At 70.2% G+C, this 57428-nt stretch carries 50 protein-coding genes, 1 tRNA gene and 1 riboswitch; of the genes, 28 read left to right on the plus strand and 23 right to left on the minus strand.

The window, feature by feature from the left end; genetic code table 11:
* Nucleotides 1–38 precede the first annotated feature (38 nt).
* The 3 genes from E2651_RS06860 to hutU are packed head-to-tail and all read right to left on the minus strand — an operon-like array spanning nucleotide 39 to nucleotide 4296.
* Nucleotides 39–1400, minus strand: coding sequence for a formimidoylglutamate deiminase (locus tag E2651_RS06860; RefSeq protein ID WP_135330110.1), 1362 nt, complete (start codon nucleotides 1398–1400; stop codon nucleotides 39–41).
* Nucleotides 1397–2599 (minus strand): allantoate amidohydrolase, encoded by a 1203-nt coding sequence (locus E2651_RS06865; protein ID WP_135330149.1) that lies wholly within the window; start codon nucleotides 2597–2599, stop codon nucleotides 1397–1399. Before E2651_RS06865 ends, E2651_RS06860 begins: the two co-directional genes overlap by 4 nt.
* Before the next feature lie 17 nt (nucleotides 2600–2616).
* Entirely contained in the window at nucleotides 2617–4296 is a 1680-nt protein-coding gene (hutU, locus tag E2651_RS06870) for a urocanate hydratase (RefSeq protein ID WP_135330111.1), read from the minus strand.
* 139 nt (nucleotides 4297–4435) lie between these two features.
* On the opposite strand from hutU, the gene E2651_RS06875 reads away from it, so the two are divergent.
* Nucleotides 4436–5878, plus strand: a complete 1443-nt coding sequence (locus tag E2651_RS06875) for a diaminopimelate decarboxylase (protein WP_135330112.1) — start codon at nucleotides 4436–4438, stop codon at nucleotides 5876–5878.
* Between the two features lie 79 nt (nucleotides 5879–5957).
* On the opposite strand, the gene E2651_RS06880 is transcribed toward E2651_RS06875, so the two are convergent.
* The gene (locus E2651_RS06880) at nucleotides 5958–6791 is read right to left on the minus strand and encodes a MurR/RpiR family transcriptional regulator (RefSeq protein ID WP_135330113.1); all 834 of its coding nucleotides are present in this window, start codon (nucleotides 6789–6791) and stop codon (nucleotides 5958–5960) included.
* A complete protein-coding gene (locus tag E2651_RS06885) occupies nucleotides 6788–8359 on the minus strand; it encodes an aromatic amino acid ammonia-lyase (protein ID WP_135330114.1) in 1572 nt (523 codons plus the stop codon). Before E2651_RS06885 ends, E2651_RS06880 begins: the two co-directional genes overlap by 4 nt.
* Nucleotides 8360–8511: 152 nt before the next feature.
* On the opposite strand from E2651_RS06885, the gene E2651_RS06890 reads away from it, so the two are divergent.
* The 7 genes from E2651_RS06890 (at nucleotide 8512) to E2651_RS06920 (ending at nucleotide 14498) form a co-directional block, all read left to right on the plus strand.
* The gene (locus tag E2651_RS06890; protein ID WP_135330115.1) at nucleotides 8512–9558 is read left to right on the plus strand and encodes an ABC transporter ATP-binding protein; all 1047 of its coding nucleotides are present in this window, start codon (nucleotides 8512–8514) and stop codon (nucleotides 9556–9558) included.
* Complete coding sequence (locus tag E2651_RS06895; RefSeq protein WP_135330116.1) at nucleotides 9555–10202, plus strand: ABC transporter permease; 648 nt, start codon at nucleotides 9555–9557, stop codon at nucleotides 10200–10202. Before E2651_RS06890 ends, E2651_RS06895 begins: the two co-directional genes overlap by 4 nt.
* A 1-nt stretch (nucleotide 10203) precedes the next feature.
* Nucleotides 10204–10875, plus strand: coding sequence for an ABC transporter permease (locus E2651_RS06900; protein ID WP_135330117.1), 672 nt, complete (start codon nucleotides 10204–10206; stop codon nucleotides 10873–10875).
* A 20-nt stretch (nucleotides 10876–10895) separates the two neighbouring features.
* Nucleotides 10896–11831, plus strand: a complete 936-nt coding sequence (locus tag E2651_RS06905) for an ABC transporter substrate-binding protein (RefSeq protein WP_135330150.1) — start codon at nucleotides 10896–10898, stop codon at nucleotides 11829–11831.
* A 71-nt stretch (nucleotides 11832–11902) separates the two neighbouring features.
* Nucleotides 11903–13348, plus strand: a complete 1446-nt coding sequence (locus E2651_RS06910; RefSeq protein WP_245238618.1) for a cytosine permease — start codon at nucleotides 11903–11905, stop codon at nucleotides 13346–13348.
* Complete coding sequence (locus E2651_RS06915) at nucleotides 13335–13757, plus strand: hypothetical protein (RefSeq protein ID WP_135330118.1); 423 nt, start codon at nucleotides 13335–13337, stop codon at nucleotides 13755–13757. Before E2651_RS06910 ends, E2651_RS06915 begins: the two co-directional genes overlap by 14 nt.
* Nucleotides 13758–13898: 141 nt before the next feature.
* Nucleotides 13899–14498, plus strand: coding sequence for a short chain dehydrogenase (locus E2651_RS06920; RefSeq protein WP_135330119.1), 600 nt, complete (start codon nucleotides 13899–13901; stop codon nucleotides 14496–14498).
* A 281-nt stretch (nucleotides 14499–14779) separates the two neighbouring features.
* Here the strand turns inward: E2651_RS06920 and E2651_RS06925 are convergent, their stop codons facing one another.
* On the minus strand, nucleotides 14780–16171 hold the full coding sequence (locus tag E2651_RS06925) for a cystathionine beta-synthase (RefSeq protein ID WP_135330120.1): 1392 nt from the start codon (nucleotides 16169–16171) through the stop codon (nucleotides 14780–14782).
* A gap of 155 nt (nucleotides 16172–16326) precedes the next feature.
* Here E2651_RS06925 and E2651_RS06930 point away from each other — a divergent pair, with 155 nt between their 5' ends.
* The 3 genes from E2651_RS06930 (at nucleotide 16327) to E2651_RS06940 (ending at nucleotide 19943) form a co-directional block, all read left to right on the plus strand.
* Nucleotides 16327–17346, plus strand: coding sequence for an SGNH/GDSL hydrolase family protein (locus tag E2651_RS06930; RefSeq protein WP_135330121.1), 1020 nt, complete (start codon nucleotides 16327–16329; stop codon nucleotides 17344–17346).
* Between the two features lie 296 nt (nucleotides 17347–17642).
* Nucleotides 17643–18863, plus strand: a complete 1221-nt coding sequence (locus E2651_RS06935) for an acetyl-CoA C-acetyltransferase (protein WP_135330122.1) — start codon at nucleotides 17643–17645, stop codon at nucleotides 18861–18863.
* A gap of 261 nt (nucleotides 18864–19124) precedes the next feature.
* Complete coding sequence (locus E2651_RS06940; RefSeq protein ID WP_135330151.1) at nucleotides 19125–19943, plus strand: hypothetical protein; 819 nt, start codon at nucleotides 19125–19127, stop codon at nucleotides 19941–19943.
* Nucleotides 19944–20042: 99 nt separating this feature from the next.
* Here the strand turns inward: E2651_RS06940 and E2651_RS06945 are convergent, their stop codons facing one another.
* Complete coding sequence (locus E2651_RS06945; protein WP_167828721.1) at nucleotides 20043–20324, minus strand: hypothetical protein; 282 nt, start codon at nucleotides 20322–20324, stop codon at nucleotides 20043–20045.
* 132 nt (nucleotides 20325–20456) lie between these two features.
* Here E2651_RS06945 and E2651_RS06950 point away from each other — a divergent pair, with 132 nt between their 5' ends.
* The gene (locus E2651_RS06950; protein ID WP_055545457.1) at nucleotides 20457–20687 is read left to right on the plus strand and encodes a DUF4287 domain-containing protein; all 231 of its coding nucleotides are present in this window, start codon (nucleotides 20457–20459) and stop codon (nucleotides 20685–20687) included.
* Nucleotides 20688–20774: 87 nt separating this feature from the next.
* Here the strand turns inward: E2651_RS06950 and E2651_RS06955 are convergent, their stop codons facing one another.
* The 3 genes from E2651_RS06955 to E2651_RS06965 form a co-directional block, all read right to left on the minus strand.
* Nucleotides 20775–21695 carry a Bax inhibitor-1/YccA family protein gene (locus E2651_RS06955; protein ID WP_135330123.1) on the minus strand — a complete coding sequence of 307 codons (921 nt, stop codon included), beginning with the start codon at nucleotides 21693–21695 and terminating at the stop codon, nucleotides 20775–20777.
* 66 nt (nucleotides 21696–21761) lie between these two features.
* Nucleotides 21762–23150: an aromatic acid/H+ symport family MFS transporter gene (locus tag E2651_RS06960; RefSeq protein WP_245238620.1), complete on the minus strand. Its 1389-nt coding sequence runs from the start codon at nucleotides 23148–23150 to the stop codon at nucleotides 21762–21764.
* A gap of 61 nt (nucleotides 23151–23211) precedes the next feature.
* A complete protein-coding gene (locus E2651_RS06965) occupies nucleotides 23212–24390 on the minus strand; it encodes a 4-hydroxybenzoate 3-monooxygenase (RefSeq protein ID WP_135330124.1) in 1179 nt (392 codons plus the stop codon).
* Nucleotides 24391–24577: 187 nt separating this feature from the next.
* Between E2651_RS06965 and E2651_RS06970 the strand changes: the two genes are divergently transcribed.
* The 13 genes from E2651_RS06970 (at nucleotide 24578) to E2651_RS07030 (ending at nucleotide 38726) form a co-directional block, all read left to right on the plus strand.
* A complete protein-coding gene (locus E2651_RS06970; RefSeq protein ID WP_135330125.1) occupies nucleotides 24578–26206 on the plus strand; it encodes an IclR family transcriptional regulator C-terminal domain-containing protein in 1629 nt (542 codons plus the stop codon).
* A 178-nt stretch (nucleotides 26207–26384) separates the two neighbouring features.
* The gene (locus E2651_RS06975; protein WP_245238622.1) at nucleotides 26385–27434 is read left to right on the plus strand and encodes a sigma-70 family RNA polymerase sigma factor; all 1050 of its coding nucleotides are present in this window, start codon (nucleotides 26385–26387) and stop codon (nucleotides 27432–27434) included.
* Nucleotides 27435–27520: 86 nt separating this feature from the next.
* Nucleotides 27521–28510 carry an ABC transporter ATP-binding protein gene (locus E2651_RS06980; protein ID WP_135330126.1) on the plus strand — a complete coding sequence of 330 codons (990 nt, stop codon included), beginning with the start codon at nucleotides 27521–27523 and terminating at the stop codon, nucleotides 28508–28510.
* The gene (locus tag E2651_RS06985; RefSeq protein ID WP_135330127.1) at nucleotides 28507–29277 is read left to right on the plus strand and encodes an ABC transporter permease; all 771 of its coding nucleotides are present in this window, start codon (nucleotides 28507–28509) and stop codon (nucleotides 29275–29277) included. The genes E2651_RS06980 and E2651_RS06985 overlap by 4 nt, the downstream gene beginning before the upstream one ends.
* Before the next feature lie 3 nt (nucleotides 29278–29280).
* Entirely contained in the window at nucleotides 29281–30096 is an 816-nt protein-coding gene (locus E2651_RS06990) for an ABC transporter permease (protein ID WP_135330128.1), read from the plus strand.
* A 5-nt stretch (nucleotides 30097–30101) separates the two neighbouring features.
* Complete coding sequence (locus E2651_RS06995; protein ID WP_209446086.1) at nucleotides 30102–31370, plus strand: MCE family protein; 1269 nt, start codon at nucleotides 30102–30104, stop codon at nucleotides 31368–31370.
* Nucleotides 31367–32404, plus strand: a complete 1038-nt coding sequence (locus E2651_RS07000; RefSeq protein WP_135330129.1) for an MlaD family protein — start codon at nucleotides 31367–31369, stop codon at nucleotides 32402–32404. Before E2651_RS06995 ends, E2651_RS07000 begins: the two co-directional genes overlap by 4 nt.
* Nucleotides 32405–32436: 32 nt before the next feature.
* Nucleotides 32437–33417, plus strand: a complete 981-nt coding sequence (locus E2651_RS07005; protein ID WP_135330156.1) for an MCE family protein — start codon at nucleotides 32437–32439, stop codon at nucleotides 33415–33417.
* Nucleotides 33414–34547, plus strand: a complete 1134-nt coding sequence (locus E2651_RS07010) for an MCE family protein (RefSeq protein ID WP_135330130.1) — start codon at nucleotides 33414–33416, stop codon at nucleotides 34545–34547. The genes E2651_RS07005 and E2651_RS07010 overlap by 4 nt, the downstream gene beginning before the upstream one ends.
* Nucleotides 34544–35884, plus strand: a complete 1341-nt coding sequence (locus tag E2651_RS07015) for an MCE family protein (protein WP_135330131.1) — start codon at nucleotides 34544–34546, stop codon at nucleotides 35882–35884. Before E2651_RS07010 ends, E2651_RS07015 begins: the two co-directional genes overlap by 4 nt.
* Nucleotides 35884–37158 (plus strand): MlaD family protein, encoded by a 1275-nt coding sequence (locus E2651_RS07020; protein WP_135330132.1) that lies wholly within the window; start codon nucleotides 35884–35886, stop codon nucleotides 37156–37158. Before E2651_RS07015 ends, E2651_RS07020 begins: the two co-directional genes overlap by 1 nt.
* On the plus strand, nucleotides 37155–37748 hold the full coding sequence (locus E2651_RS07025; protein ID WP_245238624.1) for a hypothetical protein: 594 nt from the start codon (nucleotides 37155–37157) through the stop codon (nucleotides 37746–37748). Before E2651_RS07020 ends, E2651_RS07025 begins: the two co-directional genes overlap by 4 nt.
* 102 nt (nucleotides 37749–37850) lie before the next feature.
* Nucleotides 37851–38726 (plus strand): hypothetical protein, encoded by an 876-nt coding sequence (locus E2651_RS07030; protein ID WP_135330133.1) that lies wholly within the window; start codon nucleotides 37851–37853, stop codon nucleotides 38724–38726.
* A 21-nt stretch (nucleotides 38727–38747) separates the two neighbouring features.
* Here E2651_RS07030 and E2651_RS07035 read toward each other — a convergent pair.
* Nucleotides 38748–38830 (minus strand) — tRNA-Leu (locus tag E2651_RS07035).
* 421 nt (nucleotides 38831–39251) lie between these two features.
* Here E2651_RS07035 and E2651_RS07040 point away from each other — a divergent pair.
* Both E2651_RS07040 and E2651_RS07045 read left to right on the plus strand, forming a co-directional pair.
* Nucleotides 39252–40022, plus strand: a complete 771-nt coding sequence (locus E2651_RS07040) for an ABC transporter ATP-binding protein (RefSeq protein ID WP_135330134.1) — start codon at nucleotides 39252–39254, stop codon at nucleotides 40020–40022.
* 112 nt (nucleotides 40023–40134) lie between these two features.
* Complete coding sequence (locus E2651_RS07045; protein ID WP_135330135.1) at nucleotides 40135–42645, plus strand: FtsX-like permease family protein; 2511 nt, start codon at nucleotides 40135–40137, stop codon at nucleotides 42643–42645.
* A 118-nt stretch (nucleotides 42646–42763) separates the two neighbouring features.
* Here the strand turns inward: E2651_RS07045 and E2651_RS07050 are convergent, their stop codons facing one another.
* The 9 genes from E2651_RS07050 to E2651_RS43795 form a co-directional block, all read right to left on the minus strand.
* The gene (locus E2651_RS07050; RefSeq protein WP_135330136.1) at nucleotides 42764–44059 is read right to left on the minus strand and encodes a cyclopropane-fatty-acyl-phospholipid synthase family protein; all 1296 of its coding nucleotides are present in this window, start codon (nucleotides 44057–44059) and stop codon (nucleotides 42764–42766) included.
* Nucleotides 44060–44263: 204 nt separating this feature from the next.
* Complete coding sequence (locus tag E2651_RS07055) at nucleotides 44264–45667, minus strand: NAD(P)/FAD-dependent oxidoreductase (protein WP_135330137.1); 1404 nt, start codon at nucleotides 45665–45667, stop codon at nucleotides 44264–44266.
* 398 nt (nucleotides 45668–46065) lie between these two features.
* Nucleotides 46066–46992 carry a Ppx/GppA phosphatase family protein gene (locus E2651_RS07060; protein ID WP_135330138.1) on the minus strand — a complete coding sequence of 309 codons (927 nt, stop codon included), beginning with the start codon at nucleotides 46990–46992 and terminating at the stop codon, nucleotides 46066–46068.
* Entirely contained in the window at nucleotides 46989–47519 is a 531-nt protein-coding gene (locus E2651_RS07065; RefSeq protein WP_135330139.1) for a DUF501 domain-containing protein, read from the minus strand. Before E2651_RS07065 ends, E2651_RS07060 begins: the two co-directional genes overlap by 4 nt.
* Nucleotides 47520–47620: 101 nt before the next feature.
* On the minus strand, nucleotides 47621–48097 hold the full coding sequence (locus tag E2651_RS07070; RefSeq protein WP_135330140.1) for a septum formation initiator family protein: 477 nt from the start codon (nucleotides 48095–48097) through the stop codon (nucleotides 47621–47623).
* 109 nt (nucleotides 48098–48206) lie between these two features.
* On the minus strand, nucleotides 48207–49499 hold the full coding sequence (gene eno, locus E2651_RS07075) for a phosphopyruvate hydratase (protein ID WP_135330141.1): 1293 nt from the start codon (nucleotides 49497–49499) through the stop codon (nucleotides 48207–48209).
* Nucleotides 49500–49727: 228 nt separating this feature from the next.
* Entirely contained in the window at nucleotides 49728–50438 is a 711-nt protein-coding gene (locus tag E2651_RS07080; RefSeq protein WP_135330142.1) for a transglycosylase family protein, read from the minus strand.
* Between the two features lie 3 nt (nucleotides 50439–50441).
* Nucleotides 50442–50637: riboswitch (cyclic di-AMP (ydaO/yuaA leader) on the minus strand.
* Between the two features lie 193 nt (nucleotides 50638–50830).
* On the minus strand, nucleotides 50831–51820 hold the full coding sequence (locus E2651_RS07085) for a transglycosylase family protein (RefSeq protein ID WP_135330143.1): 990 nt from the start codon (nucleotides 51818–51820) through the stop codon (nucleotides 50831–50833).
* Nucleotides 51821–52059: 239 nt separating this feature from the next.
* Nucleotides 52060–52566: a hypothetical protein gene (locus E2651_RS43795; protein WP_167828720.1), complete on the minus strand. Its 507-nt coding sequence runs from the start codon at nucleotides 52564–52566 to the stop codon at nucleotides 52060–52062.
* Between the two features lie 166 nt (nucleotides 52567–52732).
* On the opposite strand from E2651_RS43795, the gene E2651_RS07095 reads away from it, so the two are divergent.
* Nucleotides 52733–53992 carry a cytochrome P450 gene (locus tag E2651_RS07095; protein ID WP_135330158.1) on the plus strand — a complete coding sequence of 420 codons (1260 nt, stop codon included), beginning with the start codon at nucleotides 52733–52735 and terminating at the stop codon, nucleotides 53990–53992.
* Between the two features lie 57 nt (nucleotides 53993–54049).
* On the opposite strand, the gene E2651_RS07100 is transcribed toward E2651_RS07095, so the two are convergent.
* From E2651_RS07100 to E2651_RS07110, 3 genes are all read right to left on the minus strand, one after another.
* Nucleotides 54050–55630 (minus strand): hypothetical protein, encoded by a 1581-nt coding sequence (locus E2651_RS07100; RefSeq protein WP_135330145.1) that lies wholly within the window; start codon nucleotides 55628–55630, stop codon nucleotides 54050–54052.
* Nucleotides 55631–55729: 99 nt separating this feature from the next.
* Nucleotides 55730–56710: a nucleoside triphosphate pyrophosphohydrolase gene (locus tag E2651_RS07105; RefSeq protein ID WP_135330146.1), complete on the minus strand. Its 981-nt coding sequence runs from the start codon at nucleotides 56708–56710 to the stop codon at nucleotides 55730–55732.
* 38 nt (nucleotides 56711–56748) lie between these two features.
* Complete coding sequence (locus E2651_RS07110; RefSeq protein WP_135330147.1) at nucleotides 56749–57414, minus strand: SurA N-terminal domain-containing protein; 666 nt, start codon at nucleotides 57412–57414, stop codon at nucleotides 56749–56751.
* Nucleotides 57415–57428 lie beyond the last annotated feature (14 nt).

Here is a 57428-nt window from a genome sequence, read left to right on the forward strand (position 1 = left end):
GGGAAACATCCGCCGCGAAGCGGCGGTTCAGTCCGGAGTCAATCTCGCAGCGCCGCCACCGCCTCCGCCAACGCCCCCGGCACGTCCTCGACCAGGGTGTGGGAACCGTCCCGTACGACATGACGGCCGCCCACCACCGTGTGGCGGACGTCCGCGGCGGACGCCGCGAAGACCGCCGTCTCCGCCGCCAGGCGCGGCAGTGGGCCCGCCGTGCGGACCGAGTCCAGGGCCACGGTGGTGAGATCGGCCACCGCACCCGGCACGATGACCCCCGCGTCCGCCCAGCCCAGCGCCGCATGACCGTCCGCCGTCGCCGCGCGAAGCAGCGCCGCCGCCGTCCAGTGGCCCCGCGTGTGCGAGCGCAGGCGCTCGTTCAGTTCCATCGCCCTCGCCTCTTCGAGGATGTCGATCACGGCGTGGCTGTCGCTGCCCAGGGAGAGGGGGCTGCCCGCCTGTTGGAGGCGGGGCGCCGGGCCGATGCCGTCCGCCAGGTCGCGCTCCGTCGTCGGGCACATGCAGGTGCCCGTCGAGGAACCGCCGAGCAGTGCGATGTCCCCGTCCGTGAGGTGGGTGTTGTGGACGCCCGTCGTGCGGGGGCCCAGCACCCCGTGGTCCGCAAGGAGCTGCGTCGGCGTGCGGCCGTGGACCGCCAGGCACGCTTCGTTCTCCGCCGTCTGCTCGGAGAGGTGGACGTGGAGGGGGGCCCGGCGGGACGCGGACCATTCCGCCACCGTCCCCAACTGCCTTGCCGGGACCGCCCGTACGGAGTGGATCGCCGCGCCGATGCGCGCGTGGTCGCGGTCCTTGAGCGCCGACGCCCGTTCCGCCCACGCCTCCGTCGTGCCGTCGGAGAAGCGGAGTTGGTGGCGGTTGGGGGGCTCGCCCCGTGACTCGGTGAGGAGGCCCGACGCCACGTACGCCGTGTCGAGGAGCGTGATGCGGACACCCGCGTCCGCCGCCGCCTGGATCAGCGCCTCGCCCATCGCGTTGGGGTCGGAGTAGGCCGCGCCGCCCGGTCCGTGGTGGAGGTAGTGGAACTCGCCCACCGTCGTGATCCCGGCCAGCGCCATCTCCGCGTACACCGCCCGCGCGAGCGCGTGGTACGTCTCGGGCGTCAGGCGGTCCGCCACCGAGTACATGACCTCGCGCCACGTCCAGAACGTGCCGGAGCCGACCTGGACCGTGCCGCGCAGCGCGCGGTGGAAGGCGTGCGAGTGGGCGTTCGCGAGGCCCGGGAGCGTCAGGCCGCGCAGGACCGTCGCGCCGGGCGGGGGCGCCTCGACGTCCTTGCGGACCGCCGTGATCCGGTCGCCCGTCACCTCCACCGCCACGCCCGGCTCGACGAACGCGTCGAGCCAGGCATGCTCAAGCCAGTACGTCTCCGTCTGCTCCGTCGTCACCTGCAAGCCAGCCCTTCCAGTACGTCGGCCAGTGCGGTCACCCCGGCCACGCAGTCGTCCTCGGCGGCGTACTCGGCCGGGGAGTGCGAGACGCCCGTGGGGTTCCGTACGAACAGCATGGCGGTCGGGATCGAGCCGGACAAAATACCCGCGTCGTGTCCCGCGCCCGTGCCGAGGACGGGGAGCGGCCGCTCCGAGCGAGCGCCCAGGATCGTGCCCAGTTCGTCGCGCAGGGCGTCCTCGAACTCGACCACCGGCGTGAAGGACTCGCGTACGACGTCGAGGTCGATGCCGTGCCGGTCCGCGTACTCGCGAGCCGCCTTCTCGACGCCCGTCACGACCGTGTCGAGGGTCGACTGGTCGGCGGCCCGCGAGTCCAGCCAGCCCCTGACCAGCGACGGGATCGCGTTGACGCCGTTCGGCTCGACCGAGATCTTGCCGAAGGTCGCCACCGCGCCCGCCAGTTCGGCCTCCCTGCGGGCCGCGAGCACCGTCTCCGCGTACGTCAGCATCGGGTCGCGGCGGTCGACCAGGCGGGTCGTGCCCGCGTGGTTGGCCTCGCCCCGGAAGTCGAAGCGCCAGCGGCCGTGCGGCCAGATGGCGGACGCGATGCCCACGGGGTCGCCCGTGAGGTCCAGGGCGCGGCCCTGCTCGACGTGCAGCTCCACGAACGCACCGATGCGGGCAAGGCGTTCGGGGTCGGGGCCGATCGTCGACGGGTCGTACCCTGCCGCCTCCATCGCCTGCGGGAGGCTGACCCCGTCGCCGTCCCGGAGTCTGTGCGCGGCCTCTACGGTCAGCTGTCCCGCGGTGAGCCGTGAGCCCACGCAGGCAAGACCGAAGCGCGCGCCCTCCTCGTCGCCGAAGTTCACGATCGCCAGGGGCCGGGTGAACGACACCCGCCTGGCGCGGAGTTCGTCCAGGGCGGCGAAGGAGGAGACCACGCCGAGCGGGCCGTCGAAGGCGCCGCCGTCCGGGACGGAGTCCAGGTGCGAGCCGGTGACGACCGCGTCGCCCCGGGCGGGGTCGCCGAGCCAGGCCCACTGGTTGCCGTTGCGGTCGACCTCGTGGTCGAGGCCGCGCGCCTCCGCCTGCGCCTGGAACCACAGGCGGCACTCGGCGTCGGCGCCGGTCCATGCGTAGCGGCGGTAGCCGCCCGAGGCGTCGCTGCGGCCGATGGGCCGCAGCGAACGCCACATGGCGTGGAACGTGTCGCTCACGCGCTGCCTTCCTCGCGCATCGGAATCCGTACGCCCTTCTCGTCCGCCACCGACTCCGCGATGTCGTAGCCCGCGTCCACGTGCCGGATGACGCCCATGCCGGGGTCGTTCGTGAGGACGCGGCGGATCTTCTCGCCCGCGAGCTTCGTGCCGTCGGCGACCGAGACCTGGCCCGCGTGGATGGAGCGGCCCATACCGACGCCGCCGCCGTGGTGGATGGAGACCCAGGAGGCGCCCGATGCGACGTTGACCATGGCGTTCAGGAGCGGCCAGTCGGCGATCGCGTCGGAGCCGTCGAGCATGGCTTCCGTCTCGCGGTACGGGGATGCCACCGAGCCGCAGTCCAGGTGGTCGCGGCCGATGGCGAGGGGGGCGGCGAGGGTGCCGTTGCCGACCATGTCGTTGAACATGTCGCCCGCCTTGTCGCGCTCGCCCTGGCCCAGCCAGCAGATGCGCGCCGGGAGGCCCTGGAAGTGGACGCGCTCGCCGGCCATCTTGATCCAGCGGTGCAGGGACGCGTTCTGAACGGACTCAGCCTCCGGGAAGAGGTCGAGGATCGCCTTGTCCGTCTTGTGGATGTCGGACGCCTCGCCGGACAGCGCCGCCCAGCGGAACGGGCCTCTGCCCTCGCAGAAGAGCGGGCGGATGTAGGCGGGGACGAAGCCGGGGAAGGCGAACGCGCGGTCGTAGCCCGCCAGTTGGGCCTCGCCGCGGATCGAGTTGCCGTAGTCGAAGACCTCGGCGCCCGCGTCCATGAAGCCGACCATCGCCTCGACGTGCTTGGCCATGGACTCACGGGCGCGGGTGGTGAAGCCCGCCGGGTCCTTCGTGGCGTACGTCGCCATGTCCTCGAAGGCCACACCCGTCGGCAGATACGCCAGCGGGTCGTGGGCCGACGTCTGGTCCGTCACGATGTCGATGGGCGCGCCCTCGGCGAGCATCTGCGGAAGCAGGTCCGCCGCGTTGCCGAGCAGGCCGATGGAGAGGGGGCGGCGGGCGTCGCGGGCCTCGACGGCCAGCTGGAGCGCGTGCCGCGGGGAGTCCGCCTGCACGTCCAGGTACTTGTGCTCGATGCGGCGCTCGATGGCGCGCGGGTCGACGTCGATACAGATCGCGACGCCGTCGTTCATCGTCACGGCGAGCGGCTGGGCGCCGCCCATGCCGCCGAGTCCGGCGGTGAGGGTGATGGTCCCCGCCAGGGTGCCGTTGAACTTCTTGGCGGCGACAGCGGCGAACGTCTCGTACGTGCCCTGGAGGATGCCCTGCGTGCCGATGTAGATCCAGGAGCCCGCGGTCATCTGGCCGTACATGGTCAGGCCGAGCTGCTCCAGGCGGCGGAACTCCTCCCAGTTCGCCCAGTCGCCGACCAGGTTGGAGTTGGCGATGAGGACGCGCGGCGCCCACTCGTGGGTCTGCATGACGCCGACCGGGCGGCCGGACTGGACGAGCATCGTCTCGTCCTGCTTGAGGGTCCGGAGCGTACGCACCATGGCGTCGAAGGAGCGCCAGTCGCGGGCGGCCTTGCCGGTGCCGCCGTAGACGACGAGCTTGTCGGGGTGCTCGGCGACCTCGGGGTCGAGGTTGTTCTGCAGCATGCGGAGGGCGGCTTCCTGCTGCCATCCCAGGGCGCTCAGTTCCGTACCGCGCGGTGCCCGTACGGGGCGGGGTCCTGACATGGCGATTGCCTCCTCGCGTGAAGTGCTTCCGGTGGTGTGCCGCTGTGACCTTGCTATTCACATCCTGCGACGCTGAATAGAACTAGTCAATACATGGGTACGGCAGCGTTCTCGCGTCGCGGGTGATTGGCTGGAACGTATGAGCGATCACGGCGCGGAGGCCGCACGCCTGTCCGAGGCGGGGAGCGACCCGGAATCCACCGTCCTGCTGGGGGCCGGGCCCCACGGTTCAGGGCCCGGCGCACCCCCCGGAGCCGAGTCCGCCGCCCGCCGCGACCAGGCCGTACGCGCCGCCGTCGAGCAAGGGATCGTCGGGCCCGCGTCCCCCATCGCGGGGCTCCTCGACATCACCGGCATCCGCGCGTCCGCCGCCGCCCTGCACGCCGCCTTCGACGCGGTCACGCCGGACGGCACCCCCGTCCTGCACGCCTTCGCGGTGAAGGCATCGCCCCTGGTCCCGGTCCTGCGGCTGCTGCGCGACGCGGGCATCGGCGCCGAGGTGGCGAGCCCCGGCGAGCTGGCCATCGCGCGGGCCGCCGGCGTCGCGCCCGCGCACACGGTCCTCGACTCGCCCGCCAAGACCCCGGCCGAGCTGCGCGAGGCCCTGGCGCTCGGCATCGCCGTGAACGCGGACAATCCGCAGGAGCTCGCCCGCATCGACGCGATGACCCAGTCGGCGCCCACCCGCTCCCCCGTCGGCCTGCGGGTGAACCCGCAGATCGGCGGCGGCTCCATCGGCGCCCTCTCGACGGCGACGGCGACCTCGAAGTTCGGGGTCGCGCTGCGCGACGAGGGCGCCCGCGAGTGGATCGTCCAGGCGTACCTCGACCGCCCCTGGCTGACCCGCCTGCACGCCCACTCCGGCTCGCAGGGCATGCCCCTGGAGCTGATGGTGCGGGGCGTGGCGGCGACGTACGAACTGGCCGAGGAGATCAACGAACGGGCCGGGCGGCGGCAGGTCGACACGATCGACATCGGCGGCGGACTGCCCGTCAACTTCGGTTCGGACGAGGAGAGTCCGACCCACGCGCAGTACGCGCGCCGCCTCAAGTCCCGTGTCCCGGGGCTGCTCGACGGGCGGTACGGCCTGGTCACCGAGTTCGGCCGCTCGCTGCTCGCCAAGCACGGCACGATCCTCGCCCGCGTCGAGTACGCCAAGTCGGCGGGCACCCGGCCCGTCGCGGTGACGCACGCGGGCGTCCAGGTCGCGGCGCGCACGGTGTACGCGCCCGCGTCCTGGCCGCTGCGGATCGCCGCGTACGACGCGAAGGGCCGCCCCAAGAGCGGCCCGCCGGTCGGCCAGGACATCGCGGGCCCGGCCTGCTTCGCGGGCGACCTGCTGGCCGAGAACCGCCCCCTCCCCCTTCTCGAACAGGGCGACTACGCGGCGGCGCTCGACACCGGCGCGTACTACTTCGCGCACCACTACTCGTACAACAGCCTTGCCAGGCCCGGCATTTACGGCTTCGCGACACACGCCGACGAGGTGCGCTTCGCCGCCGTGCGGGAGCCGCAGACGCTGGACGAGATCGTGGCGGAGGCGGGCGGCGGCATCGCACGGGAGGCGCTGCGCCGTCTCTGAACCCCACGGCCCGCCGGCGGACCGCCCCGCAGAGGTCTACATCCGGGCGGGCGCCCTCACTGAATCAGGCGGCCGCCCGCTACTCCACGAACAGCCCGCGCGCCGCCGCCCCCGTGTCGAACTCCTCCAGGCGGGCCTGGGCGTCGGGGAGGCCGTCGCACATGGCCTCCAGGAGGACGCGGCCCAGGAGCATCGGGGCGCAGGCCGTGTCGAAGGCGAGGCCTGTGCCCACCGCCGCCGGGAGGAGGAGGTGGGAATGGGCCGCCACGGGGGCGAACGCCGAGTCGGCCACCGTCACCACCGTCAGGCCCGCCGACTGGGCGTAGGCCAGCGCGTCGAGCACCTCGCGCGGATGCCGCGGCAGGGCGAAGCAGAGCAGGGTCGAGGCCCCGGCACGTACCGCCGCGTCGATCCGGTCGGCCAGCATCGTGCCGCCCTCGTCCAGGAGGCGGACGTCCGGATGGACCTTCGACGCGAAGTACGCGAAGCCGTACGCCTGGGAGGCGGCGGCCCGCAGGCCCAGGACGGGGAGCGGGCGGGACGCGGCCAGGAGGCGGCCCGCGCGCTCCACCGGTGCCGGGTCCGCCAGGACCTCCGCCAGGTGCCGCAGGTTCGCGATCTCCGCCTCCACCGCCTGCTGGTACTCGTTGAGGGAGGACTCGCCCGCCTCCTCCGCGGGTGACAGTTCCCGCAGGTGCTTGCGCAGCGCGGGGTATCCGTCGAAGCCGAGCGCCACCGCGAAACGCGTCACCGAGGGCTGGCTCACCCCGGCAAGCTCCGCCAGTTCGACGCTGGAGAGGAAGGGGACGTCCGCCGCCCGGCGCACCATGCAGTGCGCGATGCGCCGCTGCGTGGGCGTCAGCCGGTGTCCCTCGAAGAGCACTTGCAGCCGTGCCGCAGGACTGTCACTCATACCGTTCCCCTCACAACACCCTGGCCCTCGACGGCCGTTCCGCTTCCGGCCCCCAGGCCCGACCACAACTCGGTGAACCGGTCAAGGAGTCCGGCCGCCGCTGTGACATCATCCGTCAGCGGGCGGTCGGCCAGCTCCGCGTCGAGGACCGAGTCCGCCAGTTCGAAGGCCCGCCCGACGGGCAGTTCGACGTCCAGGCGCATGTCCCGCTGGCGCAACGCCCTGATGGCCGCCACCAGTTCACAGCCCACCACCAGCCGGTACGCCTCGCACGCGCGCAGTGTCTGGCGGGCCGCCAGCGAGGCGAAGCTGGCCTGCTCCTCGACGCCTCGGGACAGGACGGCGTGGCCGAGCGACGCGGGCGCCGAGAAAGCGCGGAGGTCACCCAGGGCCGCCCCGGCCGCGTACTCGAGGATCATCACGCCCGACGACGCCGGTTCGCCGTCCGCGAGGAAGGGGCGCAGGCGGGTGAAGGCCGGTTCGTTCAGGGTCGACAGGCGGGACGTCGAGAGGCGGGCCGCCTGGGTCGTCGCCAGTCTGAAGTGGTCCAGGGACAGGGCGAGTTGGGCCAGGTAGAAGCCGCCGTGGTGGTACGCCGCCATGTCGTCCGGTGAGATCAGCGGGTTCTCCGCGGCCGCGTTGATCTCGACCGTGAGGACGTTCTCCAGCGCGTCCGCCGCGTCGTGCGCGGGGCCGTGGATCTGCGGGACGCAGCGGAAGCCGTAGGGGTCCTGGATCCGGCCGAGCGGTGGGGTGGGGCGGTCGGGGGCGCCGAGGATCAGGCGCATGCGTTCCGCCACCGCGTACGAACCCGCGTGGCGGCGTGCCTCGTGCACGGGCAGCGCGTACGCCTCGTACGAACCGTCGACCGCCATCAGGGAGAGCGCGGCCACCACCTGCGTCGCCGCGATCAGGCCGCGCAGTTCGTGCAGGGCGAGCGCGGACTGGCCGAGGGTGAGGGCGTTGCTGCTGATCAGGGCCAGGGCGTCGTTGTTGTCGAGGGGCTGCGGGGCGGGGGCCGCGCCCGTTCCCTGCCAGGGGTGCTCGCCCGCAAGGGCGAGGCCCATCTGGGCGAGGGCCGCGATGTCGCCGGTGCCGACCGAGCCGAACTCGTTCACCTTCGGGTACGCGCCCGTCTCCAGGGCCTCGCAGAGCGCCGTGACGACGGTCGGGCGCAGCCCCGCGCCGCCGGCGAGCAGCTGGTTGGCGCGGACCGCGAGCATCGCGCGGACCTCACGCGCAGGGAGCTCCTCGCCGATCGCGCCGGCGTGGCTACGCAGCAGGCGCAGGCCGTGGTCGGAGGCCGCCTCGGTCGGCACGGACTCATTCCGGTTCGCGCCCACGCCGGTGGAGCGGCCGTAGACGCGGCCCCAGGACGCGATCTCCCGCGCGGCGTTCCACGAGCTCTCCACGCGCTTCATCCCGTCCGTTCCCGGAACGGGCTTTGCGGTGGATTCGGCCAGGCGTACGACATCTGCGACCATCAGTCCGCGGCCGTCCAGGACGACGACCGAGCCACTGTCGTCGGCCGCCCTGCCGGTCGCCGTGTCCGCGATACGAGACGACATCACTCGCAATTCCTCCTCAACCCGGACGCTCCGTCTTGCCCTGCGATCACTCGTAACCAGCGATTTACGCCGGGGCGTGGACAAGCTATTGACAATCTATTCAGTCAACGAGAACTCTGCATGACGATATACAGCCGGGCAAGGGACTCCTCATGATCCAATTCGATACGGTCCACAAGCGCTTCCCGAACGGCACAACCGCGGTCCACAACCTCACACTTGAGATGCCGGAAGGCGGCGTGACCGTCCTCGTCGGATCTTCCGGTTGCGGCAAGACGACGACGCTCCGGATGATCAACCGGATGGTCGACCCGACCTCCGGGACCATCCGGGTCGGCGGCCGCGACGTCCTGGAGCAGGACGCGGCCGAGCTGCGCCGCTCCATCGGGTACGTGATCCAGCAGTCCGGGCTGTTCCCGCACCGCACGGTCCTGGACAACATCGCCACCGTGCCGCTGCTGCTCGGCTGGGGCCGCAAGAAGGCCAGGGCGCGGGCGGCCGAGCTCCTGGAGACGGTCGGCCTCACCGCCGACGCGGGCAAGCGGTACCCGCACCAGCTCTCCGGCGGCCAGCAGCAGCGCGTCGGCGTGGCCCGCGCGCTCGCCGCGGACGCGCCGGTGCTGCTCATGGACGAGCCCTTCGGCGCGGTCGACCCGGTGGTCCGCACCCAGCTCCAGGACGAACTCCTGCGCCTCCAGCGGGAGTTGAACAAGACCATCGTCTTCGTCACGCACGACATCGACGAGGCCGTACGGCTCGGCGACCGCATAGCCGTCTTCCGCACCGGCGGCCATCTCGTCCAGTGCGCGTCCCCCGCCGAACTCCTGGCCCGCCCGGCGGACGACTTCGTCGCGGACTTCCTGGGCGCCGAGCGCGGCCTCAAGCTGCTCTCCCTCAGCACCCTCGCCGACGTCCCGCAGGGGCCCGCTCCGGAGGGCGGCGCCTGGACACTGCGGCTCGACTCCGCGGGGGCCCCGGTGGCGTGGCGGCACAAGGACTCCGAGGCTGCGGACGTCCCCGTACGCCCCCTGCGCGACACCGACTCCCTGCTCTCCGCGCTCAACGAATCCATAGCCGCCCCGAGCGGCCTCGTCGCCCGCGTCGACGCCGACGGCGTGCTGACCGGCGTCACCTCCCGCGACGACATCCACGCCCACGCGGGCCGGGCGCACACCGACGCAAGCACGGTGGACGTATGACCGTCGACTGGTCGTGGATATCCGACCACACCGGCGACCTCACCACCCTCACGCTCTCGCACCTCCAGGCCGCCCTCACCGCCGTACTGCTCGGGCTGCTGATCTCGCTCCCGCTGGCCGTCCTCGCGCATCGCGTACGCCCCCTGCGCGGGCTGCTCCTCGGCCTCTCGAACGTCCTGTTCACCATCCCGTCCATCGCGGTCTTCGTGCTGCTCCTGCCGGTCAGCGGGCTCACCCGCACGACCACCGTCATCGGCCTGACGATCTACACGCTCGTCGTGCTCCTGCGGAACACCGTCGAGGGCCTGGACTCCGTACCGGCCAAGACGAAGGAAGCCGCGAAGGCCATGGGCACCCGCCCCCTGCGCACCCTGCTCACCGTCGAACTCCCCCTCGCCCTGCCCGTGATCATGGCGGGCGTGCGGATCGCCACCGTCATGGCGATCTCCCTGGTCTCCGTGGCGACGTACATCGGCGACGGCGGTCTCGGACAGCTCTTCACGGACGGGTTCCAGCGCAACTTCCCGACCCCCGTCATCGTCGGCGTCGTCCTGACCCTGCTCCTCGCGCTCGTCGCGGACGCGCTCCTCGTCACCCTCCAGTACGTCCTGACTCCCTGGACCCGCCGCAAGAGGAGCGCGTGACATGTACGAACTCTTCAAGGACCTCGGCGCCTGGCTGGTCAGCGGCGACCAGTGGGCGGGGCCCGACGGCATCGGGCACCGCCTCGCCGAGCACCTCCAGTACTCGCTGCTCGCCACGCTCATCGCGGCCGCCATCGCGCTGCCGCTCGGCCTGCTCATCGGGCACACCGGACGCGGCGCCTTCCTCGCCATCAACCTCGCGAGCTTCGGCCGGGCGCTGCCCACCGTCGGCCTCGTCGTGCTCGTCTTCCTCGCGAGCGGGCTCTCCATGTGGCCCGTCTACATCGCGCTCGTCGCGCTCGCCGTGCCCTCCATCGTCACCAACACCTACGCCGGGATGACCGCCGTCGACCGTGAGGTGAAGGACGCGGCGAAGGGCCAGGGCATGCGCTGGCACCAGGTCCTCTTCCAGATCGAACTGCCCCTCGCGCTGCCGCTGATCATGACCGGGCTCCGGCTCGCGCTGATCCAGGTCGTGGCGACGGCCACCATCGCCGCGTACGTCTCCTTCGGCGGGCTCGGCCGGTACGTCTTCGACGGGCTCGCCCAGCGCGACCTGGTCCAGGTGCTCGGCGGTGCCGTGCTCGTGGCGGTCGTCGCCGTCGTACTCGATCTCGCGCTCTCCGGACTGCAGCGCGCCCTCTTCCGCCACCGCCCCGCCAAGTCGGCCTAGGAGCAAGCCAGATGGCCCCCATGAACCGCAGGACCCTCCTCGGCGGACTCTTCGCCGCCGCGTCCGTCCCCGCGCTCGCCGCCTGCAGCGGCGGCATCACCTCCCTCGACGGGGGAGGGTCCGGCGGTGGCGGCGGTGGCTCCAGCAAGAACGGCGTCACCATCGGCACCGCCAACTTCACCGAGAACCAGGTCCTCGGCTACCTCTACGCCGCCGCACTCGAAGCGGCCGGAGTGAAGACGAACGTCCGCCCCAACCTCGGCACCCGCGAGATCCTCATCCCCGCCCTCAAGGGCGGCGACATCGACCTGCTGCCCGAGTACCAGGGCGCGCTCCTGCACTACCTCGACCCCAAGGCGAAGGCCACCGAGGAGGGCGAGATGCAGAACGCGCTCGCCATGGCGCTGCCGCGCGGACTGCAGATCCTCCCCTACGGGATGGCCGAGGACTCCGACGCCTTCGCCGTCACGCGGGAGACCGCCGACGAGTACGGCCTCACGTCCCTCGCCGACCTGGCGAAGCACAACGGCAAGCTCGTCATCGGCGCAGCCCCCGAGGTGAAGAAGCGCACGGTCGGCGCGGTCGGCCTCAAGGACGTCTACGGCGTGGAGTTCAAGGAGTTCAAGTCCCTTGATTCCTCGGGGCCGTTGGTGAAGGGCGCCCTGAAGAAGGGCGACGTGGACGTGGCGAACCTCTTCACCACCGACACCGACATCGCGGCCGAGAAGTGGGTGGTCCTCACCGACCCCAAGAACCTCATCCCCGGCCAGCACGTGGTCCCGCTCATCGCCGACCGCAAGGCCGACTCGACGGTGCGCAAGGCACTCGCCCGGCTGGGCGGCGTACTGACGACCAAGCAACTCACCGAGCTCAACCGCCTGGTGGACAAGGACAAGAAGGATCCGGAGGACGTCGCGAACGACTGGGCGGCGCGCCACGGACTGACGAAGAAGTAACGCACGTACGGAACAGCGGACTTACTAAAAGAAGTAGCGGACTTACTGAAGAAGCAGGGGAGTCGAGCGGCATGGCAGCTGAGGACCTGGTGGAGCGGCGCTCCATCGACGTCGTCCCCGACGACGAACGGCACGGCACCGCGTTCAGCCAGTTCACCCTCTGGCTGGGCGCCAATCTGCAGATCACCGCGGTCGTGACCGGCGCACTCGCCGTCGTCTTCGGCGGCGACGTGGTGTGGTCGATCGTCGGCCTGCTGCTCGGCAATCTGCTCGGCGGCGCGGTGATGGCCCTGCACTCCGCGCAGGGCCCGAAACTGGGCCTGCCCCAGATGATCCAGTCCCGCGCCCAGTTCGGTGTGAAGGGCGCGGTCGTCCCGCTGCTCCTGGTCATCGTGATGTACGTCGGGTTCTTCGCGAGCGGCAGCGTCCTGGCCGGACAGGCCACGGCCGAGCTGACGCACACCGACCACACCACCGGCATCATCATCTTCGCGGTGGTCACGGCGGTGACGGCAGCGGTCGGCTACCGCGTCATCCACACGCTCGGCCGGGTCGCGAGCGTGATCTGCGCGCTGGCCTTCGGCTACCTGGGCATCCGGCTCCTGGACCGCGTGGACCTCTCCACGCTCCTGAACGACGCGCACTTCGACCTGCCGATGTTCCTGCTCGCCGTCTCCCTCTCGGCGTCCTGGCAGCTCGCCTTCGGGCCGTACGTCGCGGACTACTCGCGCTATCTGCCGCGCACGACATCGGGCAAGGCGACCTTCTGGTGGACCCTGTCCGGATCCGCGCTCGGCTCGCAGTGGTCGATGACGTTCGGTGTCCTCGTGGCGGCGACCGCGGGCGACGCGTTCCTCGCCAACCAGGTCGGATACGTCGTCGGCCTGGGCGGCACCGGCCTGATCGCGTCGTTCCTCTACTTCGTGATCGCGCTCGGCAAGCTGACCATCAACGTGCTCAACACCTACGGCGGCTTCATGTCGATGGTGACCAGCGTCAGCGGCTTCCGCGGCCAGAAGGTCCTCTCGCAGCGGGGCAGGGCCGCGTACATCGCGCTGATCATGGTCGCGGGCACGGCGGTCGCGCTGCTCGGCAAGGACAGCTTCCTGACCTCCTTCAAGGACTTCCTGCTCTTCCTGCTGACCTTCTTCACGCCGTGGTCGGCGATCAACCTGGTCGACTTTTACCTGATCTCCAAGGAGCGCTACGACATACCGGCGCTCTCCGACCCGGCGGGACGGTACGGCGCGTGGCGCTGGGACGCGCTCGTCGTGTACGGGGTCGGCCTGCTCGCCCAGCTCCCGTTCCTGGTCACGCACTTCTACACCGGACCGCTTGTCGAGCCGCTCGGCGGCGCGGACGTGTCGTGGATCGTGGGTCTGGTCGTACCGGCGGCCCTGTACTGGCTGCTCGCACGGCGTGGCGCAGCGGATCTGGACCCCGATGAGAATGGGGGGATAGCCCCACTGTCAGAGGCGTCCGGGCTGCGTACGGTAAATGACTATGGAAGCCAGTGACGCCGAACTCAAGAAGGAACTCGACGCCACTCTGCACGCCCGCAGAGAGCTCGGCGAAGAGTACGAGTCCGCGCTGGTCGACTCGTTCCTCGGGAAGGTCGAGCAGCGCCTGGACGGCACCATAGACCGGCGGATGCGCCGGCACATGGCCGAGCAGCAGATGGTGGTCGCCCGCGGCTCCCGCGCGCCCAACAGCGCGGTGGACTCATGGGGCGAGCGCTTCGGCTTCGCCGTCGTCACGCTGATCCTCGCGATCCCGCTCTCGGCGATCGGCGCGGCCAACGCCGAACTGCCGGGCCTCTTGGTCACCTGGGCGGGCATCTTCGGGGTGAACGCGGTGCACTCGATGCGCGGCATGCGCTTCGGGCGGCGCGCGGACCGCGACCGGAAGTCGGAGTGGGACGACTGAGGCCGTCCGCTGCCGGGGCGACCACGGCTGCCGGTCATTCCGCCTGGCTATGACGGCGGGTATTGGACGCCGTCGCCCGCTCACCGTGACGCTGGATCCCTCAGCCGGTCCAGCATCACGAGCAGCGGGAAGCGGGAACCCATGAAGATCGTCGTCATCGGTGCCACGGGCACCATCGGCTCCGTCCTCGCCGAGACCCTTGAGGCGGGCGGCGGCCACGAGGTCGTCCGGGCGTCACGGAGCGGGCCGGTCGCGGTGGATCTCGCGGACCCGAAGTCCATCGACGCGCTCTTCGTCACCGTCGGTACCGTGGACGCGGTCGTCGCCGTCGCGGGCAGCGGGCAGCTCGCGCGGATCGACGCGTCGTCCGACGACGACTACTTCCGGGGCCTGGAAGGGAAGTTGCTCGGCCAGGTCCACCTGGTCCGGCGCGCCGCGCGCCACGTCACCGACGGCGGCTCGCTCACCCTCACCAACGGCGTCTCGGTGTTCTCCGAGCCCGGCCTCTCCTTCGCCGCCCTCGTCAACGGCGGCCTCGCCCACTTCGTCCCGGCCGCGGCGGCGGAGATGCCCCGGGGCATCCGGCTGAACTCCGTGAGCCCTGGTTGGGTGTCGGAGACCCTTGAGCAGATGGGGCGCGACGGCTCCGCGGGGACGCCGGTCGCCGAGGTCGTCCGCGCGTACGTGGAGTTGATCGAGGGCACGGCACGAGGGCAGGTGATCGAGCCGGGAGTCGGCTGAGTTCATGCGCGATGAGTTCATGCGCGGGGACCGCCGCACCCCCGGTTGCCCAGGGGGCGGGACGACGGCGGTCCCCGCGAGGGACGCGGGCCGGGTCAGGCCGGGCCTCGCGTCCAGGCGTTCAGAGGTCCGGGAGCCGCTCCGGAGTTCCTGTACGCCGACAACGACCAATGTGCCGGAGCCGTGTTAAGCGGGTGCTGCGCGGACGTGACACGCTCGTACCACTTCCGCGAAGTCCGGCCCACGGCAAGCGAACCGGCGGCTCACGGCACACCCGGTGGCTACTGCCCCTGCTGCTCCGCGAGGAACGCCAGCAGGTCCTGACGGCTCACCACACCCGTCGGCTTGCCCTCGACGAGCACGATCGCCGCGTCGGCCGCGCCGAGCACCGACATCAGGTCGCCGACCGGCTCGCCCGAGCCGACCTGCGGCAGCGGGTCGGACATGTGCTTCTCCAGCGCGTCGCCGAGCGAGGCGCGCTGCGCGAACAGGGCGTCCAGGAGCTCGCGTTCGACGACCGAGCCGATGACCTCCGCCGCCATCACATCGGGGTGGCCCGCGCCCGGCTTGACGATGGGCATCTGCGAGACGCCGTACTCACGCAGTACCTCGATGGCCTCGCCGACCGTCTCCTCCGGGTGCATATGAACGAGCGAGGGCAGCTTGCCGCCCTCCTTGCGGCTCAGTACGTCACCGACGCGAGGCGCGTCGCCGGCCTGCTCGAGGAAGCCGTAGTCGTTCATCCATTCATCGCTGAAGATCTTGCTCATGTAGCCGCGCCCGGAGTCGGGAAGCAGCACGACCACGACGTCGTCGGGACCGAGCCGCTCGGCGACCCGCAGCGCCGCCACGACGGCCATGCCGCACGACCCGCCGACGAGGAGCCCCTCCTCCTTGGCGAGACGCCGCGTCATCTGGAAGGAGTCCTTGTCCGAGACGGCGACGATCTCGTCGGTCACGTTCCGGTCGTACGCCGTCGGCCAGAAGTCCTCGCCGACGCCCTCGACGAGATACGGCCGCCCGGAGCCGCCGGAGTAGACCGACCCCTCGGGGTCGGCGCCGACGACGGTGACCGCGCCCTTCGAGATCTCCTTCAGATAGCGGCCGGTCCCGGAGATGGTGCCGCCGGTGCCGATGCCCGCCACGAAATGGGTGATCTTCCCTTCCGTCTGCTCCCACAGCTCAGGGCCGGTGGAGTGGTAGTGGGAGAGCGGATTGTTCGGGTTGGAGTACTGGTCGGGCTTCCAGGCACCGGGGGTCTCGCGCACCAGACGATCGGAGACGTTGTAGTACGAGTCCGGGTGCTCGGGATCGACGGCGGTGGGGCAGACGACGACATCGGCCCCATAGGCCCGCAGGACATTGATCTTGTCGAGGGACACCTTGTCCGGGCACACGAAGATGCACTTGTAGCCCTTCTGCTGGGCCACGATGGCAAGGCCGACCCCGGTATTGCCGGACGTCGGCTCGACGATCGTGCCGCCGGGCTTCAGCTCACCGCTCTGCTCGGCCGCCTCGATCATGCGCAGCGCGATGCGGTCCTTCACCGATCCGCCGGGATTGAAGTACTCGACCTTGGCCAGGACCGTGGCCTGGATGCCCGCGGTCACGTTGTTGAGCCTCACCAGCGGGGTGTTGCCGACGAGACTGATCATCGAGTCGTGGAATTGCACCGTTGTCTCCGGGCTGCCATGTAGTGCGACGAATGGGTGTCCTAAGCGTAAGACTCCTGGTCGTCCGTTCACCTCCGATCGCGATTGGCCGACCGCCCTTACGGGGCAATGAGTGGATGTACGGCGTTATGGCTACGAGGAGGTGGCTGCAGGGCATGTCGAGGGCGAGGGTGGCGAGGCGGATCGCCGCGGGCGCGGCGTACGGCGGCGGAGGCATCGGGCTGCTCGGCGCGGCGACCGTGGGGGTGGTCCTCGCCGAGGTGCAGCTGGCGAAGCGTTCGGTGGGCAACAACGGGGAGCATGCGGCGGCGCCGCGGGCCGACGGGCGGTACGGCGGGGCGTTCGGGGAGCGGCCGGAGTGCGCCGAGCCCTTGCGGTTCGTGATGCTCGGCGATTCGACCGCGGCGGGGCAGGGGGTACACCGGGCCGGGCAGACCCCCGGGGCGCTGCTCGCCTCGGGGCTGGCGGCGGTGGCGGAGCGTCCTGTGGAGCTGCGGACCGTGGCGCAGCCGGGGGCCCAGTCCGACGACCTCGACCGCCAGGTATCCCTGATCCTCTCCGACCCCTCGTCCTGGATCCCGGACGTCTGCGTCATCATGATCGGCGCGAACGACGTGACGCACCGGATGCCGGCGACACGGTCCGTCCGCTGCTTGTCGGCGGCGGTGCGGCGGCTGCGTACGGTCGGGGCGGAGGTGGTCGTGGGCACGTGCCCGGACCTCGGCACGGTGGAGAACGTCTACCAGCCCCTGCGCTGGATGGCCCGCCGGGTCTCCCGGCAGCTGGCGGCGGCGCAGACGATCGGCGTGGTGGAGCAGCGGGGCCGGACCGTCTCGCTGGGCGACCTCCTGGGCCCCGAGTTCGCGGCGAACCCCCGGGAACTGTTCGGCCCCGACAACTACCACCCCTCGGCGGAGGGGTACGCGACGGCGGCGATGGCGGTCCTCCCGACCCTCTGCGCGGCGCTTGGCCTGTGGCCGGAGGAGGAGCGCCCCGACGTCTCCCGCCGCGAGGGCTTCCTCCCCGTCGCCCGCGCGGCAGCACAGGCCGCCTCGGAGGGCGGCACGGAGGTCGCGGCCGCGATGCCGACGGGGCCGCGTGGGCCCTGGGCCCTCTTGAAGCGCAGGCGGCGCCGCCGGATCCACGCCCCGGACCCGTCACCGCTTCCGCGCTGAGGGGTTGTCGGGTCGTTTCGTCGTCTGCGGGTCGCGGGGGCTTGTCGCGCGGTTCCCCGCGCCCCTGAAGGGGCACGACTGGCCGGCGCCCCTGAAAGGGGCGCGGGGAACCGCGCGATCAGCCACAGACGGCCCGCAGACAGAATCCGCACCCCACCGTCCAAGGCGCCCCCGCCAGAAATGAGCAAGCGCTTAGAAAAATGCGTCCCGCATCACAGTCCCCGCCCGATGACCGACAGCGATACGTGCAGGTAACTTCCCAGTGAGTCCTGCCCCCTCGTCACAGGAGTGCCGTGATGCCCGAAGCCGTGATCGTCTCTGCCGCCCGCACCCCGATCGGCCGCGCCTTCAAGGGCTCGCTGAAGGATCTGCGCCCGGACGACCTGACCGCCACGATCATCGAGGCCGCCCTCGCCAAGGTCCCCGAGCTCGACCCGAAGCAGATCGACGACCTGATGCTCGGCTGTGGTCTGCCCGGCGGGGAGCAGGGTCACAACCTGGGCCGCATCGTCGCCGTGCAGATGGGGATGGACCACCTCCCGGGGTGCACCATCACCCGCTACTGCTCCTCCTCCCTGCAGACGAGCCGCATGGCCCTGCACGCCATCAAGGCGGGCGAGGGCGACGTCTTCATCTCCGCGGGCGTCGAGATGGTCTCGCGCAGCATCAAGGGCTCCAGCGACGGCCTTCCCGACACGCACAACCCCCTCTTCGCCGACGCCGAGGCCCGCACCGAGGCCGTGTCCAAGTCCGAGGGCTCCTCCTGGCACGACCCGCGCGAGGACGGGCTCATCCCGGACGCGTACATCGCGATGGGGCAGACCGCCGAGAACCTGGCCCGCGCCAAGGGCGTCACCCGTCAGGACATGGACGAGTTCGGGGTCCGTTCGCAGAACCTCGCCGAGGAAGCCATCAAGAACGGCTTCTGGGAGCGGGAGATCACTCCGGTCACCCTCCCTGACGGCACCGTCGTCAGCAAGGACGACGGCCCCCGCGCCGGCGTCACCGTCGAGGGCGTCTCGGGCCTCAAGCCCGTCTTCCGCCCCGACGGCCTCGTCACGGCCGGCAACTGCTGCCCGCTCAACGACGGCGCCGCCGCCCTGGTGATCATGAGCGACACCAAGGCCCGCGAGCTCGGCCTGACCCCGCTCGCCCGCATCGTCTCCACCGGCGTCACCGGCCTCTCCCCGGAGATCATGGGCCTCGGCCCGGTCGAGGCCAGCAAGCAGGCGCTTCTGCGCGCCGGGCTCACCGTCGACGACATCGACCTCTTCGAGATCAACGAGGCCTTCGCCGCCCAGGTGATTCCCTCCTACCGCGACCTGAACATCCCGCTCGACAAGCTGAATGTGAATGGTGGCGCGATCGCCGTCGGCCACCCCTTCGGCATGACGGGCGCCCGCATCACCGGCACGCTCATCAACTCCCTCCAGTTCCACGACAAGCAGTTCGGCCTGGAGACGATGTGCGTCGGCGGCGGCCAGGGCATGGCCATGGTCATCGAGCGCCTCAGCTGACCGCGCACGCCCCGGAGGGCCGCACACGCCCCGCGCGCCCCTCACGCCTCCACTGATTCGTGACTCAATCTCCCCCAGGATGTGACCTATCTCCTGGGGGAGATGCATATGACCAGGTCAGAGTGCATCTGTGGATACACACCGGGCCAAAAGACCTGTCCAGTTCGTGACGTAATGCACTGACAGGTGGATCGTGCAGGCTTCAAGCTGATGTAGGAAGTCGGGGGTCGACTTGAAACCGGGAGTACGTCAGTGAGCGCCATGCCTCTTGCCCTGCTGCTCTCCACGGCTGCCGCCACGGCCGTGGGCGCCGCCGCCCTGCACGCCGTGCACGGGCTGCGGAAGCAGATAACGGCCCTGCGCACCGAGCTGGCCCAGAGCCAAGCCGCGACGGGGCAGCCCACCGTGCCCGCGGCACGCACCACTCCGGACACCGACGAGATACGCGCGGCCGTGGCCGATGCGCTCGCCGAGGAGCGGGAGCGCGAGCTCGCCGAGGCGCGGGCCTTCTGGGCCGCCCAGGAAGCCCGCGACGCCTCGGACGCGCCGTCCCTGCTCAGCGGTCTGCCGGGTCTCGCCGACATGGCGGACGAGCTGTTCCTGCCGCGCCAGGCGGACCTCGCGGGCATCGAGGCGGACAGCCTCGAGCCGGTGATCGAGCCCTACGCCGAGCAGAGCGACGAGTTCGCGGGCGACTCCCCGGAGCTGGCCGCGGCCCGCCGCAGGCACCCCTCGCACCCGGACTTCGTACCGGTCCAGACGCCCCACACGGACGGCCACGGCGACCACGAGCGCACGGTCGCCTGCCTGGAGGAGCTGGCCGGCGCCCGCACGGCGCTCGCCGACGTCCGGCCGGGCCCGCTGGGCACCCTGGACGTCTATGTCTTCGCGGACGGTACGACGCTCTGTATGACGCCGGGCCACCGCGAGACCGCGGAGCAGCTCGCCGACGCCCTGCGCGACGGCCACACCCCGGTCCTCCTCGGCGGCTCCGGAGTCTCCGGTGCCTACGCCCTCACGTTCGAGTGCGGCACCGAGAACGTCTACATCCTGGCCGACCGCGTCATCGCCTCGGTCTGAGCGACGCCCGCTCCAAGACCCCCGGTCTGAGGGTCCCCACCCCTCAGACCGACCCGCTCAGACCGACCCCCTCAGACCGACCCGCTCAGACCGACCCGCTCAGACCGCTGCGCGTTTCTGCGCCTTCTCCACCAGCGTCAGCGCTTCCGCCAACTGCCGCTCGTCCTCCAGTACGAGGGCCAAGTCCCGCCCCGCGACCGTGATCTGGTCGGCCGCCGCGAACATCCCGGCGTCCGGCATCTCCCGCGGCTCCTCCTCAGGCACCTCGATCCGCTGAGCCCACGCCGCCAATTCCCTGGCCAGAGCGAGCGCTTCGGTCGCCGCCCCGCGTTGCAGGCGACTCTGCGGGGCGGCCCGCAACCGGTCGGCGAAATGGTCCACTGCGGCCGTCAAAGGCGTCGTATCAAGCACCCGGCGACCCTATGCGCCGGGACGGGACTGTTGCCAACGCCCCAACGCTCAGGCACGGTGTCGTGAAGGACGGAACACATCGCGACGCGTCCGGAGGCGCCGATGTCCCAAGTCTTCTCCGAGGAGACCCACCGCAATCTGCTCGCCCGCATCCCCCACTGCACCGGTCGTGAAGTCTCCGACTGGCTTCGCGCCGTAGACGAAGGCCCTTCTCTCTTCCGCTTCGAGGAGAAGGTCAGCTGGCTCCGCGCCGAGCACAACCTCGCGTACGGACACGCCAAAGCAATCATTCACGAGTACGACTTGCGGAGGGCCGCGCGCAAGTTCCTCTGACCCCCTGTCCCCTCACACACGGCGAAGGGCCCCGCGGAACATATGTTCCGCGGGGCCCTTCGGCTGTCAGCCGTTGACCGACGTGCGTCAGTCGTTGCCCGAGAAGATCGCGACCAGGCGCAGGAACTCCATGTAGATCCAGACCAGCGTCATCGTCAGACCGAACGCCGCGAGCCAGGCCTCCTCCTTCGGAGCGCCGTACGCGATGCCGTCCTCGACCTGCTTGAAGTCCAGGGCCAGGAAGCACGCGCCGAGCAGGATGCCGACGATGCCGAAGACGATGCCGAGGCCGCCGCTGCGGAAGCCGAGGCCGTCACCGCCGCCGAAGACCGCGAACAGCAGGTTCACGGCGGTCAGCAGCAGGAAGCCCATCGCCGCGGCCATCACGAAGCCGTAGAAGCGACGGTTGACGCGGATCCAGCCCGCCTTGTACGCCACGAGTACGCCGAGGAAGACGGCCATCGTGCCGAGCACGGCCTGCATGGCCGCACCGCTCGCGATGCGGTTGTCGACGACGCTCGAGACGACGCCGAGGAAGACACCTTCCAGCGCGGCGTACGTCAGGATCAGCGCGGGCGAGGCCTTGCGCTTGAAGGCCTGGACGAGGCCGAGCACCATCGCGATGAGGCCGGCGCCGATCGCGATGCCGTAGGACTTGCTGATGTTCGCGTCGTCCACCGGCAGCAGCGCCCAGGCGAGCGCGGCGGTCACCACGAGGGTGCCGAGCGTCGTGGCCGTGCGCATGACGACGTCGTCCATCGTCATGCGGCCCGCGGTGGTCACGGGCGCCTGGGGCGCGCCGTACTGCAGGTCCTGCTGGGCGTACGGGTTGGTCGCGTACGGGTTGGTGGGGGCCTGCTGGCCCGCGCCCGCGTAGGGGTTCCCCTGCGCGTACTGGGTCTGCGTCCCGCCCGCGGGTCCCCCGGCCTGCGGCTGCCGGCCGAAGCCCGCGTAGCCGTTGTCGCGGCTGAACCCCCGTCGCGAGAAGACCGGGTTGCTGCTCCTCATCTCACTCCTCCATGGCCACCGGGCGTGGCATTGGCTCAAGAGTAATGCGTAGGCAAAAGGAAGACCCTAGTGCTTGGGGAGGATCTTTCCCCCGTTGTGACCAAGAACGATCGGTGCGGGGCTCTCTGTTCCCGCCGAGTCTCCCACCGCGGCCGGGGTCCGGCGGCTGCGCCGGACGAGCGGCACCAGGGAGATCGCCACTGCTCCGAGCACTGCGGCGACGGCGAACGTGGTGAATCCGAGGGAAGCGTTCCCGCCGGAGACGACGGCGCCTCCCAGCCACGGCCCGACGACCGCGCCGGTCCGCCCGACGCCGGTGATCCAGCCCAGCCCCGTGGCGCGCTGGGCCGGCGTGTAGACCGAGGGGGCCGATGCGTAGACCATGACCTGCGCCGAGAACAGCCAGATGCCGGTGACGAAGACGATCACGTACGCGACACCGAGCGGGAGCTGCGCCTTGAGCAGGAAGGCGCCGCACGCGGTGAGCAGGAACCAGATGGCGGAGATCCGCATCGCGCCGAACTTGTCGGCGGCCCGGCCTGCCACCAGCATGCCGACGATGCCGCCCGCGTTGATCACCATGAGGAAGGTGACGGAGGAGGAGAGCGAGTAGCCGGAGGCGCGCATCAGCTCGGGGAGCCAGGTGGAGACTCCGTAGACGAGGAGCAGTCCGGCGAAGGAGGCGATCCAGAGGAGTGGGGTCGCGAGGCGCTGTCCCGGGGTGAAGAGGGACGCCACGGCGGAGAAGCGGCCCTTGGCGCCGGCCTCGGGGGCTTCGGCGAGGGCCGGGGACGGCAGCGAGAAGCGGGCGGCGACCGACTCGGCCTCGCTCGCCCGGCCCTGGTTGAGGAGCACCCCCGGCGATTCGGGCAGCCACTTCACCACGAGGGGGATGGCGACGAGCGCGGGGATCACACCCGCCCAGAAGACGACGCGCCAGCCGTGGTCGGGCCCGAGGGCGAGCCCGAGGCCCGTGGCCGCCATGCCGCCCGCGTGGTACGAGGTCATCATCAGGCCGGTGGCGAGCGCGGCCCTGCGCCTGGGCGCGAACTCGGCGACGATCGCGAGGCTGATCGGCATCAGACCGCCGAGTCCGAGCCCGGCGATGAACCGTCCGGCGCCGAAGACGGCGGCGCTCGGCGCGAGCGCGCACACCGCTGAGCCCAGCGAGAACAGCGCGACGCTGCCCACCACCATCGGCTTGCGGCCGAGCCAGTCGGTGAGCGTGCCGCAGCCGAGGGCGCCGATCAGCATGCCGAAGGTGGTCCAGGAGCCGATGGTGCCCGCGGTCGACGCGGTGAAGCCGAAGCCCTTGTCGTCGATGAGGTGGGGCATCACGGCGCCGTAGATGTTGACGTCCATGCCGTCGAAGAAGACGACGAGCCAGCACAGGGCTATGACGGGGGCGACGGATCTGAAGGTGCGCTCGGGGGAAGCGCTCTGGGGAGCGGTCACGGGGCTCTCACTTCTTTGTGGGACCTGGTGGGGACGGGGGTTTTCCTGCGATGCGGTGGGCTCAGTCGAGGGGGAAGCCCGTGTAGCCCTCCGCGAGGTCGGTCTCGGCCGAGCGTGCGGTGGTGATGCGGTCCAGCTGAGCGAGCTGGATGCGGTCGTCGAAGGGGGTGGCTTCGGGAGCGCGGTGGAGCATGGTCGTCATCGCGTACGAGAAGCGCTCGGCCTGCCAGACGCGGCGCAGGCAGGTCGCGGAGTACGCCTCGAGGCGGGCGTCGGAGCCGGTCTCGCGGAGGTCGACGAGCGCGCGGGCGAAGGTGACGACGTCGCCGACGGCGAGGTTGAGGCCCTTGGCGCCGGTGGGCGGGACGATGTGGGCGGCGTCCCCGGCGAGGAAGACCCGGCCGTGCCGCATCGGCTCGTGGACGTAACTGCGCATGGGGGTGACGGACTTGGCGGTGACGGGTCCGCGCTTCAGCGTCCAGGAGCGGTCGTCGGTCTCCAGGCGGCGGTCGAGCTCGTCCCAGATCTCCTCGTCGCTCCAGTCGGCGGCGTCCGTGCCCGCGGGGACTTGCAGGTACGCGCGCGTGACGGTCGGCGACCTCATGGAGAGCAGCGCGAAACCGCGGTCGTGGCGGGCGTAGACCAGCTCGTCGTGCGAGGGCGGTACGTCGGCGAGGATGCCGAGCCAGCCGAAGGGGTACGTCCGCTCGAAGACCCGGGAGACGTCGGCGGGCACGGCCTTGCGGGCCACACCCCAGGAGCCGTCGCAGCCCACTACGTAGTCGCATTCGAGGACGTCCTCGCGGCCCTGGTGGCGGAAGCGGATGCGCGGACTCTCCGTCTCCGCGCCCTCGACGGCGAGCGCCTCGGCCTCGAAGAGCAGCGGTCCTCCGGCCGCGAGCTGGAGGGCTATGAGGTCCTTGCAGACCTCGGTCTGGGCGTACACCATCACGGACCGGCCGCCGGTCAGGGCGGGGAAGTCGACGCGGTGCCTGCGGCGGTCGAAGCGCAGCTCGATGCCGTCGTGCGGGATGCCGTCGCGGTCCATGCGGGCGGCGACACCCGCCTCGCGCAGGACGTCCACGGTGCCCTGCTCCAGGATCCCGGCGCGCTGGCGTTGCTCCACGTAGGCGCGGTCCCGGGTCTCCAGGACGACGGAATCGATGCCGGCGTTGTGCAGCAGGCGGGCGAGGAGCAGTCCCGCGGGTCCGGCCCCGATGATTCCGACGGTGGTGCGCATCGATCGTTCCCTTCACTCCCGAACGCGGTCACCGGGCGCGGACCGGGGCTCGGGCGAGCCGGACTTGTTCGCCTGGTGAACTTTCGTTCATAATGTGCTGACGGGAGTCTCCGACCGGACCCAGCGGCTGTCAACGGTTGCGGGGCGCCCATTTCGACGGCTTTCCACGGCCACGAGGAGCGGCGCCATGCCCGAAGAGTCCGTACGCCCCCTGGAGCGCGGCCTCGCGGTGCTGCGCGCCCTCGCGGCCGCCGACCGGGCCAGGGCGGGCGATCTGGTCCGTGCCACGGGCCTGGCCCGCTCGACCGTGGACCGGGTGGTGGCGACCCTGGCCCGGCTCGGATACGTACGCGAGAGCGGCCAGGAGCTTCAGCTCACCCCGCGCCTCATGGAGCTCGGCAACGCCTATCTGGCGGCCAGCGGGCTGACCGGCGAGGTCGCGGCGCGCACCGCACGGCTCGCGGACGAGCTGGACGAGTCGGTGTCGCTCGCCGTGCCGGACGGCGACGGCGTCCGCTTCGTCACGCAGGCCGCGCGGCGCCGCGCGATGTCGGTGGCCTTCCGCATCGGCGATCTGCTGCCCGCCGAACGGTGCGCGCCCGGTGCGCTGTTCGCCGCCGAGTGGGACGAGGCGGGGTGGGCCGCGTGGCACGCGCGCGTGGCCGCCGATCCGGACGGCCACGCCTTCCCCGCGCTCCCGCCCGGGCCCGCGCCCCGCGTCCCCGACCTCGCGGACCGCACGGCGCACTCACGCGCCGCGGGGTGGGCCCTGGACGACCAGCTGATCGAGCCGGGCCTGATCGCGACGGCGGTCCCGGTGCGCGATGCCACGGGCCGCACGCGGTACGCCCTGTCCGCGGTGAGCCACACCAGCAGGCACACGGCGCAGGGCCTCGCGGAACTTGTCCTTCCGAGACTGCGCGAGGAGGCGGCGCAGCTGGAGGCGCTGCCGACCGCCCCATCGCCGTACGAGGAAGGAGAGTTGACGCCCGATCAGGCGCCGGACGCGGCCGACGCCAAGGCCGAGCTTGGCCCCGGCTTCCTGCGGTCGCTCGCCCGCGGCCTCGCCGTCCTGCGCGCTCTGGGCCGGGCCCGCGGCGGCGGACTGCCGCTCACCGCGATCGCCGAGGCCACCGGACTGCCCCGGGCCACCGCACGCCGCTGTCTGCACACGCTGGAACTGGAGGGGTACGCGGCGCACGACGGCCGCCTCTACCGCCCGCTCCCCCGCATCCTGGAGCTCGGCTACCCCCGCCTTTCCCGCCTTGGCTTCGCCGAGATCGCCGAGCCGCATCTGCGCGAACTGACCGGCCGCGTCCACCAGTCGGCGTCGGTGACGGTGCTCGACGGCGCGGACATCCTGTACGTGGCGCGGGCGGCGACGGTCCGCGTGATGAGCGTCTACATCACGCTCGGCACGCGCTTCCCCGCCTACCCCACCGCCATGGGCCGGGTCCTGCTCGCGGGGCTGCCGAAGCCGGACCGCATCCGCCTCCTGAAGGCGGAGCCGCCCACAGCCCTCACCCGGCACACGGTCACGGACCCGGCGGAGCTGCACCGCGTCCTCGACCGGGCCGCGGCCGACGGTTACGCCACCGCGGACGAGGAGCTGGAGGAGGGCCTGCGTTCGGTCGCCGTACCGCTCAAGGGCGCGGACGGCCGCGTGGTCGCCGCCCTGAACGTGGCCCAGCACGCGGGCACCGCCCCGCTGGGCGAGACGATCGACGCGCTGCTTCCGGCCCTGCGCGAGACCGCGGCGGCGATCGAGACAGATCTGCACACCGCGGCCCGCTTCAACGCCGTACGCATGCCCTGAGCGCTCTCGCACAGGGCGGTGAAAGGTGCCCGGAGCCGGAGTCGAACCGCCGATCAGCCGGTCGGCAACGGTACGGAATCGATGAGCGCCTCCCCCTGCACAACGCTGGATACCGAACGGTAATGTCGCGTCACCCGCCGGGAGGACAGAACCGGCGGGTGAGTGCAAAGGAGCCCTCATGGCGACGGACATGCACCCTGCGCATGCGGGCGGGGCGGCCGACGAGGCGGACCTCGACCGGTGGCAGCGCGCGTGGAGTCACCGCGAGGAACTGCTGCGGGTGGCCCGCCGCAGATCCATGAGCGCCGAGGACGCCGAGGACGCCGTGCACGAGGCGATGCTGCGCGCCGCCGAGCGTCCGCAGCTCGACGACGAGCGGCTCGGCGCCTGGCTGACGACGGTGACCATACGGCTGTGTGTCGACCGGTACCGGCAGGTCAGCCGCGAGGCCGAGGTGCGCAGCAGCCCCAGACTGGTCGCGCCGGGCCAGGTGCCCGTCGACGACGCGGTGTGCGACCGGGCGGAGGCTCGGTGGCTGGCCGCGCGGAGCGGGGAGCTGCCCGCGCGGCAGGCGGAGGCGATCTGGCTCAAGTCCGAGGACCTGGACGTCGGTCAGGTCGCCAAGAAGATGGGCCTGAGCTACCGGACGGCCGAGTCGCTGCTCGCCAGGGCCCGGCGCACGCTGCGCACGGCGCTTGCCGCCACCCTTGGTCTCGCCCTGTGGCTGTGCGGGCGCGGGCCGCGTCCGGGCGGGAACGTGCAAGTGGTGGGCGTGGCAGTGACGGCGGCGACCCTTGCCGTGGCGGGGTTCGTCCTGCCGGGCATCACCGACGGGGAACGGCCCGGACCGGCACGGCCCGCCCCTTCCGTCTCCTCCGGCTCCGATGGCGCCGATGGGGCCGATGGGGCCGATGACGCACGGACCCCGGGGAGCGGGGCGACGCCCTCGGCCCGCTCCCGCCAGGCCCCGTCGACGACCGCACCCGGCACGGCACCGGCCGACGGCTCGCTTCCCGTGCTGCCGTCCCTGCCCGATGTGCCGCTCCCGGCCCTGGAAACACTGCCCGCGGTGCCCGGCCCCGACGTCCCCGAGATACCGGTCGAGCCGCCTGAGGTGTCCGTCCCCGCCGCCCCTTCTCCCTCCGCGACGGCCCCTTCGGTGCGTTCACGGGAAAGCTCCGGAACGGCCCCGGAGCTGCCCGGCGACGGCCTCACACAGGTCCCGTAGAAAAAACTTCGGTTTCTCCGCGACGGACGGGGCGCCCTCCCCCGTAGAGCAGATGACAGAGCTGCTCACGGCGAAGGGTGAACCGGATGGGTGTCGAGATCTGCGTGGAAGGGCTGACCAAGTCCTTCGGCGACCAGGTCATCTGGCAGAACGTCTCGCTGACCCTGCCCGCCGGAGAGGTCTCGGTCATGCTGGGCCCCTCGGGCACGGGCAAGTCGGTCTTCCTCAAGAGCCTCGTCGGACTGCTCAAGCCGGAGCGCGGGTCGATCCGGATCGCGGGCACGGACATCACCAAGCTCCGCGAGCACGACCTGTACGAGGTGCGGAAGCTGTTCGGCGTGCTGTTCCAGGACGGCGCCCTGTTCGGGTCGATGAACCTCTACGACAACATCGCCTTCCCGCTGCGCGAGCACACCCGTAAGCAGGAGAGCGCGATCAGGAAGATCGTGCTCGAGAAGATGGACATGGTCGGCCTGATCGGCGCCGAGGACAAGCTGCCCGGCGAGATATCCGGCGGGATGCGCAAACGGGCCGGTCTGGCACGGGCCCTGGTGCTCGATCCGGAGATCATTCTCTTCGACGAGCCCGACTCGGGCCTCGATCCGGTCCGTGTGGCCTACCTCAACCAGCTGATCGTCGACCTCAACGCGCAGATCGACGCGACCTTCCTGATCGTCACGCACGACATCGCGTCGGCCCGCCAGGTCCCCGACAACATCGGGCTGCTCTTCCGTCGCGAACTGGTGATGTTCGGCCCCCGCAAGCAGCTCCTGACCAGCGACGAACCCGTCGTACGGCAGTTCCTGAACGGCCGGATGCAGGGGCCGATCGGCATGGCCGAGGAGAAGGACGCCGCCACGATGGCGCGCGAGGCGGTGCACTTCGGCAACGGCGGCGCGGCCGACAGCGTGGGTGTCGCCGAGATGACCCCGCGGCTTCTTCCGGGGCCCGGCATCGACCGCCCGCCCCGCTGGCAGGCGATCGCCGAGCAGGAGGAGGCGCGAGGGGCGCGAGGGGCGCGAGGGGCGCGAGGGGTGCAAGAGGCTCAAGAGGCTCAAGAGGTGAGCGGCGCATGAGTCTGTCGCCCAAGGGGGCGCTGCGGCACTCGGGCAGTCTCTTCGCGATGGGCCTTGACGTGCTGCGGACGCTGCCCAGGCGCCCGTTCCAGGTACGGGAGTTCATCCAGCAGGCCTGGTTCATCGCGAGCGTCACGATCCTGCCCACCGCGCTCGTCTCCATCCCGTTCGGCGCGGTGATCGCGCTGCAGATCGGCAGCCTGACCCGGCAGCTGGGCGCGCAGTCGTTCTCGGGCGCCGCCTCGGTGCTCGCGGTGCTCAGGGAGGCCTCGCCTATCGTCACCGCGCTGCTGATCGCGGGGGCGGGGGGCACCGCGATCTGCGCGGATCTCGGGGCGCGCAAGATCCGCGAGGAGATCGACGCGATGCAGGTCCTCGGCATCGACCCGATCCACCGCCTCGTCGTGCCCAGGGTCCTCGCCTCGATGGTCGTCGCGGTCCTGCTCAACGGCCTGGTCTCGGTGGTCGGGGTGGCCGGCGGCTATTTCTTCAACGTGGTCCTGCAGAACGGCACTCCGGGCGCCTATCTGGCCTCGTTCACCACCCTCGCCCAGCTGTCCGACCTCTGGGCGGCGGAGCTCAAGGCCCTGGTCTTCGGCGCCATCGCCGCGATCGTCGCCTCGTACAAGGGGCTCACCGCCAAGGGCGGCCCCAAGGGCGTCGGTGACGCGGTGAACCAGGCCGTGGTCATCACCTTCATGTTGCTGTTCGTGACGAACTTCGTGATGACCGCCGTGTACTTCCAAATCGTCCCGCAGAGAGGGTAGTTGATGCGACTTCTCGACCGCCCGCTCCGCTCGCTCGAAGAGCTGGGCAGCCAACTGGCCTTCTACGGCCGCTCCCTGGCCTGGACCGGCCGCACCCTGCGCCGCTACAAGAAGGAGATCCTGCGCCTGCTCGCCGAGGTGAGCTTCGGCCGTGGCGCCCTCGCCGTCATCGGCGGCACGGTCGGCGTGATCGCCTTCCTGTCCTTCTTCACCGGCACCGAGGTCGGCCTTCAGGGCTACGCCGCCCTCAACCAGCTGGGGACCTCCAACTTCGTGGCGTTCCTCTCGGCGTACTTCAACACCCGGGAGATCGCGCCCCTGGTGGCGGGCCTCGCCCTGTCCGCGACGGTCGGGGCCGGGTTCACCGCGCAGCTGGGCGCCATGCGGATCAGCGAGGAGACCGACGCGCTCGAAGTGATGGGCGTCCCCTCGCTGCCGTTCCTGGTGACCACCCGGATGATCGCCGGTTTCGTCGCGGTGATCCCGCTGTACGTGATCGGCCTGCTGTCCTCGTACTTCGCCGCGCGCACCATCACCACCGGCTACTACGGACAGTCCGCGGGCACCTACGACCACTACTTCCAGCAGTACCTGCCACCGGTGGACGTGCTCTGGTCCTTCGGCAAGGTGATCGTCTTCGCCGTCGTGATCATCCTGGTGCACTGCTACTACGGCTACTACGCGAGCGGCGGTCCCGCCGGGGTCGGCGTCGCGGTCGGCCGTGCCGTGCGCACCTCCATCGTCGCCATCAACGTCCTGGACTTCTTCCTCAGCCTCGCGATCTGGGGCGCCGTCACGACCGTACGCATAGCGGGGTAGGGCAGATGAGAATTCCGGTCTCTCTCGCTTCGCGCGGCGCCAGGCTACGGCTGTACGGCATCGTGTTCATCACGGTCATCGCGCTGCTGCTCGCCCTCTCCGTCGCCGTGTACCAGCAGGTGTTCACGTCCGTCGTACGCATCACACTGCAGGCCGACACCCTGGGCAACCAGCTGGAGCCGCGCGCCGACGTCAAGCTGCGCGGCCTCCTGGTCGGCGAGGTCCGCGAGGTGCGGGCCGACGGGGAGAAGGCGACCCTCGGCATCGCCCTCAAGCCGGAGCACACCGCCAAGATCCCGTCCGACGTCCACGCACGGCTGCTGCCCAAGACGCTGTTCGGCGAGAAGTACGTCGAGCTGGTCGAGCCCCGTAGGCCGTCGGACCGGCACATCCGCGCCGGTGACGTCATCACGCAGGACCGCACCACGGTGGGCATCGAGGTGCAGCAGCTGATGAACGATCTGCTGCCGCTCCTGCGCACCGTGCGGCCCGCCGATCTCAACGCGACGCTCTCCGCGTTCGCCACCGCGCTCGACGGACGCGGCGACCGGATCGGCGCCAACCTCACCCGCGTCGAGCGCTATCTGCGCCGCCTCAACCCGCATCTGCCGTCCCTGAAGGAGGACATCACGCGCTTCGCCGACGTCGCCGAGGTGTACGCCGACGCGGCGCCGGACCTGATGAAGATCCTGCGGAACTCCGTCACCACCAGCCGCACCCTCGTGGAGAAGCAGGGCCAACTGGCCGCCGCCCTCACCGCGACCGCCACCGCGGCCGGAACCGGCGAGGACTTTCTCGACGACAACGGCGAGCGCCTGATCACCCTCGGCCGGGTCTCCCGCCCGACCCTTGCGCTGTTCGACCGCTACGCCCCCCAGTACCCCTGCCTGCTCGAGGGCCTGGTGCGGCAGGACAAGGCGTCCGAAGAGACCTATCGAGGCGGAAAGATGCGTATCACCCTCGAATTCGTCCACCCGCAGCCCGCGTACGAGCCCGGCGAGGAACCGCGGTACGCGGACCGCTCGGGCCCCAACTGCCGCGGGTTGCCCCATCCCCGGGTGCCCGCGGGGGACGACCAGCTCAACGACGGTACGAAGCCCAACAAGGTCGGCGGTCCTTCCGGCCCGGCCACGATGTCCTCGACCGCGGCCGAACAGCGGGCCGTCGGCTCCCTCGTGGCCCCGGTGCTTGGCGTGTCGGCGGACCAGGTGCCCCCGGTCGCGACGCTCCTCTTCGGCCCGATGGCGCGCGGAACGGCGGTGAGCGTCGTATGAAGACGGCACGAGCCACGGACACCGCGGCACCTTTGGTGAAGTTCCTGCTGTTCGCGCTGGTGACGGTGGTGGCAACAGCCCTGCTCGCGGCCACCATCGTCAATATCTCCTTCACCCCCGAGCACACCTACCGCGCGGTGTTCAGCGATGTCACGAGCCTGGAGGAGGGCGACGACATCAGGGTCGCCGGGGTGCGGGTCGGCGAGGTCGAGGGCATCCGGATCAAGGACAGGACCCGGGCCGAGGTCACCTTCACCGTCACCCAGGACCGCCCGCTGTTCACCAGCACCGGCGCCGTCATCCGCTACCGGAGCCTGGTCGGGCAGCGCTACATCGCGCTGACCGAGGGCGCGGGCGGCAGCACACCGCTGCGGCCCGGCGGCCTGATCCCGCTGTCCCGGACGCAGCCCGCGCTCGATCTGAACGCGCTGCTCGCCGGGTTCAAGCCGCTGTTCGCCGCGCTGAGCCCCAAGGACATGAACCAGCTCGCCACCGAGATCGTCAAGACGCTGCAGGGCGAGGGCGGCACGGTCAACAGCCTCCTGGCCCACACGGCGTCGCTCACCACCACCCTGGCAGGACGCGACAAGCTCATCGGCTCCGTGATCACCAACCTCAACGAGGTGCTCACGACCCTGGACAAGCGCGGCGGCCGCTTCTCCTCGCTGCTCAAGCAGTTGCGGCGGCTTGTCTCCGGACTGTCCGCGGACCGTAAGCCGATCGGCAGGTCACTGGTGAACATCGGGCACCTGACCGAGGCCACCTCGGGTCTGATCGGGGAGGCACGGCCCCCGCTGAAGGACGACATCAAGGAGCTCGGCGAGCTCACCGGAACGCTGAACGACAACGAGAAGACCGTGGAGGGCGTGCTGAAGCGGCTGCCGAACAAGCTCAACAAGCTGACCGGGACCGCGTCCTACGGCTCCTGGTTCAACTTCTACCTCTGTGACTTCGACGGCCGGATCGTGCTGCCGAAGACCAACGAGGTGCTCACTCCCGAGCTGCATGTGGCACGAGCGAGGTGTGGCGCATGAGGCTGCGTGTACGCATGAGGCTACGCAGGCGGATGACGCCCTTCCGTGAGCGGAACCCGGTGACGATCGGTGTCGTGGGTCTCACCACCCTCGCCCTCCTGACCGCCGCCGCGTTCAACGCCGAAAGCCTGCCGCTGATCGGCAACGGCGAGACGTACAGCGCGGCTTTCTCGGAGGCGGGCGGGCTCAAGCCGGGCGACGAGGTACGGATCGCCGGGGTGAAGGTCGGCAAGGTCGACGAGGTCGACCTCGACGGCGACCATGTGAAGGTCACCTTCAAGGTCAAGGGCGAGCCGAAGTTCGGCACCAGGACCGGCGCGTCCATCCGGATCAAGACGATCCTGGGCTCGAAGTACATGGCCCTGGAGCCCAAGGGGCCCGGCCAGTTGAAGCCGGGCGCCGAGATCCCGGTGTCCCGGACGACACCCGCGTACGACGTCGTGACCGCGTTCAGCGATCTGACCACCACCACGGAGAAGGTCGACACCGACCAGCTCGCCAAGGCCATGGACACCATCTCCACCACCTTCGAGGACTCTCCCGCCGAGGTGAAGGCGTCCATCAAGGGCCTGTCGAAGATCTCCCGCACGGTCGCGTCGCGCGACAAGGAGCTGCGCGAACTCCTCACCCACGCCAACGGCGTCACCAAGGTGCTCGCCGACCGCTCCGACGAATTCTCCACCCTGGTCAAGGACGCCGACAAACTGCTCACCGAGATCGCCAAGCGCCGCAAGGCCATCCACACCCTGCTCAAGAGCTCGGCCACGCTCGGCATCGAGCTCTCGGGCCTGGTGGCGGACAACCGCAAGGAGATCGGCCCGGCGCTCAAGGGCCTGAAGACAGTGGTGTCGATGCTGGAGCGCAACTACTCCAGCCTCGATCGCAGCGTCCAGCTGCTCGCGCCCTATGTACGGCTCTTCACCAACACCCTCGGCAACGGCCGCTGGTTCGACAGCTACATCCAGAACCTGGTCGCCACTCCGGTGGTCCCGCGGACGGGAGACAAGCGATGAGCAAGCACGCACGACTCCTGCGGCGGACGGCCCTGGTGACCGCCCTGGCCGTGGTGGCCGCCCTCACCGTGGCGCTGTGGCCGCGCGATGAACCGGTGCGCGTCACCGCGTACTTCCCGCGCACCGTCGGCATCTATCCGGGTTCGGATGTCCGGGTGCTCGGCGTCCGCATCGGCGAGGTCAAGGAGATCACCCCGGAGGGCGAGCGGGTGCGGGTGACCCTTGAGTACGACAGTGAGCGCAAGGTGCCCGCCGACGCACGGGCCGCGATCATCAACTCCTCGGTGGTCAGCGACCGTTACCTCCAGCTCCTCCCGGTGTACCGGAAGGGCCCGGCGATGCGGGACGGCGCCGTCATTCCGCAGAGCCGTACCGCCGTACCCGTCGAGCTCGACCGCGTCTTCGACAGTCTGCACACCACGTCGGAGGCGCTCGGCCCGCGCGGCGCCAACAAGAAGGGCTCGCTGTCCCGGCTGCTCGGGGTCGGCGCGGACAACCTCGAAGGGCAGGGCGGGAACCTGCATCAGACCGTGGAGGATCTCTCCACGGCCGTCACCACCCTCTCCGACGGCCGGGGCGACCTGTTCGGCACCGTACGGAACCTTCAGGTGTTCACGGCCATGCTCGCCAAGGACGACAAGAGCGTGCGGTCGTTCAACACCAGCCTCGCCAAGGTGGCGGGCCAGCTCGCCGGAGAGCGCAAGGACCTGGCGGCCGCCCTGAAGCACCTGGGCACCGCGCTCGGCGATGTGCAGCGGTTCGTCAAGAAGAACAAGAAGTCGCTGACCTCCAACGTGAAGGGGCTCAGCAAGGTCACCAAGGTGCTCGTCACCCAGAAGAAGGCGCTCGCCGAGATCCTGGAGACCACGCCGACCGGCCTGTCGAATCTGCAGAACGCCTACAACCCCGGCTCGGGCACCCTCGACACCCGTAACAACGCCGAACAGGCACAGGACCCGGCCGCGCTGCTCTGCTCCCTGCTCGGCACCACCGGCCAGAAGCAGGCCGCGGAGTGCAAGGACCTGAGGAAACTCTTCGACTCGCTGCCCAAGTTGTCGCAGCCACAAGGAGTTTCGGGCGCGAAGCCGAGCGACAAGACCCTCGGCGGAATCCTGGAGGCCGCGGCATGAGCGCACTGCGCAAGGGCGGGGCGGCCGCCTGGGCCGCGATCGGTTCGCTGCTCCTGACCGGCTGTGAGTTCAACGGTCTGTACGACGTCGAACTGCCCGGCGGCGCCGCCAAGGACGCGGGCGCCTACCGGGTCACGGTCGAGTTCCGGGACGTGCTCGACCTGGTGCCGCAGTCGGCCGTGAAGGTCAACAACGTCACCGTGGGCTCGGTCGAGAAGGTGGAGCTCGACGGCTGGCACGCCAAGGTACGGCTGCGGGTGGCCGGTTCGGTGAAGCTGCCCGGCAACGCGTTCGCCGGTCTGCGGCAGACCAGCATGCTCGGCGAGAAATACGTGGCGCTGTCCGCCCCGCCGGACAGCGCCCCCGTCGGCAGGCTCAAGGACGGTGCGCGGATTCCGCTGTCCCGAAGCGGCCGCAACCCGGAGATCGAAGAGGTGCTCTCCGCGCTGTCGGCGCTGCTCAACGGCGGCGGTGTGGCCCAGCTCAAGACGATCACCACGGAGCTCAACAAGGCCCTGTCCGGGCGCGAGAACCGGGTCAAGTCGCTGCTGAAGGAGCTGAACAAGTTCGTCGGCGGCCTCGACGGCCAGCGCAAGGAGATCGTGCGGGCGCTCAAGGGCGTCGACCGCCTCGCCAAGCGCCTCAAGAAGGAGAAGAAGACGATCGGCAAAGCCGTCGACACCGTGCCGCCCGCCCTCAAGGTGCTCGCCGGCCAGCGACGCGATCTGACGAGAATGCTCACGTCGTTGTCGAAGCTGGGCAAGGCGGGCACCAAGGTGGTCAACGCCTCGCGCACCGACGTGATCGCCAATCTGAAGCACCTGCGGCCGATCCTGGAGCAGTTGAACAAGGCGGGCGACGATCTGCCGAACTCCCTTGAACTCCTGACCACTTATCCCTTCCCGCGCGGCACCACCGACGCCATCAAGGGCGACTACGTCAACCTCAAGATCACCGCGGATCTCGATCTGGACAGCATCTACGGCAATCTCGCCGACGACCCCGAGAAGCCGGACGGCTCGGACGAGCCGCGGCTGCCCGAGGTGCCGAAACCACCGAAGCTGCCGGACGTGCCCGGCGTTCCGGACGCCCCCGAGATCCCCGAGATCCCTGAGCTGCCCGACGACCCGAAACTGCCGGACACCTCCGACGACCCGGGTGGCGACGGCGGGCAGCTGTGCCCGCCGGTGTGCACCGGCCAGTACGCCGCGTACGGGAACGCCACGTACGGGAACGCCACGTACGGGAACGCCACGTACGGGAACGGGAACACCGAGGGCGTTCCGCCCGGGATCAACCTCGCTCTGGCCGAGCTCCTGCTGAGGGGGGTCTACTAGTGATCACACGTACGGTCAAGATCCAACTGCTCGCGTTCGCCGCCGTCACCGCCGTGGGCGTGAGTTACGTCGGCGCGCAGTACACCGGCATCCCCGACGCCCTGCTCGACCGCGGGTACACCGTGCGTGCCGAGTTCGCCGAGTCCGGGGGCATCTTCCAGGGGGCCGAGGTCACCTATCGCGGGGTGCCCGTGGGCCGGGTCGGGCAGCTCGAACTCGCGGACGCCGGAGGGGTGTCGGTGGCGCTCGACATCGAGGACGGGGCGCGGATTCCGGCGGACACGCTCGCCGTGGTGGCGCACCGTTCGGCGGTCGGTGAGCAGTACGTCGATCTGCAGCCGCGCACCGGCTCCGGGCCGCTGCTCAAGGAGGGCAGCACGATCACCCGCGGCGACACCCGGGTGCCGCTGGCGAGCACGGAGCTCGTCCTCAGCGTGGACCGCCTGGTCAACTCCGTCGGCAAGGAGGATCTGCGGGTCACGGTCGACGAACTGGGCAAGGCCTTCAAGGGGACGGGACCGCACCTGAGCCGCCTGGTGAACTCGGGCAACGAGCTGGTCGAGTCGGCCTCCGCATCGCTCCCCGAGACGATCAGGCTGATCGAGGACTCGCGCAAGGTCCTCAAGACCCAGTCGGAGCAGGGCTCGTCGATCAAGTCGTTCTCCGAGGACCTGGCGGCCCTCACCGCGGAACTCAAGTCCAGCGACGGGGACATCCGCAGGCTGATCGGGTCGGGCGCGCCCGCCGCGCACGAGGTGGACTCGCTGCTCAAGGCGAACAAGACCCAACTGCCGGTACTCCTCGGGAATCTGATCAGCGGCGGCCAGATCACGGTGGCACGACTGCCCGGGGTGGAACAGGCCCTGGTCACCTTCCCCCTGACCGTCGCGGGCAGCTACACGGTGGTGCCGGGCGACGGCACCACGCACTTCGGCCTGGTCGCGGGCAAGGACGAACCGGCGCCCTGCCGCCAGGGGTACGACACCCCGCGGCGCGACCCCGCGGACACCGGCGACCGCCCGGCCAACACCGGCGCACGCTGCACGGCACCACGCGGCGGCGGCACCTCGGTGCGCGGCGCGCAGAACGCCCCCGGCGCCCCGGCCCGCTCCGGCGGGGCGGACCGGGCGGCATACGTCACCCCGTACGACCCGGACACCGGCACCGCCGTCGGACCGGACGGAACGCCCGTCGAGATCGGCTCGACGGGCGGCGAACAGAACGCGTTCGGAAAGGACTCGTGGCAATGGCTGCTCGTAGGACCGATGGCATGAGCGGGGGTCTGATCGCCCGCATCGCCCGCATCGCCCGCTCGGCCGGGGGCCTGATCTCCCGCCCCGTCCGGGCGCTGCTCCGCCTCGGTGCCAAGCTCACGGGCACCGCCCGCGGCGAGCGTGCCATGGCCGCGGGACTCGCCGTGGCCACCGCCGGGACGTCGGCGCTCGCCCTCTGGCTCGGCCTCCAGGTGTACGAGCAGCGTGCGACGGAGCAGCGGCACCAGGACATCCTGGCCGCGGCCAGGCAGTCGGCCCTGAACTTCACCTCGCTCGACTACCGGCACTACGGGCGGGACAGCGAGAACGTGCTCAAGGGCGCGACCGGTGACTTCAAGAAGCAGTTCACGGCGCAGACCGCGCAGTTGACGAAGCTGGTCGCCAAGAACAAGTCGGTCTCCAAGGGGCAGGTCCTCGAAGCGGGCATCACCCGGGCCGACGAGCACTCCGCCCGTGTCCTGGTGGTCGCCGACAGCAAGGTGACCAACACCGCCGCCCCCGACGGCCAGGCCCGCACCTACCGACTGCAGCTGGACCTCGAGCTCAAGAACGACAAGTGGCTGACGTCCGGCGTCGAGTTCGTCGGCTGACCGCACCACCCCGTGCTGACCGCACCACTCCGTGCTGACCGCACCACCCCGTACAGCGCATGACCCCGTAAGGCGCATCACCCCGCCGTAAGGAGAGACACCGTGGCGAACACCAGAACCCGAGGCCGCGGCACCGGACCCGGCTCACCGGGCCGGCGCTCCCTGACCGCGGCCGCCCGCGCCGCGGCCAAGCGGGCCGACGGCAGCCGCTCCGGGGCGCAGGACCCGCTCGACGGCGTACCGGAGGATCTGGTCAACGACCTGACGGGGCTGCCGCCCGTCGAGAAGGTCGTCGGGAAGGTCCTGCTCGCGCCGGCGGAGTCCGGTCCCGGGCCGGACCCGGAGGCCTCGGACCGACCGGACCCAAAGGCACCGGACCCAAAGGCACCGGACCCAGAGGCACCGGACCCAAAGGCATCGGACCCAGAGGCCTCGGACGAAGAGGCCTCGGACGAAGAGACCGCGCCCCGCGGGCGCCGGCGCGCACGGCTGAGCGCCGTCCTTGCCCTCCTGACCGTGGCGGGCCTCGTCGCGGTCGCGGTGCTCGGGTGGCAGTACCGGGACGGCCGCCGGGTCGAGGCGGCGCGGGCGCAGGCCCTCACGGCCGCGCAGCAGGCGGCGCCCCTCGTCCTGTCGTACGACTACCGGCATCTGGACCGGGATTTCGCCGCGGCGCACGGCCGGCTCACGGGCTCCTTCCGCGACGAGTACGGCAGGACGACCAAGGCGGTGGTCGCGCCGACCGCGAAGAAGTACAAGGGGGTGGTGAAGGCCTCCGTGGTCACGCCGCCCGACGGCGGTGCCCCGGCGGCCTCGGTGGCGTCGGCGTCGGCGGACAGCGCCGTCGTGGTGCTCTTCGTCAACCAGGTCACCAAGAGCACTCAGGTCTCCGGCTCGCGCGTGGATCTGAACCGGGTCCGGATGACCCTCACGCGCACGCCGGACGGCTGGAAGGTGAGCGCCGTCGACGCGCTGTGACGCGCACGGGGACAGCGAAGGTGCCCGGAGCCGGACTCGAACCGGCACGCCCCCGAGGGGCAGCGAGGTTTAAGCTCGCCGTGTCTGCATTCCACCATCCGGGCAGGCCGTGGGCTCCGCATCAAGTGATCCGACCCTATCGGGAGGCGTCCCCCGAACAGCGGAACAACAGCCCGATGTTGTCTTATTTTATTGACGTCTGAGGGTGCATCAGTCACTGGAACGGGCCATCGGTACATGCCGCAGGCCATTTTGTTGGTTCTCGGCCTCCGGCACGTAATGACGGAATTTAGCCGCAGCCGGAGCGCCCCCGGCGCGTGCCCGAGTCGTCCCCGAGTCACCTCTGAGCCAACCCCGAGCGCCGCCCGTCTCAGGGGCGGTCGTCATCCCCAGGTATGACGCAGGCGTCCGGGGTCCGACTGGAGAGGGCCCCCGGAACCGGAACAGCGGCTGACTACACGGCGCGGATCCGCCAGCACGATGGAGTACGTCCCCCACTCGTCGTACCGACAGGAGCACCGTCCCGTGACCACCACCCCCTTCGCCGCCCGCGCCACCGCCGTGGCAGCGCGCGCCACGGATCTCTCCAAGGTGTACGGACAGGGCGAGACGCAGGTGGTCGCCCTGGACCATGTCTCCGTCGACTTCGGGCAGGGCGAGTTCACCGCGATCATGGGCCCCTCGGGCTCCGGCAAGTCGACGCTCATGCACTGTGTGGCGGGGCTCGACAGCTTCAGCGGCGGCTCCGTGCGGATCGGCGAGACCGAGCTGTCCACCCTCAAGGACAAGCAGCTCACCAAGCTCCGCCGGGACAAGATCGGCTTCATCTTCCAGGCCTTCAACCTGCTGCCGACGCTGACCGCCCTGGAGAACATCACGCTGCCGATGGACATCGCGGGCCGCAAGCCGGACAAGGCGTGGCTCGAGCAGGTCATCTCCATGGTCGGCCTGGCCGAGCGGCTCAGCCACCGGCCCACCGAGCTCTCCGGCGGTCAGCAGCAGCGTGTCGCCGTGGCCCGCGCGCTGGCCTCTCGGCCGGACATCATCTTCGGCGACGAGCCGACCGGAAACCTGGACTCCCGCTCGGGTGCGGAGGTCCTCGGTTTCCTGCGCAACTCCGTGCGGGAGCTGGGGCAGACCGTCGTCATGGTCACCCATGACCCGGTGGCCGCGGCGTACGCGGATCGCGTGATCTTCCTGGCGGACGGACGGGTCGTCGACGAGATGCTCTCGCCGACCGCCGAGGGCGTGCTTGACCGGATGAAGTCCTTCGACGCCAAGGGGCGTACGAGCTAGCGCTCCGCAGGAAGCGTTGTCAGCCGCGGGTTCGTCGCGGCTGGTCGCGCAGTTCCCCGCGCCCCTTCAGGGCGCTCCTCGCCCCGCCTCTCTTTCACCAGGACTCACACCCATGTTCCGTACCGCCCTGCGCAACGTGCTCGCGCACAAGGCCCGGCTGTTGATGACCGTGCTCGCCGTCATGCTCGGCGTCGCCTTCGTCTCCGGCACCCTCGTCTTCACCGACACCTTCGGCAACGCCTACAAGAACAAGTCGGCGAAGAGCTTCGACCACGTCTCGGTCGCCATCCAGCAGAACGGCGGCTCCGACGACGAGACCAAGCAGCAGCCCCGGCTGACCGACTCCCTGCTCGCCAAGACCAAGGAGCTGCCCGGCGCCGCATCGGCGATCGGCGGTGTCTCCGGCTTCACCGCGCTCGCCGACAAGGACGGCAAGCTGGTCGGCGGCGAGTGGGGCACCACCGGCGCCAACTACTACCCGGCCACGGACGGCAAGGACCCCCGGTACGACTTCACCGAGGGCGCCGCGCCCAAGTCCGCCGGCGATGTCGCCCTGGACGCGCGCACCGCCGAGCGCACCGGCTACCAGGTCGGCGACACGGTCCGCTACTCCACCGAGGGTCCGGTGCGGGAGGCGAAGGTCAGCGGCGTCTTCGACACCGACGACGGCAGTGTCGTCGCGGGCGGCAGCCTGATGGTCTTCGACAACGCCACCGCGCTGAAGGCGCTGAACAAGACCGAGTACGACGAGATCGACGTGAAGGCCGCCGCCGGCACCTCCGAGACGGCGCTCAAGAGCTCGGTCGAGAAGATCCTGCCCAAGGACACGGACGCGGTCACCGGCACCCGGCTCTCCGACGACCAGGACGCGATGATCGAGCAGCAGACCAGCTCGATGAGCCAGGTCCTGCTGATCTTCGCCGGTATCGCGCTCTTCGTCGGCATCTTCATCATCGCCAACACCTTCACGATGCTGGTCGCCCAGCGCACCAAGGAGCTGGCCCTGATGCGGGCGGTCGGTGCCTCGCGCCGCCAGGTCACCCGTTCCGTGCTCATCGAGGCGTTCCTGGTCGGCCTGGTCGCCGCCGTGGCCGGCTTCGGGCTCGGCATCGGCGTCTCCACGGGCCTCGAGGCCCTGATGAACTCGGGCGGCGCCTCGCTGCCCAAGGGCCCGCTCGTCATCTCCCCGACCACGGTCGTCGTGGCGCTCGTGATCGGCGTGGTCGTGACCATGCTGGCCGCCTGGCTGCCGGGCCGCCGCGCCGCGAAGATCCCGCCAGTCGCCGCGATGAACAGCGTGCACGCGACGCCGACCATGCGCGGTCTCGTCGTACGCAACACGATCGGCTCGCTGATCGTCGCGCTCGGCATGGTCATGCTCTTCATGGACGACAACTACGTGATGGCGGGCGGCGCGGGTGTCATCCTCGTCGGCGTCATCGTCCTCACCCCGCTGCTCTCGCGCCCGGTCATCGCCGCGTCGGCCCCGCTCCTGAAGCCGTTCGGCGTCGCCGGCAAGCTGTCGCGCCTCAACTCGGTGCGCAACCCGCGCCGTACGGCGTCCACGGCGTCGGCCCTGATGATCGGCCTGACCCTCATCACGGCGATGACGGTCGTCGCGACCTCGATGAGCAGCGCCATCAACAAGATGGCGGTCGACTCCCTGAAGGCCGACTACAGCGTCTCCATGGCGAACTTCCAGCCGCTGACCCCCGAGGTCCGAGAGAAGCTCGACAAGCTCCCCGACGTCGAGGCGAGCAGCCCGCTGCGCGCCGCGTACGGCGAGGCCGACGGCAGCTACACCTCCATCTCCGGCGTCGACCCGAAGACCATCGGCAAGCTGGTCGGCCTCGACTTCTCCAGCGGTTCGATGGACGGCTTCCAGGGCAACGCCACGCTCGTGGACTCGGACACCGCCAAGGACAAGGGCATCAAGGCGGGCGACACCATTCCGGTGAAGTTCGACGAGGACAACAAGACGGTCCGGCTGAAGGTGGCCGGCGTCTACGAGGCGAACGAGATGCTCAACGGCCTGTTCGCGCCGACGTCCGTCGTCGACCCGCACCTCGAGAAGATCGTCGACAAGCAGGTGCTCCTGAAGATGAAGGGCGGCGCGTCCGACAGCGCCGAGGACTCCATCGTCAAGACCCTGGGCGACAACCCGGCCATCACGATCCAGGACAAGCAGGCGATCAGCAACGCCATCGGCGGCGCCATCAACATGGTCCTGAACATGCTGTACGGCCTGCTCGCCATGGCGATCCTGATCGCGGTGCTCGGTGTCATCAACACGCTGGCCATGTCGGTCTTCGAGCGGAAGCACGAGATCGGCATGCTGCGGGCCATCGGCCTCGACCGTGCGAAGGTCAAGCAGATGGTGCGCCTGGAATCGGTCGTGATCTCGCTGTTCGGCGCGGTGCTCGGCATCGGCCTCGGCCTCTTCATGGGCTGGGCGGCGGGCGGCAGCATCGCCGACAGCGTGAAGACGTACTCCATGGAGATCCCGTTCGGCCGCATCGCGATCTTCTTGGTGATCGCCGCGGTGGTCGGCGTCCTCGCGGCGGTCTGGCCGGCCCGCAGCGCGGCGCGGCTCAACCCGCTGCAGGCGATCAAGAGCGAGTAGCACCGGCGGTACGCGACAAGGGGCCCGGACGGCATGCAGTCCGGGCCCCTTGTCGTGCCCCGTAAGGGGCGCGGGGAACTGCGCGACCAGCCACGAAGGACCCGCAGACGAAGAGCCGCTAACGCCAGTCTCGGGCCCGCAACGGCATCCCGGATCCGCCGACCTCCGGCGTCTTCACGGCGAGAACCTGATTGACGCCGATCCGATTGCGCTCAAAGGCAAGAGCAGAGGCGGCCATATAGAGCCGCCAGATCCTCGCCCGCCCCGGCGAGGTCAGCCGCTGGCCCTCCTTCCAGTTCGCCTCCAGGTTGGCGACCCAGCGGCGCAGCGTGAGCGCATAGTGCTCACGGATGGCCTCCACGTCGCGCACCTCGAACCCGGCCCGCTCCAGGAGCCCCACCGTGCTCCCCAAGGGCGCGAGCTCCCCGTCCGGGAAGACGTAGGCGTCGATGAACTCGTCCACCGCGTACGCGGACTCGTCCTCCTGCGGGCGGCGCGCGATCTGGTGGTTGAGCAACCGACCACCCGGTTTGAGGAGGGCGTGCAGGTCGTGTGCGTACTCCAAATAGCGCTCGGCGCCGACATGTTCGGCCATACCGATGGAGGAGATGGCGTCGTACGGGCCGTCGCGCACATCGCGGTAGTCCTGGACGCGGATCTCGATGCGGTCGGTCAGACCCTCCTCCGCGATGCGCTTCCTGGCGTACGCGGCCTGCTCGTGGGAGAGCGTGACGCCGACGACGGCGGCGCCGTGCTCGCGGGCCGCGTGGATCGCCATCGAGCCCCAGCCGCAGCCGACGTCGAGCAGCCGTATGCCGGGCTTGAGGGCGAGCTTGCGGGCGATCAGCTCGAGCTTGTCGCGCTGGGCGTCCTCGAGGGTGGAGTCGTCTGACTCCCAGTAGGCGCACGAGTAGACCATCGAGGGGCCGAGCACCAGCTCGTAGAAGTCGTTGCCCACGTCGTAGTGGTGGCTGATGGCCTGCCGGTCGCTGCCCTTGGTGTGCAGATGGAGCCGGCCGCGCCTGCGCATCTCCTCCCGCGGCGGAGAAGGCGGCAGGAACGGCGCGGCCAGCGCGATCAGCGAGCGGGCGGCGGCGCGGAACTCGGGGTCGCGCAGGGACTCCCTGAGGCCTCTGGCGTCGTCGGCGCGCTCCCAGATGAACTCGGCGAGCGCGTCGAGCAGGGCGTACAGGTCCCCGTCGACGTCCAGGTCACCGGCGACCCAGGCACGGGCCAGACCCAGCTCGCCCGGCCTCCACATCAGATGGCGCAGGGCCCTGCGGCTGCGCACGACAAGGGCGGGCGCACCCGGCGGGCCCGCTTCCGAACCATCCCAGGCACGAATACGTACGGGGAGCGGGGCTCCCAGCAACTGTTCGGCAAGCTTCTTCAGCCGCAGTGCGGCGCTTGGCATGGCGCACACCTCCGTGATGTCGGGATATCCCGGATGGGTTCAACACCACGTAAACACCAACGGAGCGCTCCCGCAGTCCCCCTGTGGCGTTACAGATCGGCAAAATACATGTAACAGCCATGTAAAAGGCGGCGGAAAAGCCGAAGGGGCCGCCCGCACCACGGATGGCGGGCGACCCCTTCGGGGTTGATCAATGACCGCGGGTCAGGAGGCCTTGGCCTTCTCCTCGGCCTTGGCGGCCGGGGCCTCGGCCTTGGCCGCGGCGGGCTTCGGGGCCGGCTTGGCGGCCTCGTAGAACTCCTCGCGCGGCGTCTCCATGGCGCCGAGCGAGACGACCTCGCGCTTGAGGAAGACCGCGAGGGTCCAGTCGGCGACGACACGGATCTTGCGGTTGAAGGTCGGCATGGCCATGCCGTGGTAGCCACGGTGCATGTACCAGGCGAGACGGCCCTTGAGCTTGATCTTCACCTTGCCCATGACGATCATCGCGACGCCCTTGTGCAGGCCGAGACCGGCGACCGCACCCTTGTTGGCGTGGCTGTACTCCTTCTGCGGGAAGCCCCGCATGCCGGAGATCACGTTGTCGCCGAGGACCTTCGCCTGACGCAGCGCGTGCTGGGCGTTCGGCGGGCACCAGGCGTTCTCGTTGCCGGCCTTGCGGCCCACGAGGTCCGGCACCTGGGCGTTGTCGCCCGCGGTCCAGATGTAGTCCGTGCCCTTGACCTGGAGGGTCGGCTCGGCGTCCACGTGGCCGCGCGGGCCGAGCGGCAGACCGAAGCGGGCGAGCGCCGGGTTCGGCTTCACACCGGCGGTCCACACGATGGTGTTGGAGTCGACCTCGAGGCCGTTCTTGAGCACCACGTGGCCGTCGACGCAGGAGTCCATGGAGGTGGAGAGGTAGATCTCGACCCCACGGCCCTCCAGGTGCTCCTTGCCGTACTGGCCCAGCTTCGGGCCGACCTCGGGAAGGATCTTGTCGGCGGCGTCGACCAGGATGAAGCGCATGTCCTCGCGCTTCACGCTGGTGTAGTACTTGGCCGCGTCGCGGGCCATGTCCTCGACCTCACCGATGGTCTCCGCGCCCGCGAAGCCACCGCCGACGAAGACGAAGGTCAGCGCCTTGCGGCGGACCTCCTCGTCCGTCGTGGAGTCAGCCTTGTCCAGCTGCTCGAGGACGTGGTTGCGCAGGCCGATGGCCTCCTCGATGCCCTTCATGCCGATGCCCTGCTCGGCGAGGCCGGGGATCGGGAAGGTGCGGGAGACCGCGCCCATCGCGATGACGAGGTAGTCGAAAGGCAGCTCGTACGCCTCACCCACGAGGGGGGCGATCGTGGCGACCTTGCGGTCCTGGTCGATGGTGGTGACCCGGCCGGTCAGAACTTCCGCCTTGGGCAGCACGCGTCGCAGCGGGACGACGACGTGCCGAGGCGAAATGCTGCCGGCGGCGGCTTCGGGGAGGAAGGGCTGGTAGGTCATGTACGACCGGGGGTCGACGACCGTGACGGTCGCCTCTCCGTAGCGCATCTTCTTGAGAATGCGCCGAGCTGCGTACAGGCCTACGTACCCACCGCCTACTACGAGGATCCTGGGACGCTCCGTGGTGCTCATGCCATCGAGTATCCACCTGCCCGACGGGGGTCGCTCGTGCGCCCCTTCACAAGCATGGGTGCACCCTCTGCTACACTTCGCCGCCCACGTGACGCAGGCCATAGCGCCCCAGGGGAACCACGACACAACCCGAGACGTTGTGCACCCCTGCTGAGCTGCCGCTCTGGCCCTTTTCGCACAGTGGACCAAGCGGTCGGTTCACACTCCGGACACGCAGCCGAACCTTCACTGTCACGGGTCAAGAGGGCCTCGAGGGACACATTCAGGGGCTCAGAACCCAAGAACATCGTCCAACCGAGGCCAATTCCTTGTGAAGAACTTCACGAAGTTTCCCGACAGGACGTCGCCGAGGGGCCCTCAAGGCCCCTCACCAGGCGCTCAGACGCCGCGCCAACCGCTCACGCGAGGCTCCATCCGATCCCGTCGAGGATGTCGTGCTCGCTGACGACGACCTCCCGGGCCCCCGTCCGGTCCATGATCGCCAACAGCACGAGAGCGCCCGAAACGATCACGTCGACGCGGCCCGGGTGCATCACCGGAATCGCGGCGCGCTCCGCGTGGGTGGACCGGGCGAGCCGCCCGACGGTCTCGGCGACCTGCTTGTAGGAGATGCGGGAGTGGTGGATCGCGGCGGAGTCGTACGCGTCGAGCCCGAGCGCTATCGCGGCCACGGTGGTCACCGAGCCCGCGAGGCCGACCAGGGTGCGGGCCTCGCGGATCGGCACCGTCTCCTCGGCGAGGTCGAGCGCGGCCTCGATGTCCGCGCGGACGGCGTCGAGTTCGGCGGCGGCGGGCGGGTCGCTGCGGATGTGCCGCTCCGTCAGGCGTACGCAGCCGATGTCGACGGAGCGGGCGGCGCGGACGTGGTCCTCGCCGACGACGAACTCCGTGGAGCCGCCGCCGATGTCGACGACGAGGTAGGGCTTGTCGAGGTGGTCGCTGCCGGCCAGCTCCTTCGTCGCGCCCAGGAAGGAGAACTCGGCCTCCTGGTCGCCGCTGATGACTTCCGGCTCGACACCGAGGATGTCCAGGACTCCGCGTACGAAGTCGTCCCGGTTCTCGGCGTCGCGGGACGCGGAGGTCGCGACGAAGCGGAGGCGGTCGGCGCCGTGGGACTTGATGGCCTCGGCGTACTCGCGGCAGGCCGCGAAGGTGCGGTCGAGTGCCTCGGGGGCGAGGCGGCCCGTCTTGTCCACGCCCTGGCCGAGGCGGACGATGGTCATCCTGCGGTCCAGGTCGAACAGTTCGCCGGTCGCGGGGTCGGCGTCCGCGACGAGCAGCCGGATGGAGTTGGTACCGCAGTCGATCGCGGCGACGCGGGTCACTTGGACTCCTCCTCGGGGAGCGTCACGCAGGCGCCCTTGCGCCACCACTCCGGAAGCATCGCGATCGCCTCGTCGCCCAGGGGGTTCACGCCGGGGCCCGCGGCCAGGGAGTGGCCGACCAGGACGTGCAGGCACTTCACGCGGTCCGGCATGCCGCCCGCGCTCGGGAAGCCCTCAAGGACCTCGATGGCGTCGCGGCGCGCGATGTAGTCCTCGTGTGCCGCGCGGTACTTGGCGGCCAGCTCGGGGTCCGTCTTGAGGCGCTCCGACATCTCCTTCATGACGCCGTTCGCCTCGAGCGTGCCGATCGCGGACGCGGCCCGCGGGCACGTCAGGTAGTACGTCGTCGGGAACGGCGTCCCGTCCGGAAGGCGCGGCGCCGTCTCGACGACGTCCGGCTGCCCGCAGGGGCAGCGGTGCGCGATGGCCCGCAGGCCACGCGGCGGACGGCCGAGCTGCTGCTTGAAGGCCTCGACGTCGGCGTCGGTGGGCTCGGTGCGCGGGGTGGTCGGCGGGGGCGTTTCCATGCCTGTCTTTCGATCGGTTCTCTACTAGGGGTACTGAAGTCAGGGGTACTGAAGTCAGGGGTACTGAAGTCAGGGGTACTGAAGTCAGGGGTACTGAAGTCTCAGTCGTCCGGGCGGTCGGCCTTGTCGACGCCGTCCCAGACGTTCGAGTACCAGGGCCTGGTGGCCGCCCCCTGGTCGGTGCGCTGGCGCTTCACCGCGTCGGGGTCGATCACCGTGTAGCCGGTCTCGCCCGGCATCACATAGTGCAGCCGGTCCCGGATGCGCTGCTCCGCGTACGAGTCGTCACGCCAGCGGGCCTTCTCGTCCTTCAGCTTCTCGACGTGTCCGCGGCGCTCGGCCTGCTCCCGGCGCTGATCGGCGATCTCGGCGCGCTGCGAGACGTACTGCCTTATCGGGTACGCGAGCGCGACCACGAGGGAGCAGAGCACGAGCGCGAGGAGGGCCGCCCGGCCGGTCAGCCGGGAGCGGCGGGCCTGGCGCTTGGTCTGGGAGCGGTAGACGCGCTCGGCGGTCTGCTCGCCGAGCAGCCGCAGTCTGGTCGCGGTGGAGAACCGGTCCCGGTCCTTCACGGCCATGTCCCCGCCTCCCGTTCACACGCGCGTACGTCCCCGCACACGGTACGGGACCGAGTACGGGGACGTACGTAACTACAGCGTGACTACGGCTCAGCCCTTGCTGTGCTGATCAGTCCGCAAAGCGGAACCGCGGGAAGGCGCTGCGACCGGCGTAGACGGCCGCGTCGTCGAGGATCTCCTCGATGCGAAGGAGCTGGTTGTACTTGGCGACGCGCTCGGAGCGGGCCGGGGCGCCGGTCTTGATCTGGCCGCAGTTGGTGGCGACGGCGAGGTCGGCGATGGTGACGTCCTCGGTCTCACCGGAGCGGTGGGACATCATGCACTTGAAGCCGTTGCGCTGGGCCATCTCGACGGCGTCCAGGGTCTCGGTCAGCGAACCGATCTGGTTGACCTTGACCAGCAGGGCGTTCGCGGACTTCTCCTCGATGCCGCGGGCCAGGCGCTCCGGGTTGGTGACGAACAGGTCGTCGCCCACGAGCTGGACCTTCTCGCCGAGCTTCTCGGTGATGACGTTCCAGCCGGCCCAGTCGTCCTCGAACAGCGGGTCCTCGATGGAGACCAGCGGGTACGCGGCGACGAGCTCCTCGTAGTACTCGGTCATCTCGGCGGCCGAGCGGGACTTGCCCTCGAACTCGTACTTGCCGTCCTTGTAGAACTCGGACGCGGCGACGTCGAGCGCGAGCGCGACCTGCTCGCCGGGGACGTAACCGGCCTGCTTGATGGCCTCGACGATGAGGTCGAGCGCGGCGCGGTTGGAGTCCAGGTTCGGGGCGAAGCCGCCCTCGTCGCCGAGGCCGGTGGACAGGCCCTTGCTCTTCAGGACGGACTTGAGGGTGTGGTAGACCTCGGTGCCCCAGCGCAGGGCCTCGGAGAACGACTCGGCGCCGATCGGCGCGATCATGAACTCCTGGATGTCGACGTTGGAGTCGGCGTGCGACCCGCCGTTCAGGATGTTCATCATCGGGACGGGCAGCAGGTGCGCGTTCGGGCCGCCGAGGTAGCGGAACAGCGGCAGGTCGCTGGCCTCGGATGCGGCGTGCGCGACGGCGAGGGAGACGCCGAGGATGGCGTTGGCGCCGAGCGAGCCCTTGTTGTCGGTGGCGTCCAGGTCGAACATGGCCTGGTCGATCAGGCGCTGCTCGGTGGCGTCGTACCCGACGAGCTCCGGGCCGATCTGCTCGATGACGGCGAGGACGGCCTTCTCCACGCCCTTGCCCTGGTAACGGTTGGGGTCACCGTCACGGAGTTCGATGGCCTCGAAAGCACCGGTGGACGCACCGGACGGAACGGCGGCACGACCCGTGCTGCCGTCGTCGAGGCCGACCTCGACCTCGACCGTGGGGTTGCCTCGGGAGTCCAGGATTTCCCGGGCTACGACGACGTCGATGGACGGCACGAGCATCTCCTTCTGGGATGTGACGCGGGTACGCGGGGCGTTGGCCTCGCGGACACGAGCCTAACCGGCTCCCGGGCAAGAGCCAGCCGAGCGACCGCCCTGTGGACAAACCGAGAGCAAAAAGTTTCCGAACGGAACAAAGCGCGGGATCAAAAGAACCCCGCCCCGGTGCGTACGGGGGATACGCGCACCGGGGCGGGGGGCCCGTGGGGACCGGGTGTCACCCGGTCAGGACTAGCTCAGGTGGAGCTGCTGGCCCGGGAAGATCATGTCGGCGTTGTCGATGATGTCGCCGTTGAGCTTGTACACCTTGTGCCAGCCGCCCTTGACGTCGTGCTCGTCAGCGATCTTGGAGAGGGTGTCACCCTTCTTGACCTTGTACTCGCCGTCGCCCTTCTTGACCTTCTTGCCGGTCGGGGTCTCGACGGTCTTCTTGGACTCGGCCTTCGGGGCGGGCTTCGGGGCCTCGGCCTTGGGCGCGGCAGGCTGCTCGGTCTGCGCGCTGGGCTGGCTCTGCGGCTCCTGGGTCTCCTGCTGCGGAGCGGCTTCCTGCGTGCCGCCGCCCTCGTAGGAGGCGCCCGAGAGGCCCACGCCACAGCTCGGCCAGGCGCCCTTGCCCTGACCCGCGAGAACCTTCTCGCCGATCTCTATCTGCTGGGCCTTGGAGGCCTGGTCGGCGGTGGCCGCGTACTGGGTGCCGCCGTACGCGGCCCAGGTGGAGGCCGAGAACTGCAGGCCGCCGTAGTAGCCGTTGCCGGTGTTGATGGACCAGTTGCCGCCGGCCTCGCACTGGGCGACGGAGTCCCACTCGGAACCGGTGGCGGCGGAGGCCGAGCCAGCGGCCATCAGCGGGGCGGCGACCGCGACACCGGTGACGCCGGCGAGCGTGGCGACGCGGGTGGCCTTGGACGGGCGGCGGTGCTTGCCCTTGCCGGAAAACAGCATGCGAGATCCCCTCACCGACGCCTGCGAGGTGAGCTGTCGGGTTCGGGCCGATGAAGTTGCCCGGCCGCGCTTCTCGAGCGCGACTTAACCCCTAGCCGGTCCCAACTCCGCTCGGCAGCTCTCTCGTTCTGCTGCTGTGCGGCGCCGGGCCCGGCGCAAACCTTGGGTCCCCCGCTCCTGCCTACGGCGCTTGACGCGACGACTGTTCCCGTACGGCCGTTGGCAGGACTAGGCGTACCGACCGGCGGGGCCCGCTGTGGCGAGCGGTCACGACCGTAGTCATGCGATCCGCGGAATTTCAAAGACGATCAGGGCTTCTGAGACCCATCTCTCACTTGCGCCAAACCGGACATTCAGCGCGAAGCGGCTGGCCGACCCTTCGTCAACTTCCCTTACTTTTCGCCCAAATCGAGGCTCTGACCGGGAAGGATGAGGTCGGGGTCGGACCCGACGGACTTCTTGTTCTCGTCGTAGAGCGCACTCCATCCGCCCTGCACGCCGAGGTCGTCGGCGATGGTCCAGAGGTTGTCTCCGGAGCGGACCGTGTACGTCCCGTCGGCGCCGTCCTTCGCGCGGTCGTCGCCGCGCGACGCGTGCCGGCCGGAGCCGTCGCGGTCGCCGTTCTTGGCCTGCCCGTCGTCCGCGCTGTCGCCGCGGTGCCGGCCGGAGCCGTCGCCTTCACCCGCGCCGGTGGAGGGGGTGGAGTCGGGGGCGGGCGAAGTGCTGCCCTTCTGCCCGGACTTGTCGGAGTCGTCGGATTCACCCGAGTCGCCCGGCTCGTCGTGATTCTTGTCTCCCGAGTCGTCGCCGGTGCCGGGCCTCTCGGACGACTTCTCCGAGGGCTTCTCGTCGGCCTTCTCGCTCGGCTTCTCGGAGGGCTTGACGTCGTCCTTCGGCTCGGCGGACCCGTCCGGCTCGGTCGACCCGCTCGGGTCGGCCGGCTCGGTCGACTCGTCCGAGGGCACCGAGATGATCGGGGCGCCCGGGTCGACGTCGGCGGGGGCGTCGTGCTTGGTGAGCCCCGCGATCACTCCGCAGCTCGGCCAGGCGCCGGGGCCCTCGGCGGCGAGAACCTTCTCGGCGACGGCTATCTGCTGCGAACGGCTGGCCTGGTCGGCGTAAGGGGCGTAGTCGAGACCGCCGTACTCCTCCCACGTCTCCTGGGAGAACTGGAGCCCGCCGTAATACCCGTTGCCCGGGTCGAGACTCCAGGAGCCGCCGCTCTCGCACTCCGCGAGCTTGTCCCAGGTGGCGGTGTCCGCGGCGCTCGCGCTGGTGGCGCCGAGCAACGGGATCGCGATGGCTGATCCGGTGACACCTGCCGCGACGATGAGGGCCGGGGCTTGGCGGGGACGTCGGTGACGACCATGACCGGAGAGCATGCGGTTGCCTTTCAGGAGACGGCAGAGGCGACTGCGGCTGCTGCGACAGCGGATGCCGAGTCGTCGGTGAACGTAGCCGCAGTCGAACGCTTGTCACAAGTCGATGCAGCGGAGATCACGTGAAAGTCACAGTCTTGACGCACCGTCAGTTCAACGGTGCCTCAGGTGCTCTTCTGTGAGTCCGCCTCGCCATCGCAAGTCACCCGGTTCCGCCGCGAGGCACAGGTCAGGCAGGCGCGTCAGGAGGGCCGCGGCGCAAAGGCCGGGGGCGCGGCCCCCTCCGACTCCCGAAGCTCGCCCGTCACCGTGAGCGGCGGAAGGGTCGGCCGCTTGTACGCGTCGACTCCAGTTGTGTTGGCGTCCAAGGTCTTCATGACCTCCGGCCACTGCTCGTCGTCGGGGTTCGGCGGCACCTTCGTGCCGGTCGTCCAGTGCCACTCGGTGACGGCGCACCTCCCGCCGGGCTTACCGAGGATGGTCGCATCACCGATGACGACCTTGACGTCGAACATGTCGACTACTTCCTTGCGCTCTTCCAACGTCAGGCTCTTCAGCCGCTCCTCGGCATTGATCGCGATGTCGACGAGATGGTGCGCCCGGCGTTCACGATCGGTGTACGCCTCCAGCCATTGCCGGGCGAACTCATGCTGCTTCCGGAGCTCCGCCAGTTCGGTCTCGAGCGACGTGATGGAAGCCTTGAGTACCGCCGGGTCTACACCGGCGCGTACGTACTCGGGGACGCGCACCTAGATCAGGTGCTCCTGTTCGGTGATTCTGGCCTCCTTTGCGCTACTGCAAGCGCTCTGGGGCCGGTGCCGTTTTGGGGAACTTCACCTGCCACTCTGTGCAGTTGAAGGGGAATTGCACAATTCGACGATCTCGCCCACGCGCGGCTCCCGGTACCGTCACCCCGTGAGCGCCCCACATATCGAACCCGAACTCTTCACCTGGGAGTTCGCCACCGACCCCTACCCTGCCTACGCGTGGCTCCGCGAGCATTCACCCGTGCATCGCACCACGCTCCCCAGCGGTGTCGAGGCATGGCTCGTGACTCGGTACACGGACGCCAAGCAGGCGCTAGCCGACTCGCGGCTCTCCAAGAACCCTGTGCACCATTCCGAGGACGCCCACGGCAAGAGCAAGACCGGCATCCCCGGTGAGCGCAGCGCCAACCTCATGACCCACCTGCTCAACATCGACCCGCCGGATCACACGCGACTCCGACGGCTCGTCTCCAAGGCGTTCACACCCCGCCGGGTGGCCGAATTCGCGCCCCGGGTCCAAGAGCTCGCCGACCACCTCATCGACCAGTTCGCGCACACCGGAAGCGCCGACCTCATCCACGAGTTCGCGTTCCCCCTCCCCATCTACGCCATCTGCGACCTGCTCGGCGTCCCCCGCGAGGACCAGGACGACTTCCGGGACTGGGCAGGGATGATGATCCGGCACGGCGGAGGGCCGAGAGGCGGTGTCGCACGGTCCGTGAAGAAGATGCGCGGCTATCTCGCCGAGCTGATCCACCGCAAGCGGGAGGCGCTCCCGGACAACCCCGGCCCCGGCGAAGACCTCATCTCCGGGCTCATCCGCGCCTCCGACCACGGCGAGCACCTAACAGAGAACGAAGCCGCAGCCATGTGTTTCGTACTACTGTTCGCTGGGTTTGAGACGGTTATCAATCTTATCGGCAACGGCATCTACGCGCTGCTGCGCAACCCCGCTCAGCGTTCCCTGCTTCAGGATTCCATTCAGCGGAAGGATCACAGACTCCTCGAAACCGGCATCGAGGAGTTGCTTCGCTTCGACGGTCCCGTGGAAATGGCAACGTGGCGGTACGCCACGCAACCACTCGAAATCGGCGGGCAGCGAATCGCTCAAGGCGATCCCGTCCTGGTCGTACTCGCCGCAGCGGACCGTGATCCCGCTCGATTCAGCGAGCCGGACACCCTCGACTTGGCTCGCACGGACAACCCGCACCTCGGCTACGGCCACGGCATCCACTACTGCTTGGGTGCCCCCCTTGCACGGCTGGAGGGGCGCATCGCGCTCGCCACCTTGCTCACGCGGCTGCCGGACATCCAGCTTGCTGCCGCACTGGATGAGCTTCGCTGGAGGGGCGGGCTGATCATGCGCGGCCTGCGTACGCTTCCCATCGATTTCACCCCACCCAAGTGACTCTCGCCGCATGGGTTCGTCGGTGTCCGCGCCACTCCCCAAGGCGAGCACACCTCATCACCAGTGCCGCTCCCTGTCCCGTTCTTCGAGCAGTACGTCGGAGAGGTTGTCGAGTTCGGGGGTGAGGTCGTGGATCAGCTCGGGCATCCCCTGTTCGTCAGGCGCGGTGACGTCGCCGGTGTCGAGCAGGCGCTGCAGCGGTCTCCAAGTAAGGCATCCCCGCCGCGTCAGCACCCCGTTCGGCGAGTCCGGCACCAGCAGCTCGGCTCCTTCGGACCGGACGGCGTCCACGACGAGCGAACCGTACGCCCGCAAGGTGTCCCTCGAGGCGCCGGACACGCACAGTCCGACCACTCCGAGCCGGGGCTCGACGGCCCAGCTCATCGCTGACTCGTACGCTTCGTCGCCGACATCGCCCGTATCGAAGTTGTACTCGATACACACCGAGCGCAGCAGCGACATCGGCACGTCTCCCTCGAGCCCGCATCGTGCGACGTCGATGGCCGCCCGTACCAGCGAATACCCCAGCGGATTCCGGCGTGCGGAGCGGCGCCACTCCTCCCACAGCTCAGGGCCGACCGCCAGGAACTCGGTGACGCCCCGCTCGCCGCGCCACCGCGCGGCGTCCACGAGGCGCGGGTCGTCGGACTCCGCGAGCCGCGCCAGTTCCGCCTCGCTCCAGCGGCAGCTCAGCTGGACCGAGCCCGCGCCGCTGAGGAGACGGGACGCGGGGCCGCGGCCGAACCGGTGGGTCTCGTACGCCTCGTCGCTCATGGTGGCCAGGACGAGCACCTTCTCGGCGGCGAGCCGGGCCAGCAGGCCCGCGGTGAGGCCGTGCTCGCCGAGGTGGCCGTCCAGGTCGTCGAGCCAGACGACGTACACGCCTGCGGGGTCGTGGCTCCGGAGTTGGGAAGGGATGTCCCGCAGGTCCGTGCCCGGGAGCGGGGCGTAGACCCGGGTGTCCTCGCTCAGGGTCTGGTGGAGTGCCGCCCAGGCCGCTGTCGTCTTGCCGGAGAGCGGTTCGCCCGTGACGACGACCAGGCCGCCCAGGCGCACGGCCTGCACGACCATGCCCTCCAGCTCCTCGTCGCAGTCACGCGGAACGTAGGGATGCTCGCCGGGCTCGTCGTCGAACTGCCGCGCGGGGCGGATACCGAGGGCCGGGGGACTCAGCTGGTCGATGCGCGACCAGCTGTCCGCGGCCGCGGGGGTGCTGGGCGGCGGGGTGCCGTAGTGGTGGTGCTGGACTCCCACCACCGAGCCGTTGAACGTGCCGTCGCTGAAGTCGACGTGGTCGTTGGCAGCCGCGGAAGTGCCCTGGAAAGTGAGCGAGTTGATGACACCGGCCTGCACCACCTTGTCGGCACTTCCCGCGGACACCGTGTTGCGGACCTGCGGGCGGCCGCCGGTCGGCTCCTCGAACTCGTCGATGATGCTGCGGAGTTCGCCGACGGACCCGGGATACTCGCGCAGCAGCCAGCGCAGGCGCATCTCCCAGTCGGACTCGACCGAAGAAGCCTCCGAGTCCTCGAGGAGCAACGCCTCGCGGGACTCCTCGAGTTGCGTGACGCGCACCGAGCGCGGCGGGTAGAGCGCGGCCACGCGGTCCCGGAGGGAGATCCAAGCGTCTGTCACCAAGGCCTGCACGATTGCCGACGCCCCCGCGGATGCCAGCCCCGACAACTCCGGTTCCACGCACGCCCCCCACGCATCTCGAACGGCCCTACCGCAACGGTACTAAGCCTCCGCGCCCTCGGCCGAGCGAACCGCATCCCGATAAGCCCGCGCGGCAACCCGAAGCGCCGCCTCCGGATCGACACCCTCCGCCTCGGCCCGCAGGGCGAGAGCGAGCAGCTCGTAACCGACCCCCTTCCCGGAGGGGAGGTCCACCTCCAGCCCCGCCGTCCGCACCCGCGAGGCCAGCTTCGCGGTCAGCGCCAATCCCGGCTGACCCAGCGGGATGCCCTCCGTCACCGAAGAGCGCTGCTTCTCCTCCGCCTTCGTGCGCAGCCAGTGCGCCTTGACGTCCTCGGGGGTGTCCGCCGAGTCGTCGCCGAAGACGTGCGGGTGGCGGTGGATCAGTTTTTCGACGATGCCGCCCGCCACGTCGTCCACGGAGAAGGGGGACTCGGTGTCCTCCTCGGCGATACGGGCGTGGAAGACCACCTGGAGCAGGACGTCCCCGAGCTCCTCGAGCAGCTCGTCCCTGTCGCCCTCCTCGATCGCCTCGACCAGCTCGTACGCCTCCTCGATCGCGTACTTCGCCAGGCCCTTGTGCGTCTGCTGGGACGACCAGGGGCATTCGCCCCGGATCTGGTCCATGACCTGGACAAGGTCGAGGAGGCGCGCGCCCGGCAGGTCGTACGAGGCCGGGAGCAGTTCGAGGTCCGGCATCGCGACCCGGCCCGATCCGGCGAGGCGGGCCAGGCCGTCCGTCAGGGGGCGGTCGCCCTCGGCCGTGGCGATGACCAGGACCGTGCGGCCGCCGGCGCAGGCGTCCACCAGCTCCTGGGCCGTGGGCGACGCCTGGTCCACGCGCACGCCCGCCTCGCGCAGATACGGCAGCTGCGGGTGCGTCGCGTCGGCGCACAGGACCTCGTCCGCCCCGTGCAGGGCCTGCCAGGCGGGCCAGGAGAGCAGGCCGGGGGCCACCCGATGACTGGTGGTGAGGAGGATGACGCGGCCGGGGCCGTCGGCCGGGGGTGTGGATTCGTTCACCCGTCGAACGTAACCCACGGCACTGACAGCATCACTGCCTACGCCTGCGTCGGCTCCGCCGCCCCGCCACCGGACACCTCGCGCACCCACGGCGTCTTCGTGTCGGCGCGCTTGGACTTCTCCACGTCCCACGTGCCGTAGCGCGGGTTCAGGTCGACGTCCAGCTTCTTGGAGGCCGCGGAGAGCGCCTTCCAGAAGACCGCCTGGCCCTCGGGCGCGTTCATGTCCGCGCCCAGGGTCTTGGCCAGCTTCTGCGCCTCGATCTCCGTACGGAGGCTGTCCTCGAGTCGGGCAGGGGCGACGCTGTACTGCTGCAGCCAGCCCTGTTCGAGGGCCTTCTTGCCGCCCGCCTGCTGTTCGAGGCCCGCTCTCATCGTCTGGATCTCGCGGCGCGAGACGTCCACGCCCGCGTCGGCCGCCGCCTGGTGAAGCACCTTGTCCAGGACCATCGTGTGCAGCGTGCTGCGGGTGAGGCCGCCGGACTTGGCGATGGCCTGCTCGTACTGCTGCTCGTCCGGGATCGCGGCGCGCTGCGCGTCGCGGACCTCGTTCACCCGGCCCTCCAGCTGCGAGACCGTGATCCGGTCGTTGCCCACGACGGCCGCGGCACCGGGGTGGGCCTCGCTGCCGCAGGCGGTGAGGAGAGGGGCCGCGGCGATGGCGGCTACGGAGAGGGCGAGCGCGGTGCGACGACGGCGGTGCAAGTGAGCCTCCCGAG

Source organism: Streptomyces sp. MZ04 (assembly GCF_004684775.1).
Classification (GTDB): Bacteria; Actinomycetota; Actinomycetes; order Streptomycetales; family Streptomycetaceae; genus Streptomyces.

Excerpts from the sequence above, each read along its gene's own strand:
- E2651_RS06930 (WP_135330121.1), top strand. The coding sequence starts at position 16,327 with ATGTCGAGGGCGAGGGTGGCGAGGCGGATCGCCGCGGGCGCGGCGTAC.
- E2651_RS06965 (WP_135330124.1), bottom strand. The coding sequence starts at position 24,390 with ATGCGCACCACCGTCGGAATCATCGGGGCCGGACCCGCGGGACTGCTC.
- E2651_RS07050 (WP_135330136.1), bottom strand. The coding sequence starts at position 44,059 with ATGCCAAGCGCCGCACTGCGGCTGAAGAAGCTTGCCGAACAGTTGCTG.
- E2651_RS06935 (WP_135330122.1), top strand. The coding sequence starts at position 17,643 with ATGCCCGAAGCCGTGATCGTCTCTGCCGCCCGCACCCCGATCGGCCGC.
- E2651_RS06885 (WP_135330114.1), bottom strand. The coding sequence starts at position 8,359 with ATGTCGTCTCGTATCGCGGACACGGCGACCGGCAGGGCGGCCGACGAC.
- hutU (WP_135330111.1), bottom strand. The coding sequence starts at position 4,296 with ATGTCAGGACCCCGCCCCGTACGGGCACCGCGCGGTACGGAACTGAGC.
- E2651_RS07045 (WP_135330135.1), top strand. The coding sequence starts at position 40,135 with ATGTTCCGTACCGCCCTGCGCAACGTGCTCGCGCACAAGGCCCGGCTG.
- E2651_RS07000 (WP_135330129.1), top strand. The coding sequence starts at position 31,367 with ATGAAGACGGCACGAGCCACGGACACCGCGGCACCTTTGGTGAAGTTC.
- E2651_RS06995 (WP_209446086.1), top strand. The coding sequence starts at position 30,102 with ATGAGAATTCCGGTCTCTCTCGCTTCGCGCGGCGCCAGGCTACGGCTG.
- E2651_RS06890 (WP_135330115.1), top strand. The coding sequence starts at position 8,512 with ATGATCCAATTCGATACGGTCCACAAGCGCTTCCCGAACGGCACAACC.
- E2651_RS06950 (WP_055545457.1), top strand. The coding sequence starts at position 20,457 with ATGTCCCAAGTCTTCTCCGAGGAGACCCACCGCAATCTGCTCGCCCGC.
- E2651_RS07025 (WP_245238624.1), top strand. The coding sequence starts at position 37,155 with ATGAGCGGGGGTCTGATCGCCCGCATCGCCCGCATCGCCCGCTCGGCC.
- E2651_RS06875 (WP_135330112.1), top strand. The coding sequence starts at position 4,436 with ATGAGCGATCACGGCGCGGAGGCCGCACGCCTGTCCGAGGCGGGGAGC.
- E2651_RS07005 (WP_135330156.1), top strand. The coding sequence starts at position 32,437 with ATGACGCCCTTCCGTGAGCGGAACCCGGTGACGATCGGTGTCGTGGGT.
- E2651_RS06895 (WP_135330116.1), top strand. The coding sequence starts at position 9,555 with ATGACCGTCGACTGGTCGTGGATATCCGACCACACCGGCGACCTCACC.
- E2651_RS06975 (WP_245238622.1), top strand. The coding sequence starts at position 26,385 with ATGGCGACGGACATGCACCCTGCGCATGCGGGCGGGGCGGCCGACGAG.
- E2651_RS06985 (WP_135330127.1), top strand. The coding sequence starts at position 28,507 with ATGAGTCTGTCGCCCAAGGGGGCGCTGCGGCACTCGGGCAGTCTCTTC.
- E2651_RS06955 (WP_135330123.1), bottom strand. The coding sequence starts at position 21,695 with ATGAGGAGCAGCAACCCGGTCTTCTCGCGACGGGGGTTCAGCCGCGAC.
- E2651_RS07080 (WP_135330142.1), bottom strand. The coding sequence starts at position 50,438 with ATGCTGTTTTCCGGCAAGGGCAAGCACCGCCGCCCGTCCAAGGCCACC.
- E2651_RS07070 (WP_135330140.1), bottom strand. The coding sequence starts at position 48,097 with ATGGCCGTGAAGGACCGGGACCGGTTCTCCACCGCGACCAGACTGCGG.
- E2651_RS06905 (WP_135330150.1), top strand. The coding sequence starts at position 10,896 with ATGAACCGCAGGACCCTCCTCGGCGGACTCTTCGCCGCCGCGTCCGTC.
- E2651_RS06990 (WP_135330128.1), top strand. The coding sequence starts at position 29,281 with ATGCGACTTCTCGACCGCCCGCTCCGCTCGCTCGAAGAGCTGGGCAGC.
- E2651_RS06980 (WP_135330126.1), top strand. The coding sequence starts at position 27,521 with ATGGGTGTCGAGATCTGCGTGGAAGGGCTGACCAAGTCCTTCGGCGAC.
- E2651_RS07055 (WP_135330137.1), bottom strand. The coding sequence starts at position 45,667 with ATGAGCACCACGGAGCGTCCCAGGATCCTCGTAGTAGGCGGTGGGTAC.
- E2651_RS06915 (WP_135330118.1), top strand. The coding sequence starts at position 13,335 with ATGGAAGCCAGTGACGCCGAACTCAAGAAGGAACTCGACGCCACTCTG.
- eno (WP_135330141.1), bottom strand. The coding sequence starts at position 49,499 with ATGCTCGTGCCGTCCATCGACGTCGTCGTAGCCCGGGAAATCCTGGAC.
- E2651_RS06910 (WP_245238618.1), top strand. The coding sequence starts at position 11,903 with ATGGCAGCTGAGGACCTGGTGGAGCGGCGCTCCATCGACGTCGTCCCC.
- E2651_RS07085 (WP_135330143.1), bottom strand. The coding sequence starts at position 51,820 with ATGCTCTCCGGTCATGGTCGTCACCGACGTCCCCGCCAAGCCCCGGCC.
- E2651_RS07065 (WP_135330139.1), bottom strand. The coding sequence starts at position 47,519 with ATGGAAACGCCCCCGCCGACCACCCCGCGCACCGAGCCCACCGACGCC.
- E2651_RS06920 (WP_135330119.1), top strand. The coding sequence starts at position 13,899 with ATGAAGATCGTCGTCATCGGTGCCACGGGCACCATCGGCTCCGTCCTC.
- E2651_RS06880 (WP_135330113.1), bottom strand. The coding sequence starts at position 6,791 with ATGAGTGACAGTCCTGCGGCACGGCTGCAAGTGCTCTTCGAGGGACAC.
- E2651_RS06865 (WP_135330149.1), bottom strand. The coding sequence starts at position 2,599 with ATGTGGCGTTCGCTGCGGCCCATCGGCCGCAGCGACGCCTCGGGCGGC.
- E2651_RS06970 (WP_135330125.1), top strand. The coding sequence starts at position 24,578 with ATGCCCGAAGAGTCCGTACGCCCCCTGGAGCGCGGCCTCGCGGTGCTG.
- E2651_RS06940 (WP_135330151.1), top strand. The coding sequence starts at position 19,125 with ATGCCTCTTGCCCTGCTGCTCTCCACGGCTGCCGCCACGGCCGTGGGC.
- E2651_RS07010 (WP_135330130.1), top strand. The coding sequence starts at position 33,414 with ATGAGCAAGCACGCACGACTCCTGCGGCGGACGGCCCTGGTGACCGCC.
- E2651_RS06900 (WP_135330117.1), top strand. The coding sequence starts at position 10,204 with ATGTACGAACTCTTCAAGGACCTCGGCGCCTGGCTGGTCAGCGGCGAC.
- E2651_RS07015 (WP_135330131.1), top strand. The coding sequence starts at position 34,544 with ATGAGCGCACTGCGCAAGGGCGGGGCGGCCGCCTGGGCCGCGATCGGT.